Here is a 56,536-nt window from a genome sequence, read left to right on the forward strand (position 1 = left end):
AGTCCGGACTCGGCGAAGACGATGACCAGGACGCCGATGAGGCCGAAGGTCTCGATGAGGTAGTCCGGGTCCAGCCAGCTCGGTCCGAGCGCAAGGGTATTCACGTTCAGCGCCAATCGTTCACGTCGACGCCACCCGTCGGGCCGGGCCGCCTGAGCGACCGCCGCAGTCGGCCTTCCGTCCCACGAAGGCTTGGGCTGGGTCAGCGGGAAGTGCCATCTTCACCACGCCACAACATCGGCGGTGCACGGCCCCCCTACCAGCGTAACGGACAGGCGGAACCGCTGGACCAGCTGTCCTCGGTGAAGTCCTCTTCATCTTGTTTCTGCGACTGCTGCGGGGTACTCGGCAGTTTACGTGCGAGCGATGATGCGAACCAGGCCGGCACCACGTTCCGGACGGTTATGACGGCGGGAGCCGTAGGGGGAATCTCCTCAGCTTTGCCGACCGTGCCGGCCCTTGCCCTCATCGAGACCAGCATGTTATCGACCAGCTAGGAACCTCGATGGGAGTCAAGGGGGTTGCCCGGATTGCGAATCGTCAGGCCGGCCAGTACTCCTCAAAGCATGGCCTGGGTGACGACGCCTACCAGTGCCGCATGACGGCGTTCCATGATCTCCCGCAAAGGAACACTGGACCACAAGGAACGCATCAGCAGCCACCTTGACAACTGCACCAAGAACCCGGCCATTAAGCACGCACCTGGAGGGAACAAAGACCCGAAAAGCACATCACACAACAGGGATTGACATCACGGGCCTTCGGTGCGCAGCGGAATGTGCATGTCCAGAGTGAGGCGATTGCGGGTCGTGGCACAAGGACTGTTCGGCGCAGCGCCTGAATTACTCGCGCCGTACTGCGTCAGGGGTGGTGCTGTAGGCTGGATAGCGAAGGAAGATTCTGCACTGTCGGGGATGATCTCATGATCACTCATCCGCTTCGCCGGTCCACCGACTGGAAGCCCGACGCCGTGGGCCATGCTGCTCAGCCACGCATCGACGTGAGCCTCGTGGTCGTGGTCAGGCCAGGGATGGAAGGCCCTGCATGGCTGTCGGATGGCTTGCCAGATTTTGTCGATGAAGTCGTTGTGGTGAATACAGCACCTGACGGCCCGTCAACCTGGCCAGGGGATGCCGGATCCCTCAGGGGTGAGCAGATAATACTGATGGACGGAGACGGCACCATGTCGCCTCATGACATCCCCCATTACCTGCACTACCTTGGATCCGGCTTCGACCTGGTCAAGGGTTCCCGGTTCATAGCCGGCGGAGAGAGCCTGAGTCACCCGTTTACACACCGTTACGCGCACCGATTGCTGCTGCGGCTGACGCACATTCTCTATGGTCAGCAGTTGACAGACTTGTGGTCAGGAATGTGCGCATTCCGCAGGCCGTTTTTGGAAGCTCTCCCCCTGCACGGTGACCCGGTGGGCATTTGGCCACAGACAGTGGTGCACGCGCTGCATTATGGCTTGCGTGTCGTCGAAGTACCGAGCCATGAGATGCCTGGAGAGGTACACGTACAGCGGCACACATTCCAGGACGGAATCCGTGTCCTTGCCCTGCTCTGGCGCGAGCGTCCACGCAACACGTTTCCCCGTCTGCTGACCGGCCACCGAGTACCGCACTCCTGAGCCGTGTTGACGGAATTTGCATTCCATGCTAGGTGTGGAAAGCAGGCTAAACCAAGCATCACGCGGGAAGAGGCCTCGTGTTCCTCTCCATGACTACCACCTCCTCGGTTTCCGCTCCGCACCCAGTGCGGCGGGCGACCGACTGGCCTGCTGCTGCGGGGCCGCGTTCGACGGCTCCCGCACGATCCCGCCGTCCGCGCCCTGCACGCCGCGCGTCCGACCAGGTTCGCCGCTCGGCCTATGTGAGGTTGGCTGCCTTCGGCAGGCACCAGGGGCCCCACCGCCGGTGCGCGCGTACACCGCGAGTGCGAAACAGCGCCGGCCGGCGAGTGCGGCACAGTGCCGGCCGTCAAAGCGGTCGCTCCGAGCCGGCGGATTCCAACGGATCAGCTCGCGCGCGCCCCGCTGAGGTACGTGGCGGGAGACAAGCAGTCAAGACCTGGTCAAAAATTTCTGCGGCATCAGACCCGTACAAAAATCTCCGCTCCCCATATGAAGGAGGCGGGTCTCCATGATGCCCGCACGATTCATTCCTTTCCACGATACCCTAGCTCCCGAAGCGGCCATGCCTCAGGTTTTCGAGCCAGAAAGCATGCCCGCCATTTTGCGGCGCCCGCCCGTAGACCTTGAAGTCATTATCCCGGCATACAATGAAGAACGGCGAATTTCCGACACAATTGCTGCCACAGTAAGCTACCTCGGAGACAAGAACTGGTCCTCCGCAGTAGTCGTCGTCGACAATGACAGTGCCGACGGCACGCTCGATGTGACTTCACGATTCGGCGGCACCCACGTCCCCGTGCACGTGATCGGTTGCAGTGACCACGGTAAGGGCGCGGCCGTGCGGCGTGGCATCATGACATCCAGCGCTCATTTCCTGGGATTCGTCGACGCCGACAACGCGACACCCGTGGAAACCCTCGACAGAATCATGCCCCTCCTGGTCGACGGGCGGGCAGCAGCCGTCATCGCCTCCCGTCGTGCGACCGGAGCCATATATGAGATAGAACAATCTCTTGGGCGTCGATTCGGCACGTGGCTGTTCCACCATCTCGCTCCGCCGGAGGTGCGCAGCATCGCCGACACTCAGTGCGGTTTCAAGTTCTTCAACGGGCCACTTATCCGCGAGATCGCTCAGACATGCCATGTCGACGGCTTTGCGTTCGACGTCGAGCTCTTGTGCCGCCTCGCGCAGCGGCATCTGCCGGTGGTGGAGCTGCCGGTGGCGTGGTCGGATATGCCCGGGTCCACCTTCTCGGCCCGCCGCGACGGCCTGCGGTCAATGGCCGACCTCCTACGCCTGTCGTACTCGGGGTGACCGCCATGCCTGCTCACGCCCTTGACCAGCTAGCCCGCACGGACCTTCTGTTCCTCAACTGGCGCGACCCTTCACACCCACAGGCGGGAGGAGCCGAGGCGTACTGCTTTGAGATCGCGAAGCGATTCGCTGCGGCCGATGCGAACGTCACGCTGTTTACCGCTCGGTATCCCGGCGGGGCCGAGACCGAGGTCCAGGAAGGTGTGCGGGTTGTTCGCCACGGCAGTACGTTCAGTGTGTACTCCGCAGCGGCGCGTCATTTGCTGCGCAATGCGCACACGTACGACGCGGTCATCGACTTCCAGAACGGAATCCCGTTCTTCTCCCCACTCTTCGTTCCCCGGTGGACTGCAGATATCTGTGTCATCCACCACATTCACCAGCAGCAATTCGACCTGCGTTTCCGGTGGCCCGTCAATTCCTTGGGACGCTTGTTGGAGAAGCAGGTCAGCCGTGTCGTGTACCGCGGCCGCCCCGTGGTGGTCGTATCGCCTTCCACCAGGGAGGGCACGCGTCGCGAGCTGGGCATGCACAACCCCGTTCACATCGTTCCCAACGGAAGTCCCCCAGCACCGGCGGTTGCCCCTCCGGCCCGCAGCGCAAGACCTCACATCACCGTGATCAGCCGACTTGTGCCGCACAAGCGTGTCGACCTGCTCATCAGCGCTGTGCCCGCCGTGCTGCAGCAGGTTCCAGACCTTCGCGTTGACATTTGCGGAGACGGTGAGGAATTGAAAGTGTTGCGTGCACTTGTGGACCGCCTGCGGATCACGCGTGCCGTCACCTTCCACGGCCGCGTAACCGAACAGGTCAAACAACAACTGCTCGCCCGTGCCTGGATGACGGTAGTTCCTTCCGTGGCGGAGGGGTGGGGTCTGACGGTGATCGAGGCGAACACCGTGGGCACCCCGGCACTTGTCTACGACGTACCAGGGCTGCGCGACTCCGTGGATCACCTGCGCAACGGCTGGCTGCTCCCGCCCGATTCGGCCCTTGCGGATGGGATCAACAGGGCCCTGGACACTTTGCGTCGGCCTGATGTGAGGGAGCGTTTCGCTGTCGAATGCCGCCAGTGGGCCGAGCAGTTCTCGTGGGACGACAGCGCCGACCGCCTGGCCGCGGTGGTCGCCGAGGAGATACGGCGGGTGCACCGCCGAGTGCACTCACGACGGCAGCCGGGAAACCTTTCGGCCAGAGGTCGATTCCACAGCACCGATGCGGACGCCATGGAGCACGTTCTCGCTCATGACCTGCGGCGGACCGACGACTACACGCGCCGTGGCGACTCGTTCGGACTGCTCCTGCACGATTGCGACGAGCTCCGTGCCTATAGGGTCCTGCGGCGCCTCGGTGTCTCCCAGCCTTCGGTGAGCCTGGCGACACGACGCGACATCCTGCTGGGTCACACGGAGCCTGCGGCATGAGTGGGGCGCAGCTCGAGGGTGTGGGGCGGGCATCGCCCTGTTCACGAGGGTGGCATCCGGTCGGCCTCGGGTGGGGACAGACGTTCTCGTCGGAGGGCAAGAACAGTGACGATTGAGCACACAGCGGCGGATCCGCGTCTGCTGCCTACTCGGCCGGATCATGTCACGGCCGTGCGCGGGGCGCGCTGGATCACTGCCGCCGCCATCGTGGTGGGGGCCCTGAATTACGGTTACGCACTTCTGCTGACGCGTCTGCTGGACGCCGACTCCTATGCCGTATTCGCAGCCGGCCAAGGCATGGTGCAGTGCGCGGCCACCATCGCCGTCGTTGCTGTCCCATGGGTCCTGGCCCAGGCCCTGGCCCGTGCGGCCTCGCAGGCGGAACGCGCCAATGCCATCCGGTTCGCCATAGTGATCGCTGTTGCCGGTGGTGTGCTGTGCGGGGGCATCGTGGCGGCTGTGGCGGCACAGTTCGCCGGAGGGGTGACGACCCTGGTGCTGGCAGGTGTAACCCTGCTCATCTACGTCACCCGCGTCACCAACGGGTGGCTCCAGGGCACTGAGCGGATGCTGACCCTGGCCGGTGTCGTCACCGCGGAGGCGGTGCTGAAGCTCACCGTCGGGCTGCTGCTGGTGTCCGCTCTCGGTTGGGGCGAAACTGGCGCTTTGGCAGCCTTTGGAATCGCGGTCTTGCCGTTTGTCGTGTGGTGGCCGTTCCGCGGGGCCCGTGGAGCTGACCGGCGGTGGCTGGACATCACTGCCCACCGTGACCTGTGGCGTCGCGCCCTCGAGCTGAGCTCGGTGCAGGGAATGGTGGCGCTCATGGCCACCGTGGACGTAGTGCTCGTGGCCCTCCTGCCGACAGCCGGCGCTGCCGCGGCGAGCTTTCAGGCGAGCATGATGATGGGCCGCGCACCGCTGTTCGTGGCCGGCGCCGTCTCCGTGGCGTTCTTCCCGGCTCTGTCCCGACGCCGTGCGGGCAGTCCGTTGGCCGGAAACGCCGTGCGGATGTACCTGAGCATCGCCCTGCCGGTGACCGCGGTGTGTGCCACGGCTCCTGAAGCCGTTATCGCCCGCGTGTTTCCTTCCGACTACACGATGATGAGCTCACTCCTGCTTTTCGCTGCGGTGTCCGGGTTCGCGTTGGGGGGAATCAACCTCATCTCGACTTTCTTCCAGGCTGTCAACGACCGTACGTGCCTGCGCATCCAGGCTGCCGGGCTGGTGATCTTCATGGCGGCGTTGCTGACCGGCTGGCAGCTCGGCGGGGTGCGCGGGCTGGCCATGGGCGGTGCCTTCGGGTCCGTAGCAGCGATGGTGCTCCTTGGACACCGGCTGGCGCGGGCCCACGGCTTCTCTCTGGTCTCCCATCTGCCGCTGGTGGAGCCGGTCGTCGTCGTCGGCGCCCTGTTCGCGCTCCGCTCCCTGCCGGTCTGGTGGCTTGTCGCCGCTGTGATGTGCGGAGGAGTCGCGGTGGTGCGGTTCGTCCGCGAACGCGCGGTAGCTCCCCCGGAAAGCCCTGGTACGGCTCCGCGCAGGCGCGTGGTGATATCGACGTTCGACTATACGGACAACAAGAATTACCACGGCGGTGGCGCCGTCGTCATCGACAAGGTGGCGCGCAGGCTGTCGGAGGAGTTCGACGTGCTGATTCTTTCGGCAGCCCAGCACGGCGGCACCCAGGTAATCGACGGAGTTCGCCGTCGGTACCTCGGGGTGGGGCGGGCTGGGCCGCGGGCTGGGCAGGTACTGTTCCAGGCGGCGCTTCCCCTTATGGCCCGCCGGATTCCCCACGACGTCTGGCTGGAGAGTTTCTCCCCACCGTTCGGCACGAGCTTCCTGCCACTATTCACCAAAGCGCCCGTCGTTGGTCTGTCCCACTGCCGCAGCGGGGACCTCATGTGGCGCAAGTATCGCGTCCCGGCGTTCCTCGTGGAGCGTGCAGGGCTTCACCTCTACCGGCACCTGGTCGTCCTCAACGAGGCCGACGCCGCCGATCTGCGGCGGCAGAGCCCGAGAGCCACGGTGCACTTGATCGAGAACGGCGTCGACCGGCGAGACATCGCTGAATCGGACTTCGGCTGCGGTACCTGCATTGTGTGCCTGGGGCGTATCGACACGGAGATGAAAGGCATCGCCCTGCTGGTTTCCGCCTACCGGCAGGCCACCACCGACATGCCGCTGATCATCGCCGGACAAGGGACACCAGCCGAGGAGCGCAAGCTGGTGGAACTGCTGGCCACGACCACGCGCGATGTCCGCTGGGTCGGCTACGCCGATGCGGCAGGCAAGCACCGCCTGTTGACGCGGTGTGCCTTCATGGTCATGCCCTCACGCCAGGAGACCTTCGGCCTGGTCGCGCTCGAGGCAATGTCGTATGGCAAACCGGTGGTGCACTTCGACCTGCCTTCCCTCCAGTGGATGTCGGGCAGGGGAGACGTCGCCGTGCCGCATTTCGACGTCAAGTGCTTCGCCGACCAGATCGACCGGCTCGCCTCGGACGAACCAGCCCGTCGCGCGCTCGGCCGGCGTGCCTACGTCACGGCGCAGCATTACAGCTGGGACGAGATGACCGATCGCTACCTGAAGCTGGTGCAGCAACTGCCGGTGCCGCCGACGGGAGACTGCCGTGACTGCTGACCCGCTGACTACCGCCATGGCTGATGGCACCCCGCTCTTCGTGCTGTCACCCCATCTTGACGACGGTGTCCTGTCGTGTGGTGCCCTGCTGCAGCATGCCCGGCATCGCGTCCCGGTCACCGTTGCGACGGTGTTCACCGAGGGGGCACCGCCGCCCTATACGCACTCGGCACGGCGTCACTTGCATCTGCTCGGCGCGCATGATGCGGAGGAGCTGTATGTAGCCAGACGTGCCGAGGACTGTGAAGTGCTCCAGCGTGCGGGCATCGCATGGCAGCATGCCGGTCTCACCGAGGGGCTGTTCCGGAGGAAGCCGGGCTGGGCGCCGGCGGGGCCCCGGCGTGTCAGCAGCATGCTGCCCGAGCTGGCCCATGTCTACCCGGTCTACCGAATCCACCTCACGGCAGGGCGCGTCTCTCCGTATGACCGAGACGTACTGCGGCACGTCGTTCAGTTCCTGGAGGAACAAGCTCCAAGCTCCCAGCCGGGGCTTGTCCTGGCCCCGCTCGCAGTCGGCGGGCACGCCGACCATCTACTGGTCCGCACTGCCGCTGAGCTGAGCCGCCGCCCTGTCGTCTACTACAGCGACTTTCCCTACAACCAGCACCACCCAGTGGGCGCCGACTTCGCTCGCCGCCATGCACTGATGACGACCTGGTGGTGGCCCGGTTCGGAGGCCAAGGCCGCCATGATCCGGGGGTACCGGACGCAGTACGATGCTCTGTTTCCCTCGGGGCAGGTCCCGCTTGTGCCGGACACCTATTTGTACCCAGGAGGCCGGTGATGAGCAGCACCGCGACACGCACCAAGGCGCCGTCCGCCCCTGCCTCCGCCTCCCGGCGCTCCTCCCTCCGAGCTCCGGTTGTCTGGGCCGTCGCCATCGTCGTGTTCGCCCTCGCTGCCGGTCTCCGGCTGGTCCACATCGGCAGTTCCGCTGACGTCTTCACCGACGAGGTGCTTTACCGGGACCTCGGCCACAGCACCGCTGTGCTCGGCTACCCGAACGAGTCGGGGCACCCGTTCTTCCTGCATCCACCGGGGTTCTTCTACCTTCTGGCCGGCTGGGAGTTCCTCTCGGGCCATCAAGGCGACCCGGTCGCGTCGGTGTACGACATGAGGATCCTCAACGCGCTCCTCGCCGGAGCCACGGCGGCTGCCCTGGCCGTCTTGGTGGCTCGGGTGTCCCGCTCTTGGCCGGCAGCAGCAGCGGCCGGAGCCCTGTTCGCCCTCGACGCCTTCTGTATCCGGCAAAACGGCCGCGTGCTGCTGGAAACCTCCATGATGCTGCCGGTGGTGGCCGGTTTCGCCGTGCTGCTCCCCCTGTTCGCACATCCCCCGCCAAGACGTGCGGGACTGCGAGCGGCGAGTGCGGGGCTCTTGTTCGGCCTTGCCATCCTGACCAAGGACTGGGCGGTGTTCGTCACGATCGTGCCCGTGCTCTTCGCGACGGCGATCGGCAGACAGCCGCCGCGCCGGCTGCTGCTGTGCGCGGTAGGGCTGAGTGCCGTACCCTACGCCGTCTATGTGAGCGTCGTGGCTCTCAGCGGGCAGCTGGGCTGGTTCCTGGAAGTGAAGGGGCAAGGCATCCAGCGACTGCTGGGAGCGGTCCAGGCAACCGGATTCAACTCGGCGGAGTCGCCGTCTGTGGTGTCCCGCCTCATCGAGGAGGCGCCCACCTTCGCCGGCGCGTACCTGCTGCTGGTCGCCGGCACGGTGGCGCTGGTGGTGCTGCTGTTCCGCGGCAATCCGGCCGAACGCATGGTGGGGCTGTGGCAACTGTCAGGGGTCTGCGCTCTGCTTTACGCCGTGTTCTTCGGGACGCTGGAAGAGCACTATCTGTATCTGCTTTCAGTGCCGAGCGTGGCTGCGGTGGCGGTGGCTGTGCGCCTTGTGCTGCGGACGCGCAAGGGAAACTCTGCGCGGATATGCCACAGCATCGCCGTCGTTGGTCTGGCGGTGGTGCTTGGTCTGTCCAGTACGTCGTACTTCGTGGGCAGAACGGAGCCGGATGACGGCTACGCAAGGCTGAGAGCCTATGTCACCAAGCACATCCCGGCGGGTAGCGCCATCACTGTCGTGGACGGCACGCCCTCCCTGTCACCCAAACGAGACGGCCGGACCAGTGTCCTGGAGGACCGGTACCGCATAGGCAGGTGGGTCACCCCCCAGGCCCGCGCCGCGGCGCGAGTCCAGTACGTCATTGTCCCCTGGAAGGAGGTCCGGGAGGGCTATGCCTTCCTCACGGTGGGCCGTACTCAGCGACTTGTCGCTCAGGGCCAGCTCGTCTTCTCCTTCAACGGCCGGACCTACGGCACACTCGCCGTCTACCGCCTGCCCCTGACGGATCCATCCGCCGCTGCCGAACGTTTGCCGCAGCGGCCATGAGCGTCCTCTCCCTCCGCGCCCAGCGCTATGTGCAGTGTGGCGGGGTCGTGGTCGCCGTTCTCGCCGTCCTTGCTTCGGTGGCCCTGATTCTGCGGCCGGCCAGGGACGCGGACTACCATTTCGGAACGCTGCTGACGGACCCGGCCAGCGCGCACACGGAAGCCGGCAGCGGGGTGCAGGTGGCGCATCTGGAAGTGCGCTGGGACCGATTCGAGCCACAGGACGACCTCTTCGACACCGCTTACGTCAGCACTCTCAAAAGCACGCTAGGTGCGTTCAAGAAGGCCGGCATGGAGGTGGAGGCCGGCATCACGATCCACTCTCCGCCCATGTGGCTCCAGGAACGCCCAGAAGCCGCTTTCGTCGACCAGTACGGGGACCGCTTCTCGGGAGCACCGAACGTGGTCTTCAGCCAGTCCGTACGGCTTGAGGTCCAGGAGTACATCGACAGGTTCGCCCAAGAGCTGGAACTTGACCGTTTCTGGGCGATCCGGATCGGTGTGAGCGAGACAGGAGAGTTCAGCTATCCGCCTGCCTCCGTGAAGGAAGGCCGCAAAAACTCCTTTTGGGCATTCGACACCCGAGCTCAAGGGGCGCCGGGAACCGCAGACAGGCCCCCCGCCATCCCTCCCAACCCGCTTCCCGGCTGGGGGCCGGGCGAGCGGACAGCGGGAGGTGGAACCGTGACGCGAGCAGACGTGGCCGCCTGGTTCGACTGGTACCACCATGCCCTCGCCCAAGCCGTGAACTGGCAGATCGGTCACTACAAGGCCCTCGGATACCAGGGGCGGATCAAGATCCTGCTGCCGGGCACCGGCATCCGCCCGTACGAGTACGAGGAAGTCATCGACAGTCGCCTGGACGGCTCTGCTCTGCCGGATCTGGCAGGGCGGGGAGTCGGCTATTTCCGGAGTCTCGCGGCTATCCACGACAGCCACAACATCGAAATCGTCTCGACATCGCTCGTGGACGGATCGGGCGAACCGCGTGACAACGGGTGTTCCCCATCCGACCAGGAGCACCTCCTTCTGGACCCGTCGCGCAGCGACATCATCCACAACTGGTCATCCGTGCGATGGATCGCGAACCTGGCCCGCTACTACGGGTTTGCCGTGAACGGGGAGAGCGCCGGGCCGCAGGTCCAGCCCTACTACGACGGAGTGATGAACGACGCCGCACACCAGATGACGTCCTGTGGGCTGGGAGGCCTCATGTGGGCCTTCGACAAAAACCTCTACGACGGGACTCCCGGCTCGTCGCTGAAGGAGTACGCAGAGGTCATCGAACAGCTGACGTGAGGAGCCGAACCATGGATATCACGGTCATCGCCCCGGACGAGCTCGGTGCCGCCGAGTCCGCGGCCTGGCGGGCGATGCAGGAGGCAACACCCGTCCTGGAGAGCCCCTTCCTCTCCCCCGAGTTCGCTCAGGCCGTGGGCAACTGGCGGCGCGGCGCCCGTGTAGCGGTCCTGTCCGAAGCAGCAGGACCGGTGGGATTTTTCCCGTTCGAGTGCCGGCCCTTCGGCCTGGGACTGCCGATCGGCAGTGGCGTGTGTGACTGCCAGGGCCTGATCCACGACCCCGGGCTCGAATGGGACCCTGTTGGCCTGCTCCGCTCCTGCAGGCTGACCCTGTGGCGCTACGACCATCTCACCCAAGAGCAGACGCCCTTCGAAACCGGCGTCGAGTTGCGTACAGGCTCCCCCGTCATCGATATCTGGCGAGGATTTGATGCCTACCTCTCCGCACTCGCCTGGTCGGCGAACAGGACCAAGAGACTGCGGCGTGCCGAGCGGCAACTGAGCGACCAGGTAGGCGATGTGCGATTCGTCTTCGATGACCACAGTCCCGGATCCCTTGAAGCATTCATGCGGAACAAGTCCGCCCACTACCGGGCGAAGGGTCAAGTGGACCTCTTCTCCCGGCCCGGTACCGTCGCCTTGCTGCGGGAACTGCGCTCGACCAAGGCAGCGACCTGCACAGGCATCTTGTCTGTGCTCTACGCGGGCGACCGGCCGATCGCCTGGCTCTTCGGGCTGCGATCGAGGCGTCTGATGCACGACTGGTTCTCCACCTATGACCCGGCCGCATCCCACTTCTCACCAGGCATGCTGTTGCGCATGAAGGTGGCGGAGGCCGCGGCATCCGCAGGCATCGAGCGCATCGACCTCGGCAAAGGAACCGAGCCGTTCAAGAACACCATCAAAACCTCCGACGTCCCTCTCGCAGAGGGCTGGGTGGAGCGCCCCACCGTTGCGGCCAAGGCGCGCCGGGCACAGATGGAAGCAGTGACCCGGCTCCGCAGCGCCGCTACCCGGCGTCCCGTCATGCGTCGCGCCGCGCTGAAGGCCCTCGACACTCTCCCGCGGCTTCAGCGCGTGGTCTGGCGTTGACCACGGCACCACGCGGGCCTCCTCTGTCTGCGCCGACGAGTTACCGGTAGACGCTGTCTACGAATGTCTGGTAGACACTGTCTATGGATGTTGAACGGCCCCTGCGGGAACGACTGGTCGATGCCGGCGTAGAGCTGGTGCTGTCTGAGGGCACCGCTTCGGTTGGTCTTCGGGAGATCGCCCGCCGGGCAGGTGTGTCGCACGGTGCGCCGCGGCGCTACTTTCCGACACACCGGGCGCTGCTGTCGGCCATCGCGCGCAGAGGCTTCGAGGAGCTGGGCGCGCGGTCCGCCGCAGCCACGGCCGGGACTACCGTGCCACGTGATGAGTTGGCGGCGCTGGCGCGGGTGTATGTCACCTATGCACTGGAACGGCGCGGCATGTTCGAGTTGATGTTCCGTCACGACCTGCTCGACAGCGGCGAGCAGCGTGGAACTCCGGACGGGCTTCGGCTGCGGGAGGCGACGCTCCCGATGTTCCAGCGCGTCACCGAGCTCGTCGCTCGGTGCCGGGCGCAGGCGCTGGAGCCTTCGGCGGCCGTCACCGCGGCCGCCCTGTGGGCGAACCTGCACGGTATCGCCCAATTGTGGTCCTGGGGCAGCCTGCAACTCGCCCACGGCGGCGAGAGTTCCGACAGTCATGGCCGGCTGATCGAAGCTGCGCTGGACGCCCATCTCGGGCCGATGGCCTCATAACCAGGCGGCTGTGACGCTCGGTCCCGCTTCTCGTCAGCGTGGCCGGGGCGGTGATCGTCGCACTGGACGGCACCGTTCTGCTGGTGGCGCAGCCCAGCCTGCATCAGCGTTCGCACGCCGCGAGCCCGGCACAGATCCAATAGAGGAACGAATTGATGTATGAGCACTTGAAGCGGCTGACCGGACCGGTGCTGCGTATCGCGGCGCGGCTCGAAGCCGTGGGATTGGAGAACGTGCCTCAGTCGAACGGCGTCATTCTCGCGTCCAACCACCTGTCCATCGTGGACTCCACTTTCCTGCCGCTGGTGCTGGACCGACAGGTGACCTTCATGGCGAAGGCGGAGTACTTTGAGGGAGGTTCCTGGCCGACGCGGATCGTCTCGTCCTTCATGCGGGGCAGTGGCCAGGTTCCAGTTGACCGCGAGAACCAGCGGGCGGCGGTGGCCTCGCTTGACGCGTGTCTTCGGGTGGTGAAGGACGGCGGCGTCTTCTGCATCTACCCCGAGGGCACACGCTCCCCGGACGGCCGGCTCTACCGGGCCAAGACCGGCGTGGCATGGCTGGCTCTCAAGTCCGGCGCGCCCGTGGTACCGGTGGCCATGAGCGGCACCGACCGCGTGCTGCCACCCGGGCGCGTGTTTCCGCGTCCGGCCAAGGTCAAGGTCACCTTCGGTAAGCCCGTCGACCTCTCCCTGTACGAGGACTCCGCCGCTGACGCCGGTGCCCGAAGGGCTGTCTCCGACCTGATCGTGCAGGCCATAGCAGAGGTCTCCGGCCAGGAGTACGTGCCCGTCTACGCGGCGAGGGCGAAGGAGCAGGGCTGACCCGGCCCTGCTTTTCCGAAGCTACGACGAAGCGGAAAGTAACTCTCTGCAATCAGAGTGACGATGCGCTGTCCGCCCATTCCGCAACCACGCCAAGAGGCCGAAGGAAGCCGCAGGCACCACCAACAGCCATCCGGCGAGCGACGTTCAGGCGGCGCTCACCGCTCTCGGCAGCCGAGATCCAGTCCACGACGGCGCCGCCCTCGTGGACCTGTCCGGCGCGGATCTGTCCGAAGCGCCCCTGGCCGGCGAGGCCCGGTCCCGCGCGCACCTGGTTGCCACCCCGGGCCACACCACGGGGGTCGGCCGAGGGCCGAGCGGGCGTAAGTCCGGCTGACCGGTCCGCGGCCGCGGACCGTGCGAGCAGGCGGCCGGGCGGGCGGATCACAGGCGGGAGATGCGGGCCAGGGGTGCGCGCGGTTCGCGTCGGGCAGGGATACGGCCGGACCCGGGCAGCCGGTTCGGCGCCGGCCACCCGCGCCACCCGGACTGACCGCAAAGGCCCTCGCACCGACTGGACGAAAAATCCCCGGCGCCCCGACGCCTCATCGGGCAGCGAGCTGACGCATCAGGTGTTGAACAAGTGCCGGGCCCTCTTGTCGCCCGCGGCACGGAAGGCCCTGCTCAGGCGCAAGAGCAGCAGTAGCAGTAACACATCAGCGCGCCGTAACGGCCGACCTCGAAGGAGTACTCCGTCCCCGCGGGGATGTACATCCAGTCCCCGGCCGTGAGCTCATGGCCGTTGTAGGCGATCGACCCGCTCGCGATGAACCGGATGCCGGCACCGTCGTTGTGCGCGTGTGGGGATGCCTGCGCACCTGGCTCGGCAACCGTGATGTAAAGCTGGGACTCACAGGCCAGGTACACCGGAAGCTGCCACTTGCGGAATCCCGGCGGGACATTGTCCACTTCGAGAATCTTGAGCGCCTTCTCGACGCCCGGATCCCTCGACGTGATGATGCGGCCCTCGACGTCGAGTCCGCTCTCGCGGACCGCGTTCTTGATGCGCTCCACACCCTGCTCGAACGTGAGCCTATTGGGATCGAAGGTCTGCTTCGCCATGGACTTCTCCTCCTGTGCGATGGTCACGGACCGTTCCGTCCGGTCGAAGGATGGGGTTCCCCTTGTCTGCTCCGCGGCTCACGCCGACAGGCGAGGTTCACTGCGACAGCGTCATCGACGTAACCGTGTGGCGCAGACACCTTCCTCGCATAGAGGTCCGAGGACCGCTCACTCGCGCGGGCCGGGAGGTTCACCGGATGGACGTTCCGGCGCCCGGGCCGGTCGTACTGCTTACGTTTCGCTGCCGGGCACGCGTCTTCAGGCGTCGCCGGGGTGGGGACGTACGTCGGCGTACACCCGGGCCTGTACTCCCGGCTCGCCGGGGGTCCGCCACACCAGGGTGACGCCGGAGGTCGGCCATAGCTGCTGGAGGGCTTTCCCTCACCTCGGCGACGGTGTCCTCGGCGGCGGCGGTGACGTCCAGGGCCACCAGCCCCGGCTCGGCGATGTCTGCCTCGCCGATGTCCATGTCCTGAAGCGACGGCCCGGGCCGGGGAATCGGTTCGCCGCCTCCGCCCGGTCCACCCGGACGAGGGACGTGGTGGAGCTCGGACGCGCCGTCACCGCTCGCCGGGCCCGTCCCGGCGGCGTAGGCCGGAGGTGCGGCCCCGGTGGTTCGTGATGCCAGGACGGAAGCTCTCGGGCCCGCCCCGCGAGCTGGTGCCCGCCCCCGTTGACGCCCCATGAGGGGCGGGCACCAGCAACGACATTCCGAGGGGGAACGGCAGATGGTGCTGCGGCCGCCGGTGGAGCCGAGGCTCCCCGAGGCCCGCGAGACACTCCCCCGCGCCGGTGGCCAGCATCACTTCCCCGACCTGTTCGCCGCCCTGGGTCACGCGGCGGTCCAGAAGAGGATGGGGGCGGAATGAAGTGCGGCGAGGTGCAAGCAGCCGTGGTGAAGCAAGGAGGCGGCCTAAGCCCTTCTGTGTCCGCCCCGGTTGAGTCTCCCGTAGGGGGAGACGAAAGGCTGGGGGCATGCGCAGCGACACGCACTTTCACATCGGAGAGTTGTCCCGCCGAACCGGACTGACGGTGAAGACGATCCGGTACTACTCCGACCGGGGCATCGTCCCGCCGACCGACCGGAGCCCGGCGGGCTACCGGCTTTACGGTCCGGACGCACTTACACGCCTCGAGCTGGCCCGCACACTGCGCGAACTGGGGCTCGACCTGGCCACGGTGCGCAAGGTACTGGACCGGGAGGCGTCCCTGTCGGAGGTCATGCAAGCGCACGCCGACGCCCTGGACGTGCAGATCCGTACCCTGCGCCTGCGCCGCGCCCTTCTTCGAGCGGTTGCCGGACGCAGCCGCCCTACTCCTCTGGAGATGGACCTCGTGCACCGACTTGCCACACTTTCCCGGACCGAACGCCACCGACTCGTGGCCGACTTCATCGACGAAGCGTTCACGGGCTGCCACACCAATGCCGAGGTCGTGAGCCTGATGCAATCGGTTCTGCCTGAACTACCCGAAGGCCCCACGCCCGAGCAGGTCGATGCGTGGGTGGAACTTGCCGGACTCTGCCAGACAGCGGACTTCCGTCGTGCGATCCGGCGGACAGCCGAGGACCAGGCGGAAGAACTCTCCCGGATGGACGGCATCGCGCTGCAAGAGGCCCTCAACCCGGCGATGCGCGAGCGGATCGACGAGGCTGTGGCTGCCGGGCTGTTTCCGGCCTCCGCCGCAGACTCATCCCCAGCCGACCTACTGGCAGAGCTCTACGCCCAAGCGTTCGAGCATGCCGAGGAGAGCAATCTGGGCGGCTGGCTCCTCGCCCGCCTGCGAACGAGCACCGACCCGCTCGTGGAGCGCTACTGGCAGCTCCTGGCGACGGTCAACGGATGGCCCCCGTCATCCACCCTCGCGCCGGTTCACTCCTGGTTCACAGGGGCGGCGGCATGAGGACGCGCGACCTCACGTTCGGCTTGTACGCGGATACGGAGGGGCTGGCCTGGGTCAAAACGCTTGTCGAGGACGCCGTGGGCTCCCTCGGCGCCCGGATCGTCGGTGTGAGCGAGACGTCACCCGCCGACGCGTACGACTTCCTGGCGCAGCAGTGGGCCGTGGAACATCCCGCCCGCAGCAGTGGCGCTCGGCAGCCGATCGAGTTGCGTGTCCGCTTGGTGTGTTCCCTTCGGAGGCGTCGAACCCTCCGCAACGCGGTGATCGCGGCCCTGTGCCCGGAGGGGACGGCCTCCCACCGCTGCCGTGTCCCGTGGGCGGCCCGCTGAAAGGGGAACGCGGGCGTGCCCTCGCCCGCTGACAACGTCACCGCGCTCATGCGGTGTGGGTGTGCAGGCGTACAGCGGTTGGCACCTTCTTCCCGCCGTCGTGGCCGCGTGAGGCGGCCGGCACCGTCGCGGCGGCCCGCACCGACTGTGCGTCGATGATCCCCGCTGTGGGCTCGGCCTCACGGCCCTCGCGCTCACGGACCGTCCCGCGCAGCCGGTCGTGGCACTCGGCGATCAGCCCGTGCTCGCTCCAGCGGCGGAAGAATGCGTAGACCTGGGCCCATGCGGGGACGTCCGCGGGCATCGCCCGCCATGAGATCCTGCCGGCGAGCAGGTAGCGAATCGCGTCCAGCAGCTACCGGTGGCAGTAGCCCTCGGGTCGTCCAGTCCGCCCCTGGAACCAGGCCGGCACCGGCAGCAACGGCCGGACGGCCGCCCACTCCGCGTCCGTCATGTCCGCCGGATACCGGCGCATCCGGTCCGGATGGTCGGCCGCGTTGCCGTACACGTGCGCGAGGCAATCGCACGACACGGCGGGCGAGTTGAAGCCAACGCTCGGGAACGTACAACAAAGACAACAGGGCCTCCGGGAACCACTCGGAATGAGATCGCACCCCCGAGCTACCTGGAGGCCCTGTTTCACGCGCGGAAGCCGCCGCATCACCCGATCGTACGGGCAACAACCACTTACGTGTCGGGATGCTCCGGCAGGGCGAGCCAGTCCGCCCAGGAGATCTCGCGGCCGAGGAAGCGCGGCTGCTCGAACGGCCAGTCGGCGGCGATCCACTGCGGCACCAGCGCGTCGAGGGCCTGCTCGACCTTGCTGCCCACCAGCTCGTCCACCACCCACCAGGAGATCTCGCCGTCCGCGCCGGCCCTCTCCGGTGGGTCGATGTAGACACAGCCGAGCAGAGCTGTCTCCGCCGCGTCGAACAGCGCGTAGTTGAAGGACTGGTGTGCGGCGATCTCCTTCTCGTGCCGCAACAGGTCGGCCTGGTCGGCCTCGTAGGTCATGGTGGCCGCGGGCCAGCCCCAGGCCGGGCCGAAGATGGTCCACAGCCGCTCGCGCGAACCCATCACAGCCGGATAGTCGAGCGGGGTGTCCGCCTCCCGGATCGGCCGCAGGTGATGGCCACCGCCCGGCAGCGGTACCAGGACGGGGTGGACGAAGTCATCGGGAAGCCAGCTCATGGCGCCCGACCGTAGCAGCGCGCGGCCGTCCGCTCCCCTGGATTTTCCCCGTATACCGCCAGGCCCTGGTCTCATGTCGGGCAGGGCCCGCGATCACCCGATCGAGACCTCCGTTCGATCGACAGACTCCATGATCGGTATGGCAACGGATTCCATCTCCGACGCCGTCAAGGGAACCCGGCACGGGGTCGCTGGTATCGCCCGCCGACCGCATGCGGACCGCGCCGTGCAACATCCCCGCCACCGGTTCAGGAGTGGCGCCACCCGGCCCGGCGCCACAGGCCTCGCCAGGGTGGCACCTTCGGCGTCTGGACCGACCAGGACCGGCGAGGATCAGGAGCACGAGCGCGCCGTCGACTACACGAGGAAGACGGCGACCGAGCACCGCGGTGCCGGTCAAGGGGGCCGGCGTGGCCCGGCCATGGGGCGGGTGACCGCAAGGAGCCGATGCTGGAGCAGGCCATGGCGCCGTGCACGGCGTGGCTGGGTGAGGGGAGGGAGGCGGGCGAGTCGGTGACCGGACTCCGTCGTGAGGGTGCGTGTTCGCGGGCTTGCTCCCGACCGTGCTGCGGCGCGGAGGGCGAGGTGTTGGTGCCAAGAGCGCTGTACTGGGCCGACGAGGTCCGCGACCCGTCGCCTGGCGCTTCGTTGCGGCGGGTGCGGGTGCTGCGGACCTCGTCGGAGGTTCCCCCTGTCAACGCGGCAACAGCCACTCCGTACCACCGCGCAGCGCATCGGCAAGCGGCCTGACGGTAGGGCTCGGGGTGGGGTCGGCCGTGGGTGGGGTGCCGGTACTGCTGCTCGGGCTCGGACTTGGTGTGGCAGTCGGCGGCGGGGTGGATGGTGGCGTCGGGGTAGGCGAGGGGCTGGGGCGGCCGCTGGACGGGCGGGGGGCCGGGGTTGGAGACGCGGGCGGCGGAGTCGGGGTGGCGGGAGGAGCCGTGGGAGAGGGTGATTGCGGCTGCGTGACTGTCGCGCGAGGCGGTCGGGTCACCTCGCCAGCGCGATCCCGGCCGGTGCCTCTGGCGGGGTGCGTGACCGCACGTTCCGGTGGACTTGAGGCACGCGGCGGTGCGGGGGCGCGCCCTTGGGGCGGTTCGGTGGGTGACTGTTCCGGGCCCGGTGGTGCGTCGGGGAGGTCAGCGGACTGGGGCCTGGCTGTCGGGTCGGGAAACACCGCGCCGGCAGCGATGCCGCCCAGCATGGTGAACGCGGCCGCGGCGAGGGTACGGGCGCCGTATTTCTTCCAGCGCGGCGCGCCGTGGCGGCGCCGGCCCTCGGGCACGTCGGCCGGGGAAGCCGGGCCCGGGGCCGGGGCCGGGGCCGGGGCCGGGGCCGGGGCGGTCTCGCTCTCGGCGGCCCGTTTCCGGGGAGTGGGGATCGCCGGGGAAGGCGCGGGTGGTTCGACGGGGTCTGGTCCGAGGCCGAAGGAGGCTTCCATCGCCGCAGTGTCGACCGCCGGAGCGCCGTCGCCCGATCCGCCCGGCAATGCGATGTCATCGTCGTACGCCCCGCACTCCGGGCACGTCACGGTGTTGTTGAGAGGGCGGCGGCAAGGAACGCAGTAGTCCATGGGACCGACCGATCAGTGCGCGAGTCGCTGGAAGTCAGCTCTGCCCGGTCGGCCTGCTGGGTGGCTGCCCGCGGCCACGTAGCAGCGCCGGGCGCTGCGTTGGAGGGTGCTGGACATGTGCGAACCTCGCTCACTCGCCGGCTCAGGGATGGTCGCCGGTTACCGGGGTCAACGGATCACCACGCGCCGTTGCTCAAACGGCGACTGAAACGTGGGCTACGTAACTCGCCCCTTCCCTGCGCACTGTCACTCCGTAGCCTGGCAGCCGGCCCGGACCGCCTCGCCGGTCCGCGCCGCTTTCAGGGCGGCCCAACGATCTTGCCGTTGCCCGGCCGGTCATCCGTAGCACCCTGCTTGTCCAGCAGGTCCGCCACGAGCACTACCTGGGTGGTGAGTCCCTGGGCCTGGCCGGCCGCCGGGCGGACGGTGGAGCGGACGGTGGCGTTTGACGGGTCGCTCGCGCTGGGGACGTCGACAGCGGTGGTGCGCTCCTCCAGTTCCGGCGTGGTGAGGAAGCACTCGGGCAGCAGAGTCAGCTTCGGACGGGACGACCACTCGCTGCCGAACAGATCTTCGAACTGAAACACACGCATGTCGTGCGTCTCCTTGCCGTGGGCGCCGGCCTGGTCGGCAAGGGTGCGGCGGGACCCGGTCTCCAGGTCCCGCCGCGGGTTCATCAGCGTGCGGCGTCGAGGAGCAGTCGCGCCGCCAGTGTTGCCCCGTCGGTGCGGACCGTGTCGGCCGCGGACTTCGCCCGGCTGCTGGTCTCCGGAGCGAGGGCCGTCTCGAGCGCGGCCGACAGGGATTCGACGGTCGGAACGGGGCCGTCGTGGGCTACGCCGATGCCCAGTTCGGCCACTCGGGCGGCCCAGTACGGCTGGTCCGCCAACTGGGGTACCACCACCTGCGGTGTGCCGGCCCGGGCGGCGGTGGTCGTGGTGCCTGCGCCGCCGTGGTGGACGACGGCGGCCACCCGTTCGAACAGCTTCTGGTGGTTGGCCTCGCCGACGGCGAAGCAGTCGTCCCGGTCGTCGACAAGGCCCAGGTCCGCCCAGCCGCGCCCGACGAGCACCCGGCGGCCGTTGGAGCGAACCGCCTCGATGGCCACCCGGGCCGCGTCCTCCCCCGCGTGTACGGCCATGCTGCCGAAGCCCACGTACACGGGCGGCGCGCCGGCGTCCAGGAAGGCCACCAGCTCCGCCGGGAGCGGCCGCTCATCGGGCAGCACCCAGGCGCCGGTCTGCACGACATCGAGGTCGGGCGTCGCCAGCCACGGGTCCAGCACCGGGTCCGTCGCCAGCCACGGCCGGTCACCGAAGGCGTAGTCGCGGACGTTGTCCACCGGCGGCAGGCCGATCGACGCCCGGTTGGTGTTCAGCGCCTCACCGAACAGCGCGTTGATGCTCTGGGCGTCCAGGTCCCACAGCGCCCGGTTGTCGGTCACCTCCGGCGGGAACGGCCGCCCCGGGTACGCCAGCGGCGGGCGCTGCGGTGAGGGCAGGGTCAGCTGCTGGAAGATCGCTGATACGTAGTGGATGCCCAGCTTCTCGGCCACCGACCGCGCCCCGGCGATGGCCGGCATCGCGCCGGTCGCCACCAGCACGTCGCACCCCTCGGCCGCCGCGGGTATCACCTCGAACTGGCCGGCGATCAGATCGGCCGCGCGCTGCGGCAGGTTGGCCTTCGACGGCGGCGGAGCCCCGGTCATCAGCGCGCGTGCCGACGGCCCGACACCCACTACCGACACCCCGACCCCGGCCAGCCGCTCCGCGAAGACCTCGTCCGGCGGCGCACACACCCGCACCTCGGCGCCGAGCTCCCGCAGCCGCACCGCGAGCCCCACCAGCGGTTCGACATCGCCACGCGACCCATATGTCGACAACAGCACACGCATTTCTTGAATCTCCTGTGTTCCGTGGTTCCTTGGCCCCGGCCATTCTGAGGTACGACCCGGGTAGCGAATGGTGTTACCTGTGTTTCTTGAGTTACCGAGCCCAGGGCAGTTCACGGGTGCCCTCGGTGCCGGGAACGGAGGCGACCCCGTCGGAGCGCATCGAGACGTGGGCCTCGGCCTGTTCCGGGGCGTGGATCCGGCGGAGGCGGTCGGCCGGCAGGATCAGGGTCTGGCCGGCCATGACCTTGTCCGTACGGCCGCCGCAGGTCACTTCCAGCACGCCCGCGGTGACCGTCCAGACCTGCTCACGACTGATGGAGTGCTCGGGTCCGGTGGCGCCGGCGTCCATCGCGACCGTCCAGGTGCTGAGTTCCGTGCCGCCACGGCTGGGGGCCGCCAGACCGGCCATGGTCGCGTTCGGGGAGACGGTGACGTGGTCGGTGGACGGCGTGATCACGATCGCGGCGGTGCTCTCGTCGTGTTCGGCCGGATCGGCCGGACCAGCGGCGTCGGAGGTGGCCGCCCATTCCACGAGCTGGACGACGACGCCGTTCGGGTCGGTCATCTGGAACAGCCGCTCGCCCCACGGTTCTTCACGCAGCGGCATGGTGATGGGGGCGCCCGCCGCGCGCAGCCGGTCCTCCTCCGCCTCGAGGTCGGTGACCGTCAGGGCCAGGATGAGACCGGTCGCCCGCTGGTCGCGCTGCTCGGGCGGGAGGACGTCCGTACCTCTGCGGAGGAGGACGATGTCGACGGCGGCGTCACCGCGGGTCAGGGACACGAAGCCGTCGTCGGCCATGGCCACCTCGTAGCCGAGGTGGGTGCACAGGAACGCGCGGGAGGCGTCCACGTCGGCGACGGTCAGGGAGAGGGTGGAGGAGGAGACGTTCATGACGGGTCCTTGGTGAGGTGGGTGATGGTGAGGCCGGAGTCGAAGGCGCGCGTGCCGGCCGGGACGAAGCGCGTCGGGGTGAAGGGGCCGTCGAACAAGGGGATGCCGGAGCCGAGGACGATGGGGTGCCGCTTGATGATCAGTTCGTCGATCTCGTCGCGCAGTACCGCCGCCAGCTTGCCGCCGCCGCACAACCAGATGTCCATGCCGTCCTGCTGTTTGAGCTCACGGACGAGCGCGACCGGGTCGTCGACGACGGTCACCGCCGGATCGGGACTGGTGAGCGTGCGGGAGACGACGTACTGCTTCAGGTGGGCGTACGGGCTGGTCCACCCCAGCTTCAGGCCGGGGGTGTACGTCGCGCGGCCCATGATGACGGTGTCGAAGCGCTCGGCGGCGCGATCGGCGATGCCCAGCGGCTCGCGTGCGGGTGCGGGCAGCGTCTCGGGGAAGTCGGCCAGGATCGCGGCGGCTTCCTCACCCTCGAAGGGGAAGAAGTCGTACTGGTCGTCGGGACCGGCGATGTAGCCGTCGAGGGTGGCGGCGATGTAGTAGGTCAGCTTGCGCATGGACTGGCTCGATTCTGCGAGAGGGAGGACGGATCGGGGCGGATCCCGTCTCGTGGCGGGCCGTCATGGCCGTGCCGAATGGCCTGACCTTCGATGATCATGCCTTAACGATCTTGCTGTGAGAATCCGGCCGTACGGATCAGGCGGCCGGCACGTCGAGCTGGACTTCGCGGGTGCGCCGGTAGGAGCGGAAGCCCAGGGCACGGTTGACCGCGAGCATGTGGGCGTTGTCCTCGGCGTTGTCCGTCTCGATCTCGACGACGTCGGGATGTTCGGCGCGCAGCCGGCACGCCATGGCGGCCTTGATCCACAACCCGAGCCCGTGGCCGCGGTGTGCGGGCACGACGGCGGTGTCGTACTGCTGGGCGCGAGGCCCGGCGCCCCGGGGAAGCAGGATCTCGGTGTAGCCGGCCATGGTGCCGTCGTCATGGACGGCGGCGATGGTCAGCAGGGTGTCGCCGCGGCCGGCGACCACCTCGGCCATGGCGCGCACGCGGTCTGCGTCCCATGCGACGCTGCCGTAGTCGAGGTCACCGACGGGCATGTCGTTCATGGCGTTCTTGGCTTCGGCGAAGGCGTCGGCGAGGTCGTCGGGGACCGTTCCGGTCCAGCCGGTCAGGCGGTAGCCGGGGTGCTCGGCTTCGGCGATCCGCGGCAGGCCGGCCACGGCCGGCTCGTCGAGGCGCAGGACGAGGTGGTCAAGGGTGAGTGCCCGGCGGAAGCCGTGGCGCTCACTGAAGCCCTCGCCCGGACCGTCGGCCGCGACCGCGGTGATCAGGCTGCGCCTGTTCTCGGCCCGGCAGGCCGCCACGGCCGCCGACAGCAGGAGGGAGCCGGCGCCCAGGCGGCGGTGTGCGGGGTCGACGTGGAGTTCCAGCTCGGCCAGGTGCTCCTGGCCGGGGGAGGTGAACAGCCGCAGGCCGGCGACGCCGACCGGGATGCCGTCCGCCCCGGTGGCCAGCCAGGTCAGCAGGCGGCTGCGGAGAGTGGGCCCGGTGAGCCGGGCGTGGATCTGTCCGAGGTCGGGGACCGGTGCTCCGGGCAGATCGTGGGCCGTCGAGGCGGCGACGATCTGATGCCATGCGGTGGCCTCGGCGGGCGAGACTCGCTGGAGCGAATGGACGTGTACGGAAGTGGTCAAGGTGATGGCTTTCGTGGTCGAGGGGCTCGGGCGATCCCAGTGAGGCGGTCCGGCTCGGAGCGAGTCGGCGCCGCGCTTTCTCAGTCGGTGTGGCGCACGAGCGGCCAGTCGATGTCGACTCGGGCAGCCGTGGCGAGGTAGTTGGTGAACACGTTGAGAGAGACATGGGCGATGACCTCGACGACCTGTCCGTCGGACAGGCCGGCCCGCCGGGCCGCGGCCAGTTGCTCGTCGGTGACGCTCCCGCGCTCACGGAGCACCACGGCGGCCAGATCCAGGACGGCGGCGATCCGGCGGTCGTCGGCCGTGCCCCGGCGCGCTCGGGTGGCCTCGGCGGCACTCAGCCCGGCCAGCCTGGTTCCGCAGAAGGCGTGCACCGACAGGCAGTAGTCGGACCCGTTCTCCTGTGCCACCAGCAACGCGATCCTCTCGCGCACGTCCGCCGGCAGGGTTCCCCGCGTATTCAGGGCGGTGACGACGCCCAGGTACCCCTCCAGCACGGCCGGGCTGTTGGCCATCACTCTGGCCAGGTTGGGGACCAGCCCGAGGGCCTGGTGCGTGGCGGTGAACAGGGCCGCGGTCTCACCGGTCGCGCTCTCCGGTTCGACGGTGTGGAGTGCTTTCATGCCGGTAACCCTGCCGGTGGATCTTGATACATTCCCGATGCTTCTTCGATGCACGCGATGGCGAACCCTGGAGTGACGGCATGCGGTTCACGATCCTCGGCCCGGTGGAGGCCGTGGCGCCCGGTTCCGACGTGCCCGGCCTGGCCCCTCGGCACCGTGCCGTGCTGGCCTATCTGTTGCTGCACGCCGGGTCCGTGATCAGTACGGATCGCCTGATCGACGCGATGTGGGGGCCGCTGCCGCCGGATTCCGCCCGCGCGCAGATCCAGACCACGATCGCCGCGATCCGGCGGATGCTGCGCGCCGCGGACGCCGACCGGTTGCTGGCCACACGCCCGGCCGGGTACGTGATCGCGCTGGAGCCGGGACAACTCGACCTGGACGAGTTCACCAGCCTGACCGCCAAGGCACCGGCCGCCTCCGACGACCCGTGTCCCGCCGTGGACCGGATACGTGCCGCGCTCGCACTGTGGCGGGGAGAGCCGCTGGCCGGCATCACCGCCCACTACGCCGAGAGCGCCAGAGCACGTCTGAACGGGCAGATGCTGACCGCCGTCGAGCGCCTGGCCGACCTGGAACTGGCCCGAGGGCGGCACGACGACCTCATCGACGAACTGTCCGTCCACGCGGCGGCCAACCCCCTGCGGGAGCGGCTGTGCTGCCAGCTGATGCTCGCCCTGCACCGCGCCGGACGCCAGACGGACGCGCTGCATGTGGCGCGGACCTTCCGGGAGACCCTGGCCGACCAGCAGGGACTGGACCCCGGACAAGCGTTCGGCAAGCTCGAACAGGACATCCTGCGGGACGCCCCCGATCTGCGGCCGCCGGTCACCGCTCCGGCGAAGCCGCAGGGAATCAGCTTCCTGCCGTACGACGTCCCGGACTTCACCGGACGCGAGGACGAGCTCGACGGGCTGATCCGCCTGTGGTCGGGCGACAACGCCGGCGTCGTGACGATCTCGGCGATCGACGGGATGGCCGGGGTCGGCAAGACGACGCTCGCCGTCCACCTGGGACACCGCCTCGCGGACCGGTTCCCGGACGGACAGCTCTTCGTCGACCTGCGGGCGCACACCGCCGGCCAGGCGCCGCTCGACGCCGGTGCGGCGCTCGAAATCCTGCTCGGCCAACTCGGCCTGCCCGCACAGCACATACCCGCATCGCTCGCCGACCGCGCCGCCCTGTGGCGGTCCGAACTCTCCGGCCGCCGCGTGCTGGCCGTACTGGACAACGCTCTCGGCGCCGACCAGGTCCGCCCGTTGCTGCCCGGGGTCTCCGGCACCCTCGTCCTGATCACCAGCCGCCGGCGGCTGACCGACCTGGACGGCGCGCACGCGCTGTCCCTGGACGTGCTGCCCGCCGCGGACGCCGTGGAGCTGTTCACCGCGATCGTCGGCGAGCGCGCGGCCGCCGAACCCCTGGCCGTCCTCGATGTCCTGCAACTGTGCGGATTCCTGCCGCTGGCCGTCCGCATCGCCGCCGCCCGTCTGCACCATCGCCCCCGCTGGACCGTCGCCTACCTGGCCGACCGGCTCCGCGACCAGCGCCGCCGACTCTCCGAGCTGGCCACGGCGGAGCGGGGGGTGGCGGCGGCGTTCACGCTGTCGTACGAGCAGCTGACCCCGGACCAGCAGCGCATGTTCCGGCTCGTGGGGCTCCAGCCGGGCCGGGACATCACCCCCGAGGCGGCAGCCGCGCTGGCCGGCCTCCCGCTCGACGACGCCGAGACGCTCCTGGAAGACCTCCTGGACGCCCACGTCCTGACCCAGCACCAGCTCGGCCGCTACACCTTCCACGACCTGCTGCGCGAACACGCCCTCGCCACCGCGGCCGCCGAGGAGGCTCCCGACGCCCGGCGCGAGGCCCTCGGCCGACTGTTCCACCACTATCTCCACACCGCCGTCACGGCTGTCGACCACCTCTACCCCGAGGGCAAGAACCGCAGGCCGCGGGTCCCCGCCCCGGACTTCCCGACCTCGCCCCCACGGGACGAGCCCGAGGCGCTCGGCTGGCTGGACAGCGAACGCGCGAACCTCATGGCGTCCGGCCAGTACGCCGCCGAGCACGGCTGGCTGTCCCACACGAGTCGACTGGCCGCCACCTTGCACCGCTACCTGCTGGGCCACGCCCACCAGGCCGACGCGCTGGCCCTCGACGATCTGGCACTGCAAGCCGCCCGCCACAGCGGTGACACGGCCGCCGAAGCCCGCACGCTCATCGACCTCGGCCAGGTGCACTTCTGGTGGCACGGCGCCTACGAGAAGGCGGCCGAGCACTACCGGCACGCCCTGGACCTCGCGCGCGGGATCGGCGACCGGAGGGCAGCGGCCGATGCACTGCAGGCCCTCGGTGCCGTCTCCACGCGGCGACGGGAATACGACCAGGCCCGTGATCACGGCGCGCAGGCCCTCATGCTCTTCCGTGAGCTGGGGGACCGTAGTGGTGAAGCCAGATGCCTGACCTACCTCGGCATCGTCCACGAACGCCAGGGACGGTACGAGGACGCGCACGAGAACCACCGGCAGGCATTGCACGTCCACCGCGAGACGGGATCCCGCATCGGAGAGACCGTCGTGCTGAACAACATCGGGCTGGTGTACCAACGGCAGGGCCGCTACGACGAGGCCCGGCGTCATCATCACCAGGCCCTGGAGCTGAGCCGCAGGTTCGACTTCCCCGGAGACGAAGCCGAGTCGCTCAACGCCCTCGCGGAAGCCGCCCGCTCCATGGGTGACCTCGACCGGGCCGCGGCGGAACACGACTCCGCACTGACCCTCGCCCGCGAGTCCGGCTACCGCCCCGAGCAGGCCCGCGCCCATGACGGCCTGGCCCACGTCCACCGCGACCTCGGCCATATCGACCTCGCCCGCGACCACGCCCGCCAGGCGCTCGACCTCTACACCGCCCTCGTCGTGCCCGAGGCCGACGAGATACGCACCTTCCTCACGGGGCTACCGCCGACCGCGAACGAGCCCCAACCGCCGGAGGCATCCGCCGCCCATCAGCTGTCCTGAACGCCATTCCTGAACGCCATCAACCAGCGACTCGACCGGACGCTCCTGATCCTCCCCCCAGCGGGTCCGCGCAGGGCAGAGGACCAATCAGGGCTAACGGGTCTGTTCAATGGTCGGCCAATTTTTCCTCTCAACGTACGCTTTGACGGGGCGATTCCCAAGCCCCGGAGATGCCCGGCCGGGGTCAGGTGGCCAGGTTCCGCCGGACGACGGGCACTACTTCGCGGGCGAAGAGCGCAAGCTGGCGCTGGTGGTCCTGGTCGGGCCAGTACACGAAGCCGTTCATCCCCAGGTCGCGGACCAGCGCTGTGATCTCCTCCGCCCACTGCTGCGCCGGACCGTGGAAGGGCCCCTTCGATGCCGGGGTGATCAGTCCGTTGAGGTTGTAGACCTTGCGGATCGCGGCAGGGTCGCGGCCTGCCTGCTGTCCGGCGTCATCGATGCGCTGGATCGCCTCGCCGAGGCGGTCCGGGCCCAGAAAGGACAGCGTGGGCAGCCAGCCGTCGGCCTTACGGCCGGTCAGTGTGAGCATCCTGGGCCCGTAGGCGCCAAGCCAGATGCCCAGATCCGCGGACGGTGCCGGGCCGGGATGGACGCCGGCCACCTTGTAGTGGCCGCCGCCTGCACGGGCGGAGCGGTGCCCGCTCCACATCGCTCGGATGACCTCCATGGCCTCGGCGAGCGCGTCGACGGCCTCCTTCTTTCCGCGGCGGGGACCGCCCATCGCGACGATGGCTTCCCAGAAGGCCCCGGCTCCCAGGCCGAGGCGCAGGCGGCCGCCGGACAACAGATCCAAGCTGGCGGCGGCCTTCGCCAGCATCGCCGGGGGGCGCAGCGGCAGGTTGACCACGGCTGGAACGAACACGACCTGCTTCGTGCGGGCGGTCAGGTAGGACATCAGGGTCCACATGTCGTAAAAGGCGGCCTGGTAGGGGTGGTCCTGGATCGTGATCAGCTCCAAGCCGTCCTTTTCGGCCTGGAGCGCCAGCTTCAGCGGACCGCCGGCGTCGCTCCAGACGGGGTCGATGTTCGCTCCGAACAGCACGGGCAGCGTCATGATCTGGTCCCTTCCTTGTGCGCCCATCGCCGGGACGGGGCTTCGCTGTGACGACAGCGAGCTGAGCCGAGCGTCCCCGACGGATCTTTTTGCGTCTACCTCAAAAGTGGCATTTAATTGGTCGGCAAGACCATGGCGACCGCGTGAGCACTCCTGTCAGTACACATGGCGCCGCTCCGATGCGCACAGGGGACTAAGGAGAGCGCCGGTGACCGGCCCAGCACACGAACCCGCCGACCCCCAGGATCCGGTTCCGAAGGTGGCCGGAGCTCCGGTCAGCGAGGCGATTTTCCGTGCCGCTCGCCTCCACCGCATCGCCGCCGGCAGCCTGCTGCGGACCACGGGCCTGTATCCGGGGCAGGAAGTGCTGATGCTGCAGCTGTGGGAGCACGGTGAGCAGCGGCAGTCGGACCTCATCCGGACCCTCGGCCTGGACTCGTCCACCGTGACCAAGATGCTGCAGCGCATGGAACAGGCCGGCTTCGTCTCACGCAGGCGCGCGGAGCTGGACCGGCGGGTGGTGCTCGTCTCCGCCACCCGCGCCGGCCAGGCACTGCGGTCCCAGGTCGAAGCCGCATGGCGGGAACTGGAGGCGCTGACGGTCGCCGACATGTCCCTGGAGGAGCGGACCGTGGCCATGAAGATCCTGGAGCGCTTCGCGGCGAACCTCGCACCCGAAGAACCGCGGGCTCCGGAGCCCGGGGCGGCCGGCTGATCCCGCCATCCGGGCGTGCCACCACAGGGGCATGAGCAGGGTCAGGTGCGGCCATCGGTCCAGTCGGGTGGAGGTCGCCAGGTGGCCCGGCGCCGCCCATGTGGGTGTCCTGCCCCCACCCCCTACTTCAGAGCTACGCGGCGAAGCGGCTCTGCAGAGTGATGCCGACCATCAGCAGTGATCCATAGCTTCGGTTCCAGCCCACCAGCTCTGGAACGAATGAGGATTTTCATGATGCCCCGTGTCGGACGTTTCCGCCGGACTCTGCTCGCCGCCCTGGTGTCCGCCGCGGTGGTGGTTCCCGTGTCGGCTGCCTCCCGGCCCGGTGTCCCGGCCCCGCCGCCCCCGGACTTGGCGCCCGTATCCGCACAGACTCTGGTCTCCCGTTACGGGGTGAACCACGACAACATCGTTCAGGCGGCGCGGATGGCTCTGCGGTACGGAAGCACCGGCCGGGCCGGCGAGCTCTCCGCCATCGCTGGGCCGGGCCGTCATTTCCTGTCCTTCGACGGTCGGCGCGACGGACGAGCGGTGGAGGTGTTCGGTGACCTGGCGGCGGCCGACCGCATAGCGGTGCTGGTGCCGGGGTCGGACACCGGCCTCGACGCCTACAGCCGGTTCAGCGCCGGGGCGCGTGCCCTGCACCGGGAGCTCGGCCCCCGCGCCGCGGTTGTTTCCTGGCTCGGTTACGACACCCCGGGGACGGTCAGCCCGGGGGTGCTGACCACTGGCCGGGCCCACGAAGCAGCCGGTGCGCTACGCGCCTTCGTCGCCGAACTGGGCGGCGCCACGCGGGCGGGGGCGCGGGTGGCGCTGCTGTGCCACTCCTACGGTTCGGTGGTGTGCGGCCGGGCGGCATCGGGGCTTCAGGTGGCCGATATCGTCCTGTACGGCAGCCCCGGTACTGGCTGTGAGACTGCTGCGGAGCTGCGCTCGTCGGCTCGTATCTGGGCCGGCCGTGGCAGGGGCGACTGGATCGCGAACGTGCCCCACACCCGCCTCACCTTTCTGGGTACGGAGGTCGGTTTCGGTGCCGACCCGGCCGATCCCGCCTTCGGGGCCCGGCCGTTCGCGGCGGGCGACGCCGACCACAGCGGCTACCTGCGGCCCGGATCGGTGTCCCTGCGAAGCCTCGCCCGGATCGTCCTCGGCACGAGCACGGAGCCCGAGGGTGCCTGATCTCGGTATACGCCTCTCGTGGCCGGCGGGAAGGGTCGAAGAGGGCACGCCGCCCGACCGCGACCGGGCGGTCGACGCGCTCCGGGCTCTCGCGATCCTCGGTGTCGTCCTTGGCCACTGGCTGGTCACGGCGCTGACCACCGCCGATGGTGCGCTGCGCTCCACCAGCCCGCTGCGGCACATGCCCCACCTGGCTCCCATTTCCTGGATTCTCCAGACTCTGGCGGTGTTCTTCCTCATCGGCGGGCACGCCGGCTCCACCAGCTACCTGTCGGCCCGCGCCCGGGGGGAGCGCTATGCGCGGTGGCTGTCCCGGAGGCTGGGGCGCCTGTTCAGACCGGCCGCCGTACTCGTGTGCTGGTGGACGGTCGCCGTCGTCGGCATGCTGGTCCTGGGGGCCGGCGTGGAGACGGCTCGCACGCTGCTGAAGCTGGCCCTGTCGCCGCTGTGGTTCCTGGTGGTGTTCGCGCTGCTGACGGCTCTGACGCCGGTGGTCGCCGGTCTCAGCCCGCTGTGGCCGCTGACCGTCGTCGCCCTGGTGGACGTCGGGCGCTTCGGCCTCGGTGCCCCGGCGTGGCTCGGCTGGATCAATGTGGTGTCAGGATGGCTGGTCCCCTGGTGCCTGGGAGCGGCCTGGGCACGGGGCGCGTTCACCCGGCGCGCTCCGCTGGTGGCGCTCCTGGCCGGCGCCGGTGCGGCGGCAGCCCTGCTCGTCGGATGGTGCGGCTACCCGGCCGGCATGGTGGGCGTCGACGGCGAGAAGACCTCCAACCTCGATCCCCCCAGCCTGGTCGTCGTCGCGTTCGGCCTCGCCCAGTGCGCCGTCGCCCTGCTGGCCCGAGACCTGCTGGCGCGGCTGATGCGGCGGCCGGCGGCCTGGACGGCGGTCGCGCTCACCAACCTGTCGGCCATGACCGTCTTCCTGTGGCACCAGACCGCGATGATGGCCGTCACCGCCACCGCACTGCTGTGGGGAGCACCCGTGCCCGGCTTGCACACGGTGCCCGAGGGTCCGGGATGGGTGGCAGCGCGGCTGCTCTGGCTGCCCGTGTTCGCCGCCGCGCTCCTGGTGTGCTGGTCGGCCTTCCGTGACCACGAACACCGGCCGGGTCCGCCGCGCCCGTCTCCCCTGCCCCGCTCGCGACCGACCGCAGCCACACGGGCCGCCTCGCGTTCCATCATCATGACCCCCGACCGACGCTCGCCGGATGAGACATGACTGACCAACGAGACCAGAGCAGAGTGATCAGCGCCTTGCGCGGGATACGCGAGGATCTGCTGGTCCTCAGGGCCGACCCGCTGCCGCCCCTGGGCCGGCCGCGGTGGTTGAGCAGGCTGCCCCACGTCCTGGTCGCCGTCGCGGCCGTCGTCGTGGTCATAGCCGACAGCGACCAGTTGGGCCACCGCAACCAGCTCGGTCTGGGGTACGGCTTCCTGCTTGCCCTGCTGCAGGGCGGTGCGCTGCTCCTCGCCCTGGCCCGCCCGGTGCTCGCCTGGTGGCTGTCCCTGGCGGGAGCCATGGTGGCCGCCGCGGCCGGCGCACCGTACCTGTTGTGGAACACCCCCTGGCCCTGGAGTATCCCCGGACTGTGCGCCCATGCCGGCATCCTCCTGCTGCTCGCGCTGCGTGTGCGTACCCGCGCGGCCGGCGAGGCATTGGCCCTGTCCGTCCTCCTGCCCGGCGGGGTCGAACTGGTCACCGGTGGTGGCGCCGCTCACCGCTCCACCACCGTGCTGACCCTCGTCCTGTTCTCCGTGGTCGTGCTGATCGGGGTCACGTTGCGCGGGCGGCGAGAGACCCAGGTGAGGCTGGAGGCGCAGACCGGTCTGACGGCCGAGGAACGTGCCCGGCGCACCCTGCTCGAGGAGCGCGGCCGTATCGCCCGCGAGCTGCACGATGTGGTGGCCCACCACATGTCGGTGATCTCCATCCAGGCCCAAGTGGCGCCTCACCTCATCGACAATCCGCCGGAGCTGAAGGAGAACCTGGCCGGTATCCGGAGCAACGCTCTGGACGCGCTCACCGAACTGCGCCGGGTCCTGGGGGTGCTGCGGTCCGAGGACGCCCCCGACCCGCACGCCGCGCACACTCCGCAGCCGAGCCTGGCCGACCTCGGCACGCTGGTCGACAACGTCCGCGGAGCCGGCCTGTCCGTCACGACCGAGACGACCGGCCGGCCGCCGCGGCCGCTCGCGCCGGGCGCCGAACTGTCCGTGTACCGCATCGTGCAGGAAGCCCTGAGCAACTGCCTGCGCCACGCCCCCGGCTCACACGTCCGCCTCCATCTCCACCACACCGTGCGAGGGCTGGAGATCGACATGACCAACACGGCCCCAGCCCGGCCCGCTGCCCCCTCCCCCGGCGCCGGGCACGGCCTGCTGGGGATGCGGGAGCGGGTCACCATGCTCGGCGGCGATCTCACCACCGGGCCGACCCCCGACGGCGGGTACCGAGTCACCGCCCGCCTGCCCCTCACCGCTCTGCTCACCACCCCCGCCGACAACGCTCCCCTGACAGGAAAGACCGCATGACCCCGATCCGCGTACTGATCGCCGACGACCAGATGATGGTCCGCCAGGGCTTCACCGTCCTCCTGGGCGCCGAGCCCGACATCGACGTCGTCGGACAGGCCGTCGATGGCAACGACGCCGTGGCCAAGGCCGGTGAACTGCGACCCGACGTCGTCCTGATGGACATCCGCATGCCCGGCGCCGACGGCATCGAAGCCACCAGCCGCATCACCACCGACCCCGCCAGCGACACGAAAGTCCTCGTCCTGACCACCTTCGACCTCGATGAATACGTCTACGAAGCCTTGCGTGCCGGAGCTTCCGGCTTCCTCCTCAAGGACGCCTCCGCACACCAGCTCGCGGAAGCCGTGCGCGTCGTGGCCGCCGGGGACGCGCTCCTGGCACCCAACATCACCAAACGCCTCATAGCCGAGTTCACCCGCATTCACACCCCACAAGCGCCGGCGAAAGAACGCGCCACGAACCTGACCGAACGCGAAACCGAGGTACTCGCCCTCATCGCGCAGGGTCTCTCGAACGCCGAGATCGCCTCCCACCTCGTCGTGGCCGAGCGGACCATCAAAACTCACGTCAGCCGCATCCTGGACAAACTCAGCCTGCGTGACCGCACCCAGGCAGCCGTCTTCGCCTACGAAACCGGACTCGTCCGCCCCACCGGCTACTGATCCTCCGGCCGGACAAGCGGTCGAACCTGACCATCACCCTCCGCCCCGCACCAACCACCCTTCACGAGGACGCCATGACCCCTACAGCACGCATCCCCCTGTCGCTCCGCCACGGCGCCGACGATCCGCATGCCCTGCGCCTACGCATCCACGAAACCCTGCTCATCGAGATCGTCGACGGGACCCTGCCGCCGGGCACAGGTCTGGACGAGACCCACACCGCCCAGCGCCTGCAGGTCCCCAAGGCCCGGGTGCGGGAAGCCCTGATCATGCTGGCCGCCCAGCGGCTGGTCGAATACACCGGCCCCGACGCCGCACGCGTGACGAGCATCGACAGCGCTGCAAGCCGGCACACCGCCACCGTCCTGCACGGTCTGTACCGCACCGCCCTGACCACCACCTCCTGGCCCCTGGCGGAAGACCACCTCCAGGCCCTGCGGAACTGCGCCACCGCTCACACTCGCGCTGCCACCCGCAACGAGATCGCCGATGCCCTCGCCGGCGAGCTGGCGCTTTGGGACACCTTCGTGCTGGCCTGCGCCAACCGGCCCCTGTACGACGCCGTCACCCACCTCACCCCCGTATGGCAACGGGCACACCGCCTGCACATGCCTCCCACCACCGTCCACGAAGCCGACTGGGACACCCTCCTCACCGCCTGCACGACAGGCGACCGGCACCAAGCCCTCCACCATCTCGACAAGCACTGGACACGCGTCGACCACCACCTTGCCCCCACCGTCACCTGACACGGCAGGCGGGAACGTCACGACCGGGCCCAGTGAGGAGCACCAAGCGCGACGGGTGCCTCCGCGCTCCCGGGTCGATCACGCTGTCCGCGCTGACTCCCCCGCCGGCTCGAGGGCGCCCCGGGGACCGAAGGTGTCCCGGCTCCCGGCTGCTCCAGGCATGCCGTGCGCCAGAACATGGTCAACATCGACAGCTTCTTCGCGTGGCCGCCGCCCACCCGCACCGTTTCATCAAGGACCCCACCCAGGCCTGACGAGCCGGCCGGTTCGCTGCCCCGTTCGTCACTCAGCGATGGGTCCGCCGACGTGGGCCAGCACGTTGTCGGCCAACTCCTTGGGGGACAGCTCGCCGTCCAGGAGTACGGTGTCGCTGGGCAGCGTGTCCAGTGCGACCGCGCACGTCTCGATCTTGGTCTTGCACCACTGCCGCACCCGTTCATCCTGCGCGGGATCGTCCGGAGTGAAGCTTCGTCCGTCGATCCGCTTCACCAGGACCTCCTCGGAGACTTTGAGGAAGAAGTGATGCACGACGATCCCCGCGGCCTTCAGCGCGCCGAAGATCTCCTCGACATACGTGGGGTCGACCAACGTCATGGGGACGAGAACGGGTCGCTGATACTCCTCGACGAGCCCCACAGCCAGATGCGCGACTTGCCGCCGCCACAACCGCAGATCCTGGAAGTCGCCGGTCGGAACAGTCACGATCTCGCGCAGCACAAAACCGACCATCTCCGGGTCATAGACCAGCGCTGCGGGCCACCGCGAACGAAGTTCATCGACCAGCATGCTCTTCCCGCTGCCGAACGCACCGTTCACCCAGACAATCACGCGCATCTCCCCATCGCCGACGTCTCCCCCATGTGGCATGACCGACCCCAGCACTGCGCACCAACCGCGAAGGTGGGGGCGGGCCGGAATCACACGTACAGATCATGCCCGAATGATCGCTGAGGGGGGCCGGATCCCACTGGCGGCTGGGAGCCGGCCCACACTGTCCAGGCCAGTGGGAAGCCCGCAACCCGCGGGCGACTCCGGCCTTCAGGAGCTGCGCCACCCTCCGGTTCCCCGGATTTACCCTCCAGGAATCCACGAACCCGTCGACTTGGCGCCAGTCAGGACTGGCTGTTGAGGAAGCCGATGAGGGTAGCGCCCCACCAACCGCTCTGGCTGACGGCGGCGGCCAGGCCCGACTGCACCATCAGGTGGCGGGGTATCGACGCGTCGTCCCTGTACCACTCCAGGCGCTGGCCTAGCCAGTGCGCGTACAGGCCGTTGACGGTCACGGCGAACACGAGGCCGAGCTTGACCAGGGTGAGGGGCGAATCGAGATTCGGCCGCAGGAACAGACCGGTGACGACCAGACCGGACATTCCCATCCAGATGGGTATCTGCAGGGCGCATGCGGTGCCGGTGATGTCGGACAGGCGGCGCTTGCCCAGCAGCCACAGGATGCCGAACCAGTCGACGGCGAGGACGGCGCCGAGGCCAACGATAAGGGCGGCGACATGGAAGAAGCGCGCCACCGTCTGGAGGGTGGTGTCGGGGTGAACGTGGCCGGACATCCAGCAGGCGCCGGCGATGACGCCGGAGCTGAGGACGCCGAGGGCGATCAGGACCCACAGGGGCGTTGCCCGCTCCCGCCCGCTGCTGACGGGCAGCGGCGCCGGAGCGGCGACCAGGGGCCTTTCCGTACTGAGGGCCATCGGTCAGCTTTCGGGCTTCAGTTCGACGTTCGCGAAGGTGGCGGTGACGGACTCGCTCGGCGCGGGCTTCTCACCGCTGGCGCCGCGCCACAGGAAGGCCGGCGGCTGGAGGGTCGCGCGCAGGGCGTACTTCCCGGCGGTGGGGATGGAGAAGTCGTTGGCGTTGTGGAAGAACTCGGCGTGGTAGAAGTTCAGGCCCCGCGCCTGGGCGACCTGCCCCTGGGCGTCGACGACCTCGAGGCGGATCGGGACACCCGGGACGATGCGGCCGGTGGCGGCCTCCATCGGAATGACCTCGATGTGGCGGGTCTCGTCCTTGGTCGGCTCGCGGTTGACGAGCTTGCCGTGCCCGGAGTGCTCGCCCTGTCCGCCCCGCTCCGCCTGGAACCATGGCTCGGCCGCCTCGGCGATGCAGCCGCCGCGGTACTCCCCGACCTTGGCCTCCCCGCCGTCGGCGGCGATCCGCGCCTCCAGGACGGTGTGCTGGTGTGTCACTCCGGCCGGGGCGGTCTCCTTCGCCCGCGGCTTGGCAGCGGCGGTCTTGCCTGCGTCGACGGTGCCACGGGCCGTCAGGGCGAACCCGGGCGGGGCGGCGAGGAGGAGCGAGAACGGGGCAGGTCTCGGCATGGCTGAAATCTTTCGGATAAACATTAGGTAAGGCGTACCTAAGAGGTTCCTGCGGGTGTTCGTCAAGCCGTCTCGCGATACAAATATCGCCACAATTCGGACATCAGAAGCGATCCTTCCCCTTTCTTGGGGAAGTTGAGGAACCGTCATCCGCCTCGGGTGCCCGTAACCCCGTCGCCGAGGAGGTCAGTATCTGGACAAGCGAGCCGGCCCCGAACCCGAGGGCCGGCGGCGGCGTACACGGCTGACCGAGGTACGGGGCTTCGTACCCGTCCCGGGCGCTCTGGGCCGACTGTTCAGGGCGTGTGGGAGAAGCGCACTCGCACCGCGAGTAGGTCACCCGACGAATCCAGATCAGCGATCACTGGGAAGAAGCCGTCACCCCAGCTCGTCATGGCGCACAGCACTCGGGCATCACCAAGTTCCACGCATCCGGCTTCGACTGGCGAGGCACGTACCTCCCGCATGATCTGCCAGTGATGGGAGTGGGGGCGGAAGTCCACTGCCATGCGGCGTCCGGTCTCGTCCTTCCATCTGGTCAGCGCACGGGCTCTGTCCACGGCCTCCGGGACCGGCAGGGCGGTCCACCCGCGAACACCGTCCTCGCCGGGCTCTCCCAGTTCGGGTGCGGCGAACGTCGCGGCGGCTTCGTCTGCCGCGGCACCACCCCAGAACGCCACGTCGGCCAAGCCGTCCACCGGCTCATCGTGCTGCCAGGAGTTCAGGGCGTCGACATCTCCGAAAAGCACACGTGCCCAGTCCACTCCTATGTCACCCAAGGAAACCGATGACGCGACCTGGCCCTCGCGCATCCGGATCGAGATCTCGGACCAGCGAGCCCCGACACCATCGCCGAAGTCGACCTGCGTAGCCAGCACGGGCAGGTGGCGGTTTCTGGGTACGCCACCCACGGCAACGACGGGTACCCCGAATATCGAAAAGCTGCCGCCGCCCTCTTCGGCTGTCCGGCGGGCCCTGTGCGCATGGGCCTCCCGGACCGGCAGGGCCTCCAGTCGCGCATCCAGGCCGGCGTTTCGGCAGTGACCATCGAAAGTCGCCTCGAATGCGGCGGCCTTCGAGGCCGGGACGTCGTGGAGCCTGGAGCCTGGCTGCCTGTCAAAGGTCCGAACTGCCGCGGATGCGTCCGGACCCGTGACCACGAAGTCGATGGCGCTCGCGACGTCGGCGGCCATTGCAGGGTCTTCGATGCCCAAGGAGGCAGGATCGATGTCCGCCGGCGACCGGCCTCCGCTCCACAGCCCCAGGTGACCACCGTCAATGATCACTAGGGTGCCGGACGGGCAGCTGATGACCCCCAGCTCGAACATCTTTTCCATGGTGGGCGAGTCTACGCGGCGGCACGACGGCTGCGCGGGCGCAGCCCGGCGGCGGGACGGCAGCCGTACGGGGGCGTGGGCCGTGGGTGAGCGTTTGGGCCGATCGCCCCGTACGGCCGGCTCGAGCAGACCTTGACAACAGCCTTGGGTCACCGACCAGTCGTTCGGGCGACACGTCTTCTCGCTAGACGGGGTCCAGGGGTCCGAGCAGCCATACGCCGGTGGAGGTGGGCTCCTCGTTGAAGTAGAACTCCCGGATGGCCTGGAGCATATCGTCGCGGCTGATCAGGCCGTCGGCGTCCTGGTCGAGGCGGCCGAAGACCTCGCGAGCGTCCGCTTCAGGCAGCCCCATCAGAGCGCCGGACCAGCGGACCTGCTCGTCCCGCGTCAGCTTCCCGTCGCCGTCCTGGTCCGCGATGTCCATCAGCGCATCGAGGAACGGCACGTACCCGGCGTCGAAGGAAGCGGGCGTGACCAGCAACCCGGCGGCGAACGCCGCCTGGTACTCGGCGAGGCTGATGCGCCCGTCGGCGTCCGTGTCCGCGGCCTGTGACAAGTGCTGCCACAGGCCGTCGCTCAGATCCCGCATGTGCTTGAGCGCGGGGGTGTCGGGCGCGAGCTGGAAGGCGGCGGCGAGGCGGTCGCAAGCCGACTCGAAGTCGGTGCGGTCGATATAGCCGTCATGGTTGGTGTCGAAGGTGGCGAAGCGGCGGGCGAGCTTGCGCTGCAGGAACGGCGAGATGTCCATGCCCCTCACCCTGCCTGCCAGAACAGCGCCTGAAACGCCACTGACGGCCGGTAGCCCCCGCACGAGGCGCAAGAGTGGACACCGGGCCACGGCCAAGCGCTCATCCGTCGAGAATCGCACGCGGTCACGGCTGGCTGCATGGGGCTGTCGGTCCCGGCCTGCTTCAGGTTCATGGGTGCGAGCGCGTGGGCAACGGCGGTGCAGCCCTGGCGGGCCGCTGGGGGTGTGGTGGGGGTTGAAGAGGCTGCGGCCGGCCGGCGCTGCCACCGACCAAGCCGCTCCCCTTCCCCCGGGCCCATCATCACCGCCGCCTTCGGCGGTTTCGCCGTGCTTGCCCTCACTCACTACGCCGGGTGAGTCGAACCGCTCGTTCTCCAGCTCTCACGTGCCCCTGTATGCGTATCGGCGCTGGCCCGGATGGCGGTGATGACCATGCGGGCCCAAGCGGCGGGTTCCGGGGTGTTCAGTGAGCCGGCCAGGCGGGAGATGTGGGCGGCGCGCTCCTGCCGCGTCAGGGTGAGCGCGGTGCGCAGGGTGTCCACCAAGTCGTGGGGATCCAGCGGGTCGGTCAGCAGAGCGGTGTCTCCCAGGTGCTGGGCCACTCCAGCGTGGCGGGAGAGGACCAGGACGCCCGGGCGTCGGGTGGCGTGGTGGACGGTGATGTACTCCTGGGCGGTGAGGTTCATGCCGTCGGCGAGCGAGGTCACCCAGAACACGTCGGCTGCCAGGTAGTGGTCGACGATGTGGGCGAAGTCGAGGTTGTGGGGGATGTACTCGACGGGCTGCCAGCCGGTGGTGCCCCAGCGTCGGTTGATACGGGTGATGGCGGTCTCGAGTGCGGTGCGGGTCGTGTCGTAGGCGTGGATGCCGGGCTCGGGGGGTGGGCAGATCAGCCGGTAACGGATTTTGTGGCGCAGTGCGGGCGTTTCGGTGAGAAGGGTGTCCAGTGCGTGGATCTTGTGGACGGGGGCTTTGGCGTAGTCGAGCCGTTCCACGGACAGGATTAGCTGGGTGGGGTCGTTGCGGTGGTGCGGTCGGGCTGCGGCGCGGGCGCGGGCAAGGGTGGTGACGGCGCGGCGGTCGATGCCCAGGGGGTGCACGCCGATGCGCGGGGCGGCTCCGGCGGATGGGGTGAGGAGCCGGTGGAAGTGGTCGGCGCAGTCGGGGGTGTGGAAGCCGGCCCAGTCGAGGCGGGCGAGTGAGTCGCGTAACTGGTCGGCTTGCGGGATGCGGCCGAAGACGTCGGGGTGGGGGAAGGGGGTGTGGTGGAACAGGCCGATGGTCAGGTCGGGCCGGTCGGCTTTGAGGACGGCGGGTACGAGCCACAGGTTGTAGTCGTGGAGCCAGACGGTTGCGCCGTGTTCGGCGAGGGAGGCGATGTGCCGGGCGAACGCGGTGTTGACGGCCTGGTAGTCGCTCCAGTGCGCGCGAGGGTGACGGATGAGGTCGGGTTGGGACATCAGAGCCGGCCAGAGGGTTTCTTTGCAGGTGCGGTGGAAGTAGCCGGCCCACCGGCCGGGCGGCATCGGCAGGAGGGAAAGCATGCCGCCGGCAGCCGCAGGAGGTGGCGGTGGCGGTGGCGGCACGGGTGCTTCTCCGACGTGGGCGGCGGCCCACACGGCGTTCAGGTCTGGGTCGGCCAAGGCCGCCTGCAGGGTTGGCAGGACGCCGTTCGGGCTGGAGGGCGGCTGCCATTGCCCGTCGAGCCAGCGTACGGGTGGGCGGTGGTAACCGACCACCACCGGGTGCCTCGCGGGTCGGCCGAGGCGTTCGAGCCCCTCCAGGACGCCGGCGGCCCCGTCGAGGGCCGAGTGGTGGATGAGGGTGCTGGCCGGAGCCTGTGCCCTGAGGGCGGGCTCCGCGTTGGCGACGACCACGCCGGGCGTGCCCAGGCGGAACAGCGACAGGTCGTTGAGGGAGTCCCCGGCCACCAGCACCCCGCTGCGGGGCCAAGCGAGCTTTCGGGCGAGGAGTTCCAGCGCGCGCCCCTTGCCGCCGTTGGGCGGCAGGACGTCGAAGTAGCGGCTCGAAGCGTAGGACCAGGAGCAGCTCAGCGCCTGAACCGCCCGGATCAATTCGTCGCAGAAATACTCCGGGGCGAGGTAGAAGGAGCAGCGGCCCTCTTGCGGTACGTGCTCCTGGTAGAGGAGGTGCGGGAACGTTGCCAGCGCCGCCCGGACGGGTCCCGCGCCCGGCCATCCGGCACGCAGCTCTGCCTCCAGGGCTCGGTCGTGCGTCATGCGGGTGGCGTCGATGACGCTGGACCCGACGTCGGCGATGATCCATTGCGGAGGAGGCAGCAGGGGGTCCTCGCGCAGAAGTGCCCGGACCGATGGCAGGCCGCGGCCGGTCGCGAAGACAACGACTGTATCCGGGTCCTCGCTCAGGGCTTCGGAGAGCAGGCGCCGCTCGTGTCGGCTCCCGGCCAGCAGCGTGCCGTCCAGATCGGCGGCCAGCACCCTGGCGATGCCGCCCCTTTCCCCGCGGGGTTCACCACGCGGGGTCATGGGTCACCGGGTCGATCGGATGCGTTCCCTCGCCGGCGTCCGGATCCGGCGGCTTCGGCAGAACGTCCTGCAGGTCCAGGATCGCTCGACCGAGACGGACCGCAGCGGCATCTGTGCTGTTCAGCAGTCGGCTCACTGTCTCCCCAGGCGCCTCGCGCGCGGCGGCGACCAACTCGTTGATGACAGGACCGATTCGGGACACGGCATCTCCCATAGCAAGGGCCGGCAAGGGCTGGCCGGGGGCGGGCGGAAACTGGAGCACCGCACGCCCTCCGACACGGGTCAGCAGGCCGGTCTGTGACCGGCTCCGAACGGCGTCGGACACGTAGTACCGGACTACTGGGTTACCGGTACCTCGCCGCACACCTCGACGCCCGCCTGGCGGAAGTCCTCCAAGGTCGACGCCGTCGTGTCCGGAGCAACACCGACCGAGTAGTCCAGGAGCACACGCGCACGGAATCCGGCCTTCACGGCGTCCAGAGCCGTCGCGCGCACACAGTGGTCGGTGGCGATGCCCACCACATCGACGTCTTCCACCCCTCGCGAGCGCAGCCAGTCCGCCAAGGGCGTGCCGTGTTCGTCCGCGCCTTCGAAGCCGCTCTTGGAGGCACTGTGGGCTCCCTTGAAGAAGACGGCGTCCACCTTGCCGCCCGTGGCCGTGGGGGCGAAGTTCGGGTGGAACTCACCGCCTTCATCGCCGACCACGCAGTGGACGGGGAAGCTGTCTTTGAAGTCCGGGTTGTCCGAGAAGTGGCCCCCCGGGTCGATGTGGTGGTCCCGGGTGGCGACGACGTACCGATAGTCGGACCCCGCACTGCGTTCCACCAGATCGGCGACAGCGGTCGCGATTCGCGCTCCACCCGCAACCGGGACACTGCCTCCCTCGCAGAAGTCGTTCTGGACATCCACGACGATCAAGCCTCGGCTCATGACGTACACCTTTCAGCAATACGGAACAAAACAGGAGATACGCCGTTCCGGGCGCCTGAGCTGCGGGGAACCGGCATCCCGGAACGGGGAAAGCTGCTGTGGGGCGGGATGGAGAAGAGGACGCCGTCTCGCAGGGGGCGTCGGCGAACACCTTCAGCGATCGAGTAAGGCCCATGCTCCCTGGGTGGTCCACGCCCAGGTACCGGAGTCCGAACATCGGTGCGGGGCGCGAGGAGTGGCTCAGCCGTGGGCACCGGTTGCCTCGGGCAGCAGGTGCGGGCCGCCCTCGCCCGTGAAGGACTGCTTTCTGCTCTCTCCTCGGTAACGGTCAGTCAGTCACCGGTCCCGCAGGAGCGGGCATCCGAGTTGCTTGGGTCAGCCGGCTGGACCGGCTCCTTGACCTGGCAGGTCTGCCCTTGAGGTGGTGACCCGGTCCCGCCCCTGCTGCCCATCTGCACGGCGAGAGAGCGCGGCACGATGACCGTGTCACGGTCCTGAAGCACAGCCTTCTCTGTCGATCCCTTGGGTGTCGGCCGCCTGCATGAAAAGGTCGGTGACCTCTTGGGCGGACTGTCCCTCCGGCGGCTTCACCTGAATGTCGTCGCTCACGCGGGCCTCCCTTTCACCGCCGCCAGGACGCGGCCCGGTCAATACTCGTTGGCTTGAGGTGCTGGGCATACGCAGAACCACGCAGGGGATGAAGCCGGAGGGGGCGGAAGGAAGCACTGCCGGGGGCACGTGGCGGACAAAACGCGCCCCCCGAGGTCGGGCGGACATCACCCGCAGGGTGCGGCGGTGCGGCTCAAGGCCAATGGGGCAGGCCCGCAACCGGGCCAGTGACCGGGCCCCATGTCGTACGTGGTCGTATGCGGGCTGAATCGCCCCGGGGGCCCCGGCCGCGGGCTCGGCCCACCTGCCGGCCTGCACCGCACGCCGGACGGACTGGTGCGCCCGCCGTGCGGACACGGTGGGCGCACCGGGGGACGAAGCCTCACGGGGGGAGGTGGAGCGTGTCGGGGGCGACTATGTGGGTCATCAGCGAGTTCGCCGGCAGGTTCCCAGGGTCCCGTCTTACGGCCGCCGCGCGAATCGACACCACCGCGTGATCACAGCGGCTTTCCGACTCGCGACTCGAAGTGCCGGAAGACGTCCATTCGCGAGCGGCGCCGCCGTGGCCGCCTCCGTCAAGGGCCTGCGCGCCGGCCGCCGCACGTTCCGCGCCGGGCTGCGGACCAAGGGGCTGCGGCGCTCACCCGGGGCCGGAGAGATCACCGGGGACAGCGACGGGCAGGGCCACCTGGTCGTACAGGCCCGAGAGAGGGGGGCGGCGCGGCGCTCGGGCCGGTGGCCGGTGGCGCGGCGTACACCGGTGGCCACGGAGCGTGGTGCGGTCGAGCGGGAGCTCGGCCGCACCGTCGTTCTGCTCATCGGTACCTCGTTGCGTCATCGCGCTCGGGGGGGGGCGGTGCCGGCCCCGGTGGTGCGTGCGACGTGCCGGTCCAGGGCGAGCAGCTCGCGGAGGTGGGCCTTGGACCGACGCGCTGCGCTTGCCTGTGTACGAGGTCGGGGAAGTGCCGCTGGATCCGCTGCCGTGCCGGGACGGCGGCGGCACCGGACCGCCCGGCCGGGCCGGGGCCGACAGTGGCGCCCGGTAGCCGTCGTACCGAGGAGACCAGGAAGGAGGTGGATTCCGACGCGTGAGGTGTTCCTGCTCGGCCAGCCGGCTGCTCACCGATTGACGCTCGCCGCGGCGGTTCCCAAGCTGGTGGGAGGGGGCAGGTGGAAGGGGCCGCGGTCGTGAGTGGTGGACAGAGCAGACTGCCCCGATTGCTGACCGCAGCGGAGACGGCGGCGCCGGCGGACGCCGTCGACGTCGTCGCGGAGGACCTGCAGCAGCGTTTCAACGCCACGAACGTCTCCTTCCTCATCCTGGACCTGACGGGCAAGGCGGTGGCGCGGCTGTCCGTCTCCGCTGCGCCGGGCGGTCGGGAGGCGGAGCGGATTCCCCTGTTCGGCAGCGTTTACGGGGATGTGATCCGCACCCAGCACCTGCACCTGGAGGCGACCGGCCAGGGGCACCAGGTGATCGTCCCGGTCACCAACCGAGGGGACGCGATCGGGCTGCTGGAGCTGCTGCTGCCGGCCGCCCCCGGCGAGGCCGTCCTTGAGGCACTCGGCGAAGCCGCACATGTACTGGGCTACATCGTGATCGCCAACGGTCGCTTCACCGACCTCTACACCTGGGGCAAACGCTCCAGGCCGCCCACCTTGGCGGCTGAGATCCAGTACCAGCTGCTGCCTGCTTCGCTGTCGTGTGAGGCCGCGCAGTTCACGCTGTGCGGGAACCTGGAGCCGTCCGAGGACCTCAGCGGTGACACCTTCGACTACTCCGTGGACCGCGATACGTTGAACGTGTCGGTGACCGACCCCATGGGCCACGACATCGACGCCGCCCTGGCCGCCACGGTCTTGGTGTGCGCCCTGCGTGGCGCCCGCCGGGCCGGCGCCGACCTGGCCGAACAGGCCCACCGGGCAGACCAGGCACTGATCGCCCACGCCCACGGTCACGCCACGGGACAGCTCCTGCGCATCGATCTCCGCACCGGGCAGGCCCGGATCGTCAACGCGGGTCATCCCTGGCCGCTGCGCATGCGCAACGGGGCTGTGGAGGCGATCACCTGCCACGTCGACCACCCCTTCGGGCTGTCGGAGCTGACTCCCCACCCCTACCGTGTGCAGGAACTCGACCTTCGGCCAGGTGACCGTCTGCTCATGTTCACCGACGGAATGCTCGAACGTCACGGCGAGAAGGTCGACCTGGCCGCCCTGCTGGAGCAGACCCGGAATCTGCACCCGCGGGAGACCACGCTGGCGCTGACGTCCGCGGTCCGGGACGCCGCCGACGGCCGGCTCGAGGACGATGCCACCGCCGTATGTCTGGACTGGCACGGCCCCCAGCGGACCTGAGGAGAGTCCGCGAAGTATCGGCGTCGGCCCGGAGGGCGGGGACCACGGCGTCCGGTGCGTGCGATCGCGAGGCGGAAGAGGGAGTCATGGCGAAGCCATGCGCCATGACGACCGACGACAACGCCGCGAGCGCTCGTGCAGGACACCGCGGCCCGGGCGGGACTTCGCGGACGCCTCCCCCTGGCGCGGGTCCGATGCCGGGCGCGCCCGCCGCCGGTGAGCAGGACGGACCACTGTGCTCGGACAGCCCCGTGGACGCGGCAACCTTTCTCCCACCCGTGGCGGCCAGAAGGTGCAAGATCTTCCCCACGCAAGGAATGGGCATGACTGCACGAACTGAACAGCGCGTCCGCCACCGTCGCCGGGTCACCACGCGCCGGGCCGTGATCAGCGGAGCCGCCGCCCTCGGGCTGACCGGTGCGGCGATCGTCACCACGACGATGCTGTCCCCGGCCGGGGCCGCCGCGTCCTGGCCCTCCGACACCGGCAGCAAGCCGGTGCCGAAGACCATCCCGGTCTCCGGTGAGTACGACGGCGGGATGAAGAAGTTCTACGGCACCGGCGCCCTGGGCGGCAGCGGCCAGGACGAGGGTCAGTCCCCCCTGTTCGAGCTGGCCGACGGCGCCGTCCTGGAGAACGTCATCATCGGCACGCCCGCCGCCGACGGCGTCCACTGCAAGGGCAGTTGCACGCTGCGGAACGTGTGGTGGCTGGACGTCGGCGAGGACGCCGCCACCTTCAAGGGCAAGTCGGCGTCGGCGACGTACAACGTCATCGGTGGCGGGGCGAAGAAGGCCGATGACAAGGTCCTCCAGTTCAACGGGGCCGGCAAGCTCACCGTGACCGGCTTCCAGGTCGAGGGCTTCGGCAAGCTCGTCCGCTCGTGCGGCAACTGCAAGACGCAGCACAAGCGCACGATCGTGCTGAGCGACATCGACGTGACCGCGCCGGGCAAGTCGATCGTCGGCATCAACCAGAACTACGGCGACACCGCGACGTTGTCGAAGATCCGGATCCACGGCGACGCGAAGAAGAAGATCAAGACCTGCGTGCGCTTCAAGGGCAACAACACCGGCAAGGAGCCCACCCAGTTGGGCAGTGGCCCCGACGGCACCGCGTGCCGCTTCTCGGCATCGGACATCACGTACAACTGAGTCGTATCCTGACTGACGTACGTCGGCGCCGTCGCCACCGTACGGCGGCGCCGCACCGCCGTCTCCCGGACCGCCACCGCCACCGTCACCCGGCCGGTCGCGCTCCATCGCCACGCCGCTCGGGCACCGTCCACGACTTCCTCACGGCAAGCCGCCGGTCCGGCCCAGCCACTGCACCACGGCGCGCACCCTTCACGGCGCCCGGCGCCGGGACCATGCTGCCGAACCCGAGTGATCCTCCTCCGCGCCACGGATCAGAGGTCCAGTGGCCCGCGTTCACGTCCTGGGCGGCCGGCCCGGGCTCGGGCGCTGCGTCTCCTCGCGTTCCTGCGGCGTCAGGTCCGAGACCTCGTACGCGAGGCCGGCCGGCACCGCCGCGTCCACCGCTCGGATGGCCTTGCCGCAGCCGCTGTACTTCTGGGGCGACAGCTCGATCAGGCAACCGGACGCCCCGAAGAGGGTGCGGTCGTCACCGTCCCTTTCCACGCCGACGATCTCGCCGAAGGGCATGCGGTGCGGTCGCCCGTCCCCGTCGACCTCCGCCACGCCGTCGCTGGTCAGTACCAGCCGGGACCGGCGCGCAGCGCCGTACCTCGCGCGCGCCAGCAGGGGCGGCCGGAACACCTCGCCCACGGGCGGTTCGCCGGGCTCACAGCAGCCACCGCGAGGCAGCGGCCGGCCGTCGAGGGTGGTCAACCGGGGCTCGACGCCCGGCGCGACGGCCAGCTTCGCGGTGGCCAGCGCCCGCGCGAAGCACGCGCGTACATCCTCGGGCGTGACGGAGCGCAAGCCGGCCAGCCGGGCCGCGGCGTCCCGTGGCGGCAGTCCGAACAGCTCGCAGCAGGCCGCCAGGTCCAGTTCCGCCTGGACGGCGCGCGGGTCCTCGTAGCTCTCCCGGAAACCCTCGATCTCCTCCGTGAGCTCGTCCTCGGTGGGCAGTTCGCGGCCCAGGCGCAGTGCTTCCTGCCAGAGCAGCCGCGCTATCTCGGCATCGTGCCCGGGGCGGGAGTCCAGCGAGAGCACGGCGTCCGTGGTGTGTTCGTCGCGCAGGCTCGACTCGACCTGGACCGCGTAGCTCAGGCCGCGGTGGTGCCGTGCGACGGCGGTGAGCCGGTGTTCGAGGAGCGCGAGGCCGAGGGCGGCGGCCGGTGAGCCCAAGGGCGTGGCCAGCGTGATGCCGGCGCCCTCGATCGCCGCCTCGTCCCAGGACGCGCCGGTACGTGCGGCGGGGGCCGTGCGGTGCGGCGGCCGGCCCTCGGGCAGCGGTAGCCGCAGGCCTTCGGGCGGGGGGCCGGTGAGTTGGAGGACGGCGTTCGCGCGGGTGAAGTACGCGGCAGCGTGGGCCTGGACGGCGTCCGCGGACAGCCGGTCGTATCCGGGCCCTATGTACGGCGCGAGGCCGGGCCCTCGGGCACCGAACCGCTGATTGAGCAGGAAGGCGGCGGCCGGGAACGTGACCGAGGACGCCTCGGCGGTGAGAACGCCCGCCTCGTGACCTATCCGGTCCAGCGGCAGGTCGGACAGGGCGGCGCAGACCGCTGCCAGGAAGTCGGTGATCTGGTCCGGGCGTCCGGAAGCGGTGAACCGGGTGGCCTCCAGGTCGACGGAGGCGTTGTGTTCGTGGTGCAGCCGGGGCAGCGTGCTCATCACCAGGTGCTCGATGAGGTGGGTGACCCCGATGGTACGGAAGGTCTCGTCCCGGGCCCCGCACCCGAAGGTGAGCGCCGCGCCGAGCGGAGCCGGGCCCGGAGCCCACAGGACGGTGACACCATCGACGGTCGTACGCTGCATGGGCCCGACTCTACCGACAGCCCGCGCGGGGCCCTCGCGCAGGTCGTCGGCCGTACGCCTGCCGGCCGGAGCGATCGAAGCAGGCGGCGAGCGGATCGGCGTCGTGCGCCTTCCCGAAACCGGCCGGGCCACGCCGGCCCAATCCCGTACACCTCGCTGTCGATCGGTCGTCTCGCAGGACATTGCCTGCGCAGCGAGCCGCCGCCGAGACGCGGACGGCGCCCGCTCGGGTGTGGACAGCGGCGAACCCCCGCTCCGCCGGCATCCGGGGACGTTTCACACGCCACTCCCTGAGCCTGAGCAGGTTCTTCGTACCGCACCGACTCTACCGGCCGCCTCCCGGGGCGGGCTGCCTCCCGCCCCGGGGCGGTGCCGGGGAGCGGGGGCAGCGGCCGGAGGCACGTATTTCGACGGGACGGCAACCCTCCTCGACTCGGCGGCAACTGTCGAGCAGCGCCGTTCCTCACAGGCGCCCCCCACGCATGTACAGATTGGGAAAAGCACGCATGACTGAGCTGCACGGCCACGGCAAGGCGCGGCACCGCAGAAGGAAGACGGCCCTGCTGTCAGGAATCCCGCTGGCGCTGGCCGCCGCCGGGGTCATGGCCTACGGCACGGCTTTCGGAGCGTTCGGAGAGGACGCGCAGCCGAAGGCCGCGGCGGTGCCGTCGAGCGCCTCCCCCTACCCCGGCCCCGGGAAGGTCACCGGCGACGTCGTCGTCCACGACCCGACCATGCTCCGCGCGCCGGACGGGCGCTACCTGCTCCACTCCACCCACGGCCACCTGGAGGTTCGCACTTCCACCGACCGCGTCGCCTTCAGCCGCAACGGCAACGCCTTCTCCACGCCGCCCCGCTGGTGGTCGCGCTACTCGCCGGAGAACGACCCGTGGGCACCCGACCTCTCCCGTCATGGCGGCCGGTACCTGATGTACTACTCCGTCTCGACATTCCGTTCCAACAACTCGGCCATCGGCCTCGCCACCTCCACGACCGGCAAGCCGGGCAGCTGGAAGGACCAGGGCATCGTCCACTCCTCCACGTCCGGCAGCGACTACAACGCCATCGACCCCGACCTGTTCGTCGACGGCGACGGCACGTGGTGGCTGGTCTTCGGCTCCCACTGGAGCGGGATCAAGATGATCCGCCTCGACCCGAAGACCGGTAAGCAGTACGCGGGGGACACCACCCGCCACTCGCTCGCCTCCCGCCCCACGGCGCCGGGGGCGGTGGAGGGCCCGACCGTGGTCAAGCGGAACGGGTACTACTACCTCTTCGCCTCGTACGACACCTGCTGCAGCGGTACCACCTCCACGTACAAGATCAAGGTCGGCCGGGCCACCAAGCCCACGGGGCCCTACTACGACCGCAACGGCGTCGCGATGAACCGCGGCGGCGGCACCGTGGTCATGTCGTCACACGGATCCGTGATCGGCCCGGGCGGGCAGGACATCATGTCCGACGGTGGCAAGGACCTGCTCGTCTACCACTACTACGACGGCAAGGACAAGGGTGCTCCCAAGCTCGGGATCAACCTGCTGAAGTGGAGCGGTGGCTGGCCCACCGCGTACTGACCGGCGCTCGGCGTCGAAAAGGCGGCTGCTCGCGCAGGACCGCCTGTGCGGCGCCCGGGCCCCGGAGGTGGACCCCAGCCACAGAGGTACTTCTGTGGCTGGGGCCGTCGTACTGGTCACTGGTCGGTCCAGCGGCCGGGCGACGTCCCCGACGGTTTCGGCCCGATGCGCCGGAGCCGGGTGCGGCCGCCGTGGTGGGGTTCGAGTCGGTCGGCAGCGCCGCGGATCAGCCCGGCGTCACCGCACCCTCCGGCACGCCGAACCACTCCTCCAGCGCCTCCGCCAGCTCGGCCGTCGACGCCGGTGCCTGCGCGCCCGCGTCGGCCGCCCAGGCCGTGAAGCCGTCCGGACGGACGAGGACCGCCGCCAGTTCCGGGCGGGACGGACAGCCGGTCGTCAGGGTGTCGACGCGGTCGGCGTACCCCGCGGCGAGGGCCCGGAGCTCCGGGTCGTCGGTGAGGTCGAGCAGGAGGGCCCGGCCGCCGTGAAGGTGGTCCGCGAGGCGGCCGCCGTCGGTGAGTTCGAGGTCCGGAGTGCTGCGGCCGATCAGCGGATGCTCGCCCGGCAGCTCGTACCGCACTCCGGCACCGTTGAGCCGTGCGGTGAAGTACGTGGTGCCCACGACCGTGGCCGCCAGGTCGCTGACGATCTTGCGCAGGGCCCGGGACTGCGGGTCCGGGCGCATGGCCGCGACCTGGGACCGGGTCCAGTCCAGGACCCCCGCGCCGACCGGGTGCCGCTCGGAGGTATAGGTGTCCAGCAGCCCTTCCGGCGCCCGGCCGCCGATCACCGCGGCGAGCTTCCAGCCGAGGTTCATGGCGTCCCCGATTCCCAGGCTGAGCCCCTGGCTCCCGAAGGCGGAGTGCACGTGCGCCGCGTCGCCCGCCAGCAGCACCCGGCCCTTGCGGTACTCGGTGACCTGACGGGCGTGGTCGGTGAAGCGGGTCGCGGTCCGCACCCTGGTGATCGTGACGTCCACACCGGACACGCGGCGCAGCCGCGCCTGGAGGTCCTCGGTGGTGACCGGCACGTCCCGGCCGGCCGGCGGGCCGTCGAACTCCACGGTGACGATGCGGCCCGGCATCGGCCCGTGGGCGTACACCCCGGTGTCCGTGGCGGTCCAGCCGACCTTCAGGTCCTCGGCGCCGGTCATCTCCACGACCGCCTGGTGACAGGTGATCTCCGGGTCCGTACCGGGAAATGCGAACCCCGCGAGCTTGCGGACCGCGCTGCGGCCGCCGTCGCAGCCCACGAGCCAGCCGGCGCGTAGGGTCCCGTGGCCGGTCCGCACGGTGACGGCCTCCTCGTCCGCGTCGAAGCCGGTCAGCTCCTCTCCCCGGCGTATGTCGGCGCCGAGCTCGTCCGCCCGCCCGGCGAGCAGCCGCTCGATGTCCTGCTGCGCCACGAAAACGATCTCGGCGGCGGGTCCGGCGTCGCCGAGGCCCGGCGCCGTACGGTCGACCAGGTCGGCGCGCAGCATGATTCCGGCGAAGTGCCCGACGAACTCGAGCCCTTGGCCCGCGGCACCGCCTGTGTCCCCGCCGTTCCGCTCGCGCAGGAACGCCTGGAAGCGGTCCATGGTCTGCCGCTGCACCTCGGCCAGCGCGGGCAGCATGCCCCGGCGGTAGAGCGCCTCGGCGCTGGGCGTGGTGATCGCCCCGCCCTTGATCGTCGGGTCCACTTCGGTGCGGCGCTCCAGGACGGCCACCCGCGCGCCTCCGAGCCGGAGCTCGCAGGCCAGCATCAGTCCGACCGGGCCGGCTCCGGCCACCACTACGTCATAGTCCATGGCGCCCACTATGACGGAGGGTCAGAAGGGCCTTTTCACCGCCCTGACCAGCCACAACACGGGCCGCGCTGTCAAGGGGGCGGCCGCGCGAGGGGGGGACGGGAAGCGGGCCGTCCGCGCTCTGTGACGTCAGGGAGGGTCCGTGCGACAGTGGCGGCATGATCACCATCGAGAAGCCCGAGCCGGCCGACCGGGAAGCCTGGGAAGCGCTGTTCCGCGCCTACATCGATTTCTACCAGCGGGTCGAGCCGCCCGCGATGTACGAGCGGGCCTGGGGCGAGTTCCTGGCGGGGGCGCGGATGCACGCGCGCGTGGCGCGGCTCGACGGCCGGGTCGTCGGCATCACGCACTTCTTCGTGCACGCCAACACCTCCGGCCCGGACGTCTGTTACCTCCAGGACCTGTTCACCGACCCGGCGGTGCGGGGCCGGGGTGTGGCGCGGGCGCTGATCGCCGCCGTGGCGGACTGGGCGCGCGAGCAGGGCTGCGTCCGGGTGTACTGGAACACCCACGAGTCCAACGCGACGGCGCGGCGGCTCTACGACAAGGTCGCCGAGAACCGCGGCTTCCTGCGCTACCAGATCGAGCTGGCCTGACGGGGCCCGGTCACCGGCCTGAGCGATGGAGCGGGCGCCGGTGTGACGCGGTCAGCCGGATGAAGAGGTCATCGGGTTCCGGTGCTGCGGTGGAGGCGGGAGGGGGCGCCCGCGGACTGGGCGCCCTCTTCGCCGAGGGTCATCGTGTCCTCGTCCGACAGCTCGACGACGTACAGGTGGCCCTTCTCGCAGGTCAGGAGGGAGGCCGAGCGGTCGGTGGGGTGGCTGGTCACCGCCTCGAGGGTGACGGTGGCTCCCCGTACGCCCCGCAGTTCGAGGGCTTCGGTGCAGCCCACCTCCCGTCGCGTGCCGGCCTCGGTGACGTTGCTGACCTGCTTGCCGGCGAGTTCGCCGACAGCGGCGGCGTGCAGGGTCAGGGTGACCGTGAACGACGTGGTACGGGGCGCGAGTCGCCCATCGGCACGAGGGTTGCCCGGGCCGGTGCCGGTCCAGACCCCCGCCCACTCGCGCGGCAGCGTCGGCACGGTCGCCGAGGCGGAAGGCGCGGGGCGCCCGCCGTCCTTCGCATCCGTTCCCGTCCGGTCGTCGTCTCCGTCGAACGGGTACAGCCACACGGCCAGGGTCAGGGTGACGGCCATTGCGGCGGCGGCAGCGAGCCACCCGGTGCGTGACGTGGATGCCGTAGGCCCGCTGGTACCGGTGGCGGCGGGCCATCCGCCCGACGGCCTGCCGGGATTCGCCCCGGGAGAGGGCGGGGGTCCGAAGACTCCGCCGGGGCCGGCCACAGCCGGAGCCGGCGGGGTGGCGGGCGGGGCGGGCGGCAGGGCGGCGGGGTGGGCGGGCGGTGCCGCAGCCGTCGTGCCCCGGGGTGCCGTGGGCATGGGCGCCATGGGCGCCGTGATCAGGCGCGTCATCTCCGTCTCGCGGGCCGCGAGTTCGTCGTCGAGCCCGGCCGGCAGGGTCTTGGCCCAGGTCGAGCCGGAGGGGCGGGGCAGCAGGTCGGTCAGTTCCCTGCTGGTGGGACGCTGCTCCGGCTGCTTGGCCAGGCAGCGTCTCACGACGGGCAACAGATCCGGCGGCACATCATGGATGTCGGCCTGCTCGTGCACGATGCGGTACAGCAGCGAGGCCGCCGAGACCTCCTCGCCCGGATGCTGGAACGGGCTGCGTCCGGTCGCCGCGAACACGAGGACGCAGCCGAAAGAGAAGACGTCACCGGCCTCGGTCACGATGCCTCGCGAGACCTGCTCGGGGGCCAGGTAGCCCGGAGAGCCGATGACGCCGCCACTGTGGGTGAGCCGTGAGTCGTCCGCCGCCCGCGCGATACCGAAGTCGATGAGCATGGGCCGTTTCCTGCCCAGGAGGATGTTGGACGGCTTGATGTCCCGGTGCGCCAGCGAGCAGGCGTGAACGGCCGCGACGGCGGCGGCCAGTTCGCCGGCCAGCGCACGGAGGGCGACCGCCGCGAGCGGGCCGTGTGCCACGACCCAGTCGGCCAGCGACGGGGCGGGGACGTATTCGGTCGCGAGCCACTGGGGGCGGTGGCCGGGCGGACTGAAGTCGATCACGGAGACGGTGAACGGCGAGCGGACGAGGTCGCTGTTGCGTACTTCTCGGGCGAAGCGCGCCTCGAAGTCGGGGGCCTGGGCCAGGTCCGGGCGAACGGTCTTCAACGCGAGCGGCCGTCCGGACGTCGTACGGGACAGATAGACCTGGCCCATGCCCCCGGCGCCCAGGCGGGCCAGGATGGGATATCCCCCGACGGCAGCCGGGTCCGTCGCCTCCACCGGTTTCACGTGCCCTCCCCCATTCCTGCCGTCCCACCCGTGGGGCGACGGCACCCGCGGATCCCGCGGGCGGCCAGCAGGATACGCGGAGGGGATGAGGAAAGGGCCCGGTGAGGGCGAACCGCACGGTGTCGGCCGGACCTCGGTCGGACGTCCGCCGGCCCTCGGCCGGCCGTCGCCGAGCACGGAGCGCCGCCGGTGCGGGTCGGAAACGCTGGGCGGGGTCGGCTTCCTTCTGCTGCGGGCGGACGCCCAGGGGGGCGGTGTTACGACACGGTCTCGTCACCGGTCCGATGGGTGCGGGCCGCGCACACGTTCAGCGCCCGGTGGACGACGTCCGGGGAGGCGGCCAGCAGCGGGAGGCGGACGGCCGGGGTGGGGATGCGGCCCTGGGCGTGCAGGACCGCCTTGATCACGGTCGGGTTCGGCTCGGCGAAGAGCGCGGCGGACAGCCGGGCCAGTTCGGCTCCCAGACGGCGGGCCGGGCCGGTGGCGTCGCGGTGCCACAGGGCGATCAGTTCGGCGTGGTCCGCGGTGCGGATGTTCGCCGATGCCAGGATGCCGCCCTGGGCGCCCGCGGCCAGCAGCGGTGAGATGACGGCGTCATCGCCGCCGAGGATCGCGAAGCCCGGAGCCGGCCGGCCGAGCAGTTCCATCGTGGCGGCGTCGATCGCGCCCGTGGCGTACTTGACGCCGACGACCTCCGGCAGGTGCGCGAGTGCGTGGAGCGCGCCGGGGCTGAGGGGCTGGCCCGTGCGGTAGGGGATGTCGTACACGACCAGCGGCAGGCCTCCGTGTTCGGCGAGCGCGGTGAAGTGCGCCAGTGTTCCCGCCTCACCGGGCCGGGTGTAGGGCGGGGCGGGCACCAGGGCCGCGGTGACCTCGCCGCCTTCGGCGAGCCGGCGAAGTGTGGTGATGGCGGCGGCCGTGTCATTGGTGCCGACGCCGACGATCAGCTGAGCGCGGTGGGCTCGGCATGCGGCCGCGCAGACGCGGATCACGGTCTGCTTCTCCTCGGCCGTCAGTGTGGCCGCCTCCGCGGTCGTTCCCAGGGCGACGAGTCCCTGTGCGCCGCCGGAGAGTGCCTCGTCGGCGAGGCGGGCGAGCGCGTCCGGGGCAAGGCGCAGGTCGTCGGTGAACGGTGTCACCAGGGGGACGTACAGGCCGTGGAGTGTGACGTCGGTCTTCATGCGACCAGCCTGGACGACCAGATGCAGTAGAACCAGTTCAGGTTTCTTGGCTCATGCGTAAGCTGTCCTTATGCTCGATGTGCGACGCCTCCACCTGCTGCGTGAACTGGACCGACGCGGCACCATCGCGGCCGTGGCCGAGGCCCTGTCCTTCACCGCCTCGGCCGTCTCACAGCAGCTGAGCGTGCTCGAGCGCGAGGCGGGAGTACCCCTGCTGGAGCGGAGTGGCCGACGGGTGGTGCTCACGCCCGCGGGGCGCACCCTCGCCGCCCACGCCGACGCCGTTCTCGAACGCCTTGAGCGGGCGGTCTGCGAGCTGGCCGGGGCGCGCGAGGGCATCGGCGGCTCGCTGCGGATTGGTACGTTCCCCTCCGGCGGTCCCGCGATCGTGCCCGCCGCGCTGGCCGAACTGGCCCTGCGGCACCCGGCGCTGGAACCGATGGTGCGGGAGATCGACTCGGCTCGGGTCTCCGACGGGCTGCGCGCCGGCGAGCTCGACGTGGCCCTCGTCCACGACTACGACTTCGTCCCCGCGTCGCCGGACACCACGGTCGAGCAGGTGCCGCTGCTGGAGGAGCCGGTGTTCCTGGCCACGGGTGCCGCCGGCGACCCCGGTGAGGCCGCCCGTCCCGCCGCCCGCGGTGGCACGCTGGCGGAGTTGCTCGGACCGTGGGCGGCGTCCCCGTGGATCACGGCGCGGGACGGTACGACCGGGCATGCGATGGCCGTACGCGCCTGTCAGGCGGCCGGCTTCCAGCCGCGCATCCGCCATCAGGTCAACGACTTCCGTACGGTCCTGGCACTGGCCGCGATCGGGCAAGGCGTCGGTTTCGTACCGGAGATGGCCACCGACCACGCACCTGACGGCGTGGTCCTGATCCGGCTGCCCCTCTTCCGCCGTTCCCGGGTGGCCTACCGCGCGGGCGGCGGCACGCACCCGGCGATCGCCGCGTTCGTGGCCGCCGCGCGGACCGCGGTGAGCGCCATGGGCGGTGCCGCCTCGCCGGGAAGCAACACCCCGGAACCCGGGGACGAGCCCGTCCCCGGGGCGCCGTCAGGTCCGTGACGTACGGCTGAGCGGGCTTTCCGACCCGCCTGCCGTCCCGGGACGGTTACACGCCGCTGGCGATCTGTCCGATGCCGTTCCACGCGTTGGCGCTGCCGTTGCCGAGCCAGGCACTGTAGGCGGTGCTGGTGCCACTGCCGCGCAGCAGGAAGTCGGCGTGGGTATCGCCGTCGAAGTCCGCGAAGTGGACGCGGCCGTGTTCGGTGGCCACTCCCGAGGCGACTTGGCCGAGGTTCTTCCAGCCACCGTGTCCGTCCCCGCCCGTGTTGACGTGGACGTTGACGGAGCCGTTGGGGTTGATGACCCAGTAGTCGGCCCTGCCGTCACCGTCGTAGTCGGCGAGACGCACGCGCGAGCGGTCCGTGGTGGTGCCGCTGGCGACCCGGCCGATGCCCGCCCAGGCGTTGT

The 56,536-nt window shown here is 69.8% G+C and carries 52 protein-coding genes and 1 pseudogene (1 of these 53 cut by a window edge); 25 read left to right on the plus strand and 28 right to left on the minus strand.

The features are described 5' to 3' along the window. Window positions 1–104 (minus strand): annotated as a pseudogene (locus ACZ7LK_RS25925) (DedA family protein); the annotation flags it as partial. An 818-nt stretch (window positions 105–922) separates the two neighbouring features. Here ACZ7LK_RS25925 and ACZ7LK_RS25930 point away from each other — a divergent pair. From ACZ7LK_RS25930 to ACZ7LK_RS25975, 10 genes are all read left to right on the plus strand, one after another. Further along, on the plus strand, window positions 923–1,633 hold the full coding sequence (locus tag ACZ7LK_RS25930; RefSeq protein ID WP_469463716.1) for a glycosyltransferase: 711 nt from the start codon (window positions 923–925) through the stop codon (window positions 1,631–1,633). A gap of 511 nt (window positions 1,634–2,144) precedes the next feature. Next, entirely contained in the window at window positions 2,145–2,951 is an 807-nt protein-coding gene (locus ACZ7LK_RS25935) for a glycosyltransferase (protein ID WP_392277232.1), read from the plus strand. A gap of 5 nt (window positions 2,952–2,956) precedes the next feature. Beyond that, window positions 2,957–4,375 (plus strand): glycosyltransferase family 4 protein, encoded by a 1,419-nt coding sequence (locus ACZ7LK_RS25940; protein WP_471143682.1) that lies wholly within the window; start codon window positions 2,957–2,959, stop codon window positions 4,373–4,375. 105 nt (window positions 4,376–4,480) lie between these two features. Continuing rightward, window positions 4,481–7,015 carry a glycosyltransferase gene (locus ACZ7LK_RS25945; RefSeq protein ID WP_471143683.1) on the plus strand — a complete coding sequence of 845 codons (2,535 nt, stop codon included), beginning with the start codon at window positions 4,481–4,483 and terminating at the stop codon, window positions 7,013–7,015. Window positions 7,016–7,031: 16 nt separating this feature from the next. Next, window positions 7,032–7,799 (plus strand): PIG-L deacetylase family protein, encoded by a 768-nt coding sequence (locus ACZ7LK_RS25950; RefSeq protein WP_471143685.1) that lies wholly within the window; start codon window positions 7,032–7,034, stop codon window positions 7,797–7,799. Continuing rightward, a complete protein-coding gene (locus ACZ7LK_RS25955) occupies window positions 7,799–9,400 on the plus strand; it encodes a phospholipid carrier-dependent glycosyltransferase (protein ID WP_392277236.1) in 1,602 nt (533 codons plus the stop codon). Before ACZ7LK_RS25950 ends, ACZ7LK_RS25955 begins: the two co-directional genes overlap by 1 nt. Further along, a complete protein-coding gene (locus tag ACZ7LK_RS25960) occupies window positions 9,397–10,698 on the plus strand; it encodes a hypothetical protein (RefSeq protein ID WP_471143686.1) in 1,302 nt (433 codons plus the stop codon). The genes ACZ7LK_RS25955 and ACZ7LK_RS25960 overlap by 4 nt, the downstream gene beginning before the upstream one ends. Window positions 10,699–10,709: 11 nt before the next feature. Continuing rightward, window positions 10,710–11,792, plus strand: a complete 1,083-nt coding sequence (locus ACZ7LK_RS25965) for a GNAT family N-acetyltransferase (RefSeq protein ID WP_471143687.1) — start codon at window positions 10,710–10,712, stop codon at window positions 11,790–11,792. An 83-nt stretch (window positions 11,793–11,875) separates the two neighbouring features. Further along, a complete protein-coding gene (locus ACZ7LK_RS25970) occupies window positions 11,876–12,487 on the plus strand; it encodes a TetR/AcrR family transcriptional regulator (protein WP_392277239.1) in 612 nt (203 codons plus the stop codon). Between the two features lie 155 nt (window positions 12,488–12,642). Then, window positions 12,643–13,311: a lysophospholipid acyltransferase family protein gene (locus ACZ7LK_RS25975; RefSeq protein WP_392277240.1), complete on the plus strand. Its 669-nt coding sequence runs from the start codon at window positions 12,643–12,645 to the stop codon at window positions 13,309–13,311. Window positions 13,312–13,935: 624 nt separating this feature from the next. Here the strand turns inward: ACZ7LK_RS25975 and ACZ7LK_RS25980 are convergent. Both ACZ7LK_RS25980 and ACZ7LK_RS25985 read right to left on the minus strand, forming a co-directional pair. Continuing rightward, window positions 13,936–14,400, minus strand: a complete 465-nt coding sequence (locus ACZ7LK_RS25980; protein WP_392277241.1) for a cupin domain-containing protein — start codon at window positions 14,398–14,400, stop codon at window positions 13,936–13,938. A 231-nt stretch (window positions 14,401–14,631) separates the two neighbouring features. Continuing rightward, window positions 14,632–14,709, minus strand: a complete 78-nt coding sequence (locus ACZ7LK_RS25985) for a hypothetical protein (RefSeq protein WP_469463769.1) — start codon at window positions 14,707–14,709, stop codon at window positions 14,632–14,634. Window positions 14,710–15,101: 392 nt separating this feature from the next. Between ACZ7LK_RS25985 and ACZ7LK_RS25990 the strand changes: the two genes are divergently transcribed. The 3 genes from ACZ7LK_RS25990 (at window position 15,102) to ACZ7LK_RS26000 (ending at window position 16,604) form a co-directional block, all read left to right on the plus strand. Continuing rightward, entirely contained in the window at window positions 15,102–15,242 is a 141-nt protein-coding gene (locus ACZ7LK_RS25990; protein WP_471143689.1) for a hypothetical protein, read from the plus strand. A 106-nt stretch (window positions 15,243–15,348) separates the two neighbouring features. After that, the gene (locus ACZ7LK_RS25995; RefSeq protein WP_471143691.1) at window positions 15,349–16,275 is read left to right on the plus strand and encodes a MerR family transcriptional regulator; all 927 of its coding nucleotides are present in this window, start codon (window positions 15,349–15,351) and stop codon (window positions 16,273–16,275) included. Continuing rightward, entirely contained in the window at window positions 16,272–16,604 is a 333-nt protein-coding gene (locus tag ACZ7LK_RS26000) for a hypothetical protein (protein WP_392277243.1), read from the plus strand. The genes ACZ7LK_RS25995 and ACZ7LK_RS26000 overlap by 4 nt, the downstream gene beginning before the upstream one ends. A gap of 46 nt (window positions 16,605–16,650) precedes the next feature. Here ACZ7LK_RS26000 and ACZ7LK_RS26005 read toward each other — a convergent pair whose 3' ends face one another. The 10 genes from ACZ7LK_RS26005 to ACZ7LK_RS26050 all read right to left on the minus strand — a co-directional run bounded on the left by ACZ7LK_RS26005 (window position 16,651) and on the right by ACZ7LK_RS26050 (window position 24,490). Then, window positions 16,651–16,959 carry a transposase gene (locus ACZ7LK_RS26005; protein WP_471143859.1) on the minus strand — a complete coding sequence of 103 codons (309 nt, stop codon included), beginning with the start codon at window positions 16,957–16,959 and terminating at the stop codon, window positions 16,651–16,653. Further along, the gene (locus ACZ7LK_RS26010) at window positions 16,960–17,112 is read right to left on the minus strand and encodes a transposase (RefSeq protein WP_469463726.1); all 153 of its coding nucleotides are present in this window, start codon (window positions 17,110–17,112) and stop codon (window positions 16,960–16,962) included. 179 nt (window positions 17,113–17,291) lie between these two features. Then, window positions 17,292–17,795: a GNAT family N-acetyltransferase gene (locus ACZ7LK_RS26015; protein ID WP_392277244.1), complete on the minus strand. Its 504-nt coding sequence runs from the start codon at window positions 17,793–17,795 to the stop codon at window positions 17,292–17,294. Between the two features lie 694 nt (window positions 17,796–18,489). Continuing rightward, window positions 18,490–19,368, minus strand: a complete 879-nt coding sequence (locus tag ACZ7LK_RS26020) for an SCO2400 family protein (protein WP_471143694.1) — start codon at window positions 19,366–19,368, stop codon at window positions 18,490–18,492. A 299-nt stretch (window positions 19,369–19,667) separates the two neighbouring features. Continuing rightward, entirely contained in the window at window positions 19,668–19,961 is a 294-nt protein-coding gene (locus ACZ7LK_RS26025) for a hypothetical protein (RefSeq protein ID WP_471143695.1), read from the minus strand. An 83-nt stretch (window positions 19,962–20,044) separates the two neighbouring features. Further along, entirely contained in the window at window positions 20,045–21,262 is a 1,218-nt protein-coding gene (locus ACZ7LK_RS26030; RefSeq protein WP_392277246.1) for a glycosyltransferase, read from the minus strand. 91 nt (window positions 21,263–21,353) lie between these two features. Beyond that, a complete protein-coding gene (locus ACZ7LK_RS26035; RefSeq protein WP_469463729.1) occupies window positions 21,354–22,154 on the minus strand; it encodes a VOC family protein in 801 nt (266 codons plus the stop codon). Continuing rightward, window positions 22,151–22,723, minus strand: coding sequence for a dihydrofolate reductase family protein (locus tag ACZ7LK_RS26040; protein ID WP_471143697.1), 573 nt, complete (start codon window positions 22,721–22,723; stop codon window positions 22,151–22,153). The genes ACZ7LK_RS26035 and ACZ7LK_RS26040 overlap by 4 nt, the downstream gene beginning before the upstream one ends. Before the next feature lie 139 nt (window positions 22,724–22,862). Beyond that, window positions 22,863–23,864: a GNAT family N-acetyltransferase gene (locus tag ACZ7LK_RS26045; RefSeq protein WP_392277249.1), complete on the minus strand. Its 1,002-nt coding sequence runs from the start codon at window positions 23,862–23,864 to the stop codon at window positions 22,863–22,865. Between the two features lie 80 nt (window positions 23,865–23,944). Beyond that, window positions 23,945–24,490 (minus strand): carboxymuconolactone decarboxylase family protein, encoded by a 546-nt coding sequence (locus tag ACZ7LK_RS26050; RefSeq protein WP_392277250.1) that lies wholly within the window; start codon window positions 24,488–24,490, stop codon window positions 23,945–23,947. 80 nt (window positions 24,491–24,570) lie between these two features. Between ACZ7LK_RS26050 and ACZ7LK_RS26055 the strand changes: the two genes are divergently transcribed. Then, entirely contained in the window at window positions 24,571–27,504 is a 2,934-nt protein-coding gene (locus tag ACZ7LK_RS26055) for an AfsR/SARP family transcriptional regulator (protein ID WP_471143699.1), read from the plus strand. Between the two features lie 184 nt (window positions 27,505–27,688). On the opposite strand, the gene ACZ7LK_RS26060 is transcribed toward ACZ7LK_RS26055, so the two are convergent. Further along, complete coding sequence (locus ACZ7LK_RS26060; RefSeq protein ID WP_471143701.1) at window positions 27,689–28,561, minus strand: LLM class flavin-dependent oxidoreductase; 873 nt, start codon at window positions 28,559–28,561, stop codon at window positions 27,689–27,691. A 208-nt stretch (window positions 28,562–28,769) separates the two neighbouring features. Between ACZ7LK_RS26060 and ACZ7LK_RS26065 the strand changes: the two genes are divergently transcribed. The 6 genes from ACZ7LK_RS26065 (at window position 28,770) to ACZ7LK_RS26090 (ending at window position 34,401) form a co-directional block, all read left to right on the plus strand. After that, window positions 28,770–29,276, plus strand: coding sequence for a MarR family winged helix-turn-helix transcriptional regulator (locus ACZ7LK_RS26065; protein WP_471143702.1), 507 nt, complete (start codon window positions 28,770–28,772; stop codon window positions 29,274–29,276). A 393-nt stretch (window positions 29,277–29,669) separates the two neighbouring features. Then, entirely contained in the window at window positions 29,670–30,455 is a 786-nt protein-coding gene (locus ACZ7LK_RS26070; protein ID WP_471143704.1) for an alpha/beta hydrolase, read from the plus strand. Next, the gene (locus ACZ7LK_RS26075) at window positions 30,448–31,674 is read left to right on the plus strand and encodes an acyltransferase family protein (RefSeq protein WP_392277254.1); all 1,227 of its coding nucleotides are present in this window, start codon (window positions 30,448–30,450) and stop codon (window positions 31,672–31,674) included. Before ACZ7LK_RS26070 ends, ACZ7LK_RS26075 begins: the two co-directional genes overlap by 8 nt. After that, window positions 31,671–32,987, plus strand: a complete 1,317-nt coding sequence (locus ACZ7LK_RS26080; protein ID WP_471143706.1) for a sensor histidine kinase — start codon at window positions 31,671–31,673, stop codon at window positions 32,985–32,987. The genes ACZ7LK_RS26075 and ACZ7LK_RS26080 overlap by 4 nt, the downstream gene beginning before the upstream one ends. Next, the gene (locus ACZ7LK_RS26085) at window positions 32,984–33,652 is read left to right on the plus strand and encodes a response regulator (RefSeq protein WP_471143707.1); all 669 of its coding nucleotides are present in this window, start codon (window positions 32,984–32,986) and stop codon (window positions 33,650–33,652) included. The genes ACZ7LK_RS26080 and ACZ7LK_RS26085 overlap by 4 nt, the downstream gene beginning before the upstream one ends. A gap of 74 nt (window positions 33,653–33,726) precedes the next feature. Beyond that, a complete protein-coding gene (locus ACZ7LK_RS26090) occupies window positions 33,727–34,401 on the plus strand; it encodes a GntR family transcriptional regulator (protein ID WP_392277257.1) in 675 nt (224 codons plus the stop codon). Window positions 34,402–34,683: 282 nt separating this feature from the next. Here ACZ7LK_RS26090 and ACZ7LK_RS26095 read toward each other — a convergent pair whose 3' ends face one another. From ACZ7LK_RS26095 to ACZ7LK_RS26135, 9 genes are all read right to left on the minus strand, one after another. Beyond that, a complete protein-coding gene (locus tag ACZ7LK_RS26095; RefSeq protein ID WP_471143709.1) occupies window positions 34,684–35,229 on the minus strand; it encodes an AAA family ATPase in 546 nt (181 codons plus the stop codon). A 284-nt stretch (window positions 35,230–35,513) separates the two neighbouring features. Then, a complete protein-coding gene (locus ACZ7LK_RS26100; protein ID WP_469463737.1) occupies window positions 35,514–36,104 on the minus strand; it encodes a hypothetical protein in 591 nt (196 codons plus the stop codon). A 3-nt stretch (window positions 36,105–36,107) separates the two neighbouring features. Further along, window positions 36,108–36,731: a hypothetical protein gene (locus ACZ7LK_RS26105; RefSeq protein ID WP_471143711.1), complete on the minus strand. Its 624-nt coding sequence runs from the start codon at window positions 36,729–36,731 to the stop codon at window positions 36,108–36,110. A 296-nt stretch (window positions 36,732–37,027) separates the two neighbouring features. After that, window positions 37,028–38,068, minus strand: a complete 1,041-nt coding sequence (locus tag ACZ7LK_RS26110; protein WP_392277261.1) for a hypothetical protein — start codon at window positions 38,066–38,068, stop codon at window positions 37,028–37,030. 184 nt (window positions 38,069–38,252) lie between these two features. After that, window positions 38,253–38,816 carry an EF-hand domain-containing protein gene (locus ACZ7LK_RS26115; RefSeq protein WP_471143713.1) on the minus strand — a complete coding sequence of 188 codons (564 nt, stop codon included), beginning with the start codon at window positions 38,814–38,816 and terminating at the stop codon, window positions 38,253–38,255. A gap of 344 nt (window positions 38,817–39,160) precedes the next feature. Next, window positions 39,161–41,323, minus strand: coding sequence for a trehalose-6-phosphate synthase (locus tag ACZ7LK_RS26120; RefSeq protein WP_471143714.1), 2,163 nt, complete (start codon window positions 41,321–41,323; stop codon window positions 39,161–39,163). Then, entirely contained in the window at window positions 41,307–41,525 is a 219-nt protein-coding gene (locus tag ACZ7LK_RS26125) for a hypothetical protein (protein ID WP_471143716.1), read from the minus strand. Before ACZ7LK_RS26125 ends, ACZ7LK_RS26120 begins: the two co-directional genes overlap by 17 nt. A gap of 134 nt (window positions 41,526–41,659) precedes the next feature. Next, entirely contained in the window at window positions 41,660–42,253 is a 594-nt protein-coding gene (locus ACZ7LK_RS26130) for an isochorismatase family protein (RefSeq protein ID WP_471143717.1), read from the minus strand. 486 nt (window positions 42,254–42,739) lie between these two features. Next, window positions 42,740–42,862: a hypothetical protein gene (locus tag ACZ7LK_RS26135; protein ID WP_471143718.1), complete on the minus strand. Its 123-nt coding sequence runs from the start codon at window positions 42,860–42,862 to the stop codon at window positions 42,740–42,742. Between the two features lie 1,218 nt (window positions 42,863–44,080). Between ACZ7LK_RS26135 and ACZ7LK_RS26140 the strand changes: the two genes are divergently transcribed. Both ACZ7LK_RS26140 and ACZ7LK_RS26145 read left to right on the plus strand, forming a co-directional pair. After that, window positions 44,081–45,220 (plus strand): PP2C family protein-serine/threonine phosphatase, encoded by a 1,140-nt coding sequence (locus ACZ7LK_RS26140; protein ID WP_392277267.1) that lies wholly within the window; start codon window positions 44,081–44,083, stop codon window positions 45,218–45,220. 323 nt (window positions 45,221–45,543) lie between these two features. Then, a complete protein-coding gene (locus ACZ7LK_RS26145; protein WP_392277268.1) occupies window positions 45,544–46,374 on the plus strand; it encodes a pectate lyase in 831 nt (276 codons plus the stop codon). A gap of 276 nt (window positions 46,375–46,650) precedes the next feature. On the opposite strand, the gene ACZ7LK_RS26150 is transcribed toward ACZ7LK_RS26145, so the two are convergent. Further along, window positions 46,651–48,165, minus strand: a complete 1,515-nt coding sequence (locus ACZ7LK_RS26150; protein WP_392277269.1) for a peptidase M16 family protein — start codon at window positions 48,163–48,165, stop codon at window positions 46,651–46,653. Window positions 48,166–48,767: 602 nt separating this feature from the next. Here ACZ7LK_RS26150 and ACZ7LK_RS26155 point away from each other — a divergent pair. Next, entirely contained in the window at window positions 48,768–49,739 is a 972-nt protein-coding gene (locus ACZ7LK_RS26155) for an arabinan endo-1,5-alpha-L-arabinosidase (protein WP_392277316.1), read from the plus strand. A 226-nt stretch (window positions 49,740–49,965) separates the two neighbouring features. Here ACZ7LK_RS26155 and ACZ7LK_RS26160 read toward each other — a convergent pair whose 3' ends face one another. Then, the gene (locus ACZ7LK_RS26160; protein WP_471143720.1) at window positions 49,966–51,528 is read right to left on the minus strand and encodes an FAD-dependent oxidoreductase; all 1,563 of its coding nucleotides are present in this window, start codon (window positions 51,526–51,528) and stop codon (window positions 49,966–49,968) included. Window positions 51,529–51,686: 158 nt separating this feature from the next. Between ACZ7LK_RS26160 and ACZ7LK_RS26165 the strand changes: the two genes are divergently transcribed. Continuing rightward, entirely contained in the window at window positions 51,687–52,124 is a 438-nt protein-coding gene (locus ACZ7LK_RS26165; protein WP_392277271.1) for a GNAT family N-acetyltransferase, read from the plus strand. Window positions 52,125–52,192: 68 nt separating this feature from the next. Here ACZ7LK_RS26165 and ACZ7LK_RS26170 read toward each other — a convergent pair whose 3' ends face one another. Both ACZ7LK_RS26170 and dapA read right to left on the minus strand, forming a co-directional pair. Next, on the minus strand, window positions 52,193–53,881 hold the full coding sequence (locus ACZ7LK_RS26170; RefSeq protein WP_471143723.1) for a serine/threonine-protein kinase: 1,689 nt from the start codon (window positions 53,879–53,881) through the stop codon (window positions 52,193–52,195). A gap of 257 nt (window positions 53,882–54,138) precedes the next feature. Beyond that, the gene (gene dapA / locus ACZ7LK_RS26175; RefSeq protein WP_392277273.1) at window positions 54,139–55,062 is read right to left on the minus strand and encodes a 4-hydroxy-tetrahydrodipicolinate synthase; all 924 of its coding nucleotides are present in this window, start codon (window positions 55,060–55,062) and stop codon (window positions 54,139–54,141) included. A gap of 70 nt (window positions 55,063–55,132) precedes the next feature. Here dapA and ACZ7LK_RS26180 point away from each other — a divergent pair, with 70 nt between their 5' ends. Then, window positions 55,133–56,128 (plus strand): LysR family transcriptional regulator, encoded by a 996-nt coding sequence (locus tag ACZ7LK_RS26180; protein ID WP_392277274.1) that lies wholly within the window; start codon window positions 55,133–55,135, stop codon window positions 56,126–56,128. Between the two features lie 46 nt (window positions 56,129–56,174). Here ACZ7LK_RS26180 and ACZ7LK_RS26185 read toward each other — a convergent pair whose 3' ends face one another. Continuing rightward, window positions 56,175–56,536, minus strand: partial view of an FG-GAP-like repeat-containing protein gene (locus ACZ7LK_RS26185; RefSeq protein WP_471143725.1) — the 3' portion only. 1,180 nt of this gene lie beyond the right edge of the window; the window shows 362 of its 1,542 coding nt (coding positions 1,181–1,542); its start codon lies off the right edge, out of view; its stop codon occupies window positions 56,175–56,177.

The organism is Streptomyces sp. NPDC039423, from assembly GCF_055598725.1.

Coding starts and splice junctions, on each gene's coding strand:
- ACZ7LK_RS25930 (WP_469463716.1), top strand. CDS start 923: ATGATCACTCATCCGCTTCGCCGGTCCACCGACTGGAAGCCCGACGCC.
- ACZ7LK_RS25935 (WP_392277232.1), top strand. CDS start 2,145: ATGATGCCCGCACGATTCATTCCTTTCCACGATACCCTAGCTCCCGAA.
- ACZ7LK_RS25940 (WP_471143682.1), top strand. CDS start 2,957: ATGCCTGCTCACGCCCTTGACCAGCTAGCCCGCACGGACCTTCTGTTC.
- ACZ7LK_RS25950 (WP_471143685.1), top strand. CDS start 7,032: ATGGCTGATGGCACCCCGCTCTTCGTGCTGTCACCCCATCTTGACGAC.
- ACZ7LK_RS25955 (WP_392277236.1), top strand. CDS start 7,799: ATGAGCAGCACCGCGACACGCACCAAGGCGCCGTCCGCCCCTGCCTCC.
- ACZ7LK_RS25960 (WP_471143686.1), top strand. CDS start 9,397: ATGAGCGTCCTCTCCCTCCGCGCCCAGCGCTATGTGCAGTGTGGCGGG.
- ACZ7LK_RS25965 (WP_471143687.1), top strand. CDS start 10,710: ATGGATATCACGGTCATCGCCCCGGACGAGCTCGGTGCCGCCGAGTCC.
- ACZ7LK_RS25970 (WP_392277239.1), top strand. CDS start 11,876: ATGGATGTTGAACGGCCCCTGCGGGAACGACTGGTCGATGCCGGCGTA.
- ACZ7LK_RS25975 (WP_392277240.1), top strand. CDS start 12,643: ATGTATGAGCACTTGAAGCGGCTGACCGGACCGGTGCTGCGTATCGCG.
- ACZ7LK_RS25990 (WP_471143689.1), top strand. CDS start 15,102: ATGGTGCTGCGGCCGCCGGTGGAGCCGAGGCTCCCCGAGGCCCGCGAG.
- ACZ7LK_RS25995 (WP_471143691.1), top strand. CDS start 15,349: ATGCGCAGCGACACGCACTTTCACATCGGAGAGTTGTCCCGCCGAACC.
- ACZ7LK_RS26000 (WP_392277243.1), top strand. CDS start 16,272: ATGAGGACGCGCGACCTCACGTTCGGCTTGTACGCGGATACGGAGGGG.
- ACZ7LK_RS26015 (WP_392277244.1), bottom strand. CDS start 17,795: ATGAGCTGGCTTCCCGATGACTTCGTCCACCCCGTCCTGGTACCGCTG.
- ACZ7LK_RS26020 (WP_471143694.1), bottom strand. CDS start 19,368: ATGGACTACTGCGTTCCTTGCCGCCGCCCTCTCAACAACACCGTGACG.
- ACZ7LK_RS26025 (WP_471143695.1), bottom strand. CDS start 19,961: ATGCGTGTGTTTCAGTTCGAAGATCTGTTCGGCAGCGAGTGGTCGTCC.
- ACZ7LK_RS26030 (WP_392277246.1), bottom strand. CDS start 21,262: ATGCGTGTGCTGTTGTCGACATATGGGTCGCGTGGCGATGTCGAACCG.
- ACZ7LK_RS26035 (WP_469463729.1), bottom strand. CDS start 22,154: ATGAACGTCTCCTCCTCCACCCTCTCCCTGACCGTCGCCGACGTGGAC.
- ACZ7LK_RS26040 (WP_471143697.1), bottom strand. CDS start 22,723: ATGCGCAAGCTGACCTACTACATCGCCGCCACCCTCGACGGCTACATC.
- ACZ7LK_RS26050 (WP_392277250.1), bottom strand. CDS start 24,490: ATGAAAGCACTCCACACCGTCGAACCGGAGAGCGCGACCGGTGAGACC.
- ACZ7LK_RS26055 (WP_471143699.1), top strand. CDS start 24,571: ATGCGGTTCACGATCCTCGGCCCGGTGGAGGCCGTGGCGCCCGGTTCC.
- ACZ7LK_RS26060 (WP_471143701.1), bottom strand. CDS start 28,561: ATGACGCTGCCCGTGCTGTTCGGAGCGAACATCGACCCCGTCTGGAGC.
- ACZ7LK_RS26080 (WP_471143706.1), top strand. CDS start 31,671: ATGACTGACCAACGAGACCAGAGCAGAGTGATCAGCGCCTTGCGCGGG.
- ACZ7LK_RS26085 (WP_471143707.1), top strand. CDS start 32,984: ATGACCCCGATCCGCGTACTGATCGCCGACGACCAGATGATGGTCCGC.
- ACZ7LK_RS26090 (WP_392277257.1), top strand. CDS start 33,727: ATGACCCCTACAGCACGCATCCCCCTGTCGCTCCGCCACGGCGCCGAC.
- ACZ7LK_RS26100 (WP_469463737.1), bottom strand. CDS start 36,104: ATGGCCCTCAGTACGGAAAGGCCCCTGGTCGCCGCTCCGGCGCCGCTG.
- ACZ7LK_RS26105 (WP_471143711.1), bottom strand. CDS start 36,731: ATGCCGAGACCTGCCCCGTTCTCGCTCCTCCTCGCCGCCCCGCCCGGG.
- ACZ7LK_RS26110 (WP_392277261.1), bottom strand. CDS start 38,068: ATGGAAAAGATGTTCGAGCTGGGGGTCATCAGCTGCCCGTCCGGCACC.
- ACZ7LK_RS26115 (WP_471143713.1), bottom strand. CDS start 38,816: ATGGACATCTCGCCGTTCCTGCAGCGCAAGCTCGCCCGCCGCTTCGCC.
- ACZ7LK_RS26120 (WP_471143714.1), bottom strand. CDS start 41,323: ATGACCCCGCGTGGTGAACCCCGCGGGGAAAGGGGCGGCATCGCCAGG.
- ACZ7LK_RS26130 (WP_471143717.1), bottom strand. CDS start 42,253: ATGAGCCGAGGCTTGATCGTCGTGGATGTCCAGAACGACTTCTGCGAG.
- ACZ7LK_RS26145 (WP_392277268.1), top strand. CDS start 45,544: ATGACTGCACGAACTGAACAGCGCGTCCGCCACCGTCGCCGGGTCACC.
- ACZ7LK_RS26150 (WP_392277269.1), bottom strand. CDS start 48,165: ATGCAGCGTACGACCGTCGATGGTGTCACCGTCCTGTGGGCTCCGGGC.
- ACZ7LK_RS26155 (WP_392277316.1), top strand. CDS start 48,768: ATGGCCTACGGCACGGCTTTCGGAGCGTTCGGAGAGGACGCGCAGCCG.
- ACZ7LK_RS26160 (WP_471143720.1), bottom strand. CDS start 51,528: ATGGACTATGACGTAGTGGTGGCCGGAGCCGGCCCGGTCGGACTGATG.
- ACZ7LK_RS26165 (WP_392277271.1), top strand. CDS start 51,687: ATGATCACCATCGAGAAGCCCGAGCCGGCCGACCGGGAAGCCTGGGAA.
- dapA (WP_392277273.1), bottom strand. CDS start 55,062: ATGAAGACCGACGTCACACTCCACGGCCTGTACGTCCCCCTGGTGACA.
- ACZ7LK_RS26180 (WP_392277274.1), top strand. CDS start 55,133: ATGCTCGATGTGCGACGCCTCCACCTGCTGCGTGAACTGGACCGACGC.